This is a genomic window from Paenibacillus sp. CFBP 13594, assembly GCF_014842675.1.
Taxonomy (GTDB): domain Bacteria; phylum Bacillota; class Bacilli; order Paenibacillales; family Paenibacillaceae; genus Paenibacillus; species Paenibacillus amylolyticus_B.
Window position 1 is genome coordinate 56516 of record NZ_JACYVQ010000011.1, and the last position, 57671, is coordinate 114186.

Genomic DNA, 57671 nt, shown 5'->3' on the forward strand with positions numbered 1-57671 from the left:
ACGATCATAGGCTCCGTCCGTGGAATGATTGTCATTGCCGTGTTGTTCATGATCGTCAGTCTTTACCCCGGGAGTATGTTCAGTCGATATGTGGAGGCATCTCCCATCTATATGCAAGGGGCCAAATCGGTAATTGAACCGTTGTCTGGTACGTTTATCAAGGACAAGCTTCCCGTATTTACGCAGGCTGTGCAGAAGGAACTGGGCGGCATCCTGCAACGCAAATATGAAGTCATTGACCATAATATTCCGACGGATATTGAATCGGCTGCGAGAGAGGTTGTCAAAGGGCAATCGACAGATGAGGCAAAGGCAAGAGCGCTATACGACTGGGTAGGTTCACGTATTCAGTATGACTATGGTAAAGTGGATGACTATGAGCAAAAGGGCATATGGCATGAACAGAATCCGCAGAATACATTTGATACACGCAAAGGTGTATGTATTGATTATGCCCGTCTCTATGCCGTAATGGCCCGTTCACAAGGACTTGAAGTCAAAGTGGTTACAGGACTTGGGTATAACGGCCAAGGAGGGTACGGTCCGCATGCGTGGAATGAAGTGTATCTGAGTGATTCCGAGAGCTGGGTTCCGCTTGACCCGACATGGGCGATCAGTGGGGACTGGTTCAATCCTCCGAATTTTGCCGACACCCATCTGAAGGATCAATCAGCTTAACCAAACAACGGACATGGGTCCGGAATATGACGACGTTGCCAGGTTATCATGCCGGAAAGAATCAGTTTGAGCGGTATGCATCAAGTCATGAAAGAGGTAGGATGGATGAAAAAGCATTCCAATGAGAAGGATGAACTTACAGACAAACGGCGATTTAGCTACCGGATGAATGTATTTTTCTTCGCTTCCTTTGTTATTTTTAGCGTTATTATCGTACGTTTGGCGTTTTTACAATTTGTCGAAGGGCCTGAGCTTAGTCAGGAAGAAGCAAGTAACATTACCAAGGATGTACCACTTCCTCCAGTGAGAGGCACGATCTATGATTCTACAGGCGAGGTGAAGTTGGCTTACTCCAAGCCCATTCAGTCGCTATACCTGACGCTGTATAAAAACTATGGGGATGTTGATGGGAAACCGAGTCCCAACATAGGGGAAGTGCAGGATATTGCAACCCGCTTGCATGATGTGTTCGAACAGTACAAGCTGAAGGATTCAGAGTCACTTACGGTCGAACAGATCATTGAAGAGATGGACTTGAATTCACGCAAGGCGAACGGCTTCATGCCACGGCTCATTAAGAGCGATCTGTCCGAGGAGGAAGTTGCTTATTTCCTCCAGCATAAGGATGAGTTCAAAGGCATCCAGGTTGTTGAGGAAAGTGTGCGGTTCTATGATCCGGATACGGTAGCGGTTCAGACCATCGGATATCTCAAGAAGTTCAGAAGCTCGAAATCCTTGAATAAATACAAAGAAGTGGACGAGGCCAACAAAACGCAAACGGATCCGGGTCTGGTGTATACAGAGAATGAATTCGTTGGTTTTGATGGACTGGAACTGCAATATCAGGATGTATTGCGTGGCAAAAGCGGATATACGTCCGTCGATGTCGATTTGCGTAACTTGCCTGAAGGTGTAGCTGGTTCTACCCCGCCGGAGAAAGGTTATGACCTGATATCCAGCATCAACAAGAACGTTCAGGTGAAAACAGAACAAGCCATTCTGGATCAGTTGAGCTGGCTTCATCGGAACCCGGTTTCTGGTCGATTGCATCCGAATGCAAAGACCGGATTTGCAGTTGCGATGGAAGTGGATACGGGAAAAATCGTATCTGCTGCAAGTATGCCGGATTATGATACCAACATCTGGAGAACAGGCAGTATCACAAATGATCAGTATGATGATATCAAATATGTGTATCAAAATGGTACGATTCGTTCATTCCCTCCCGATGACTCTAAAAAGCGAGCTGAATCGATCGTGCTACTCGGTTCCACCATCAAACCGCTTAGTGTCTTGATCGGTTTAAAAGAAGGTTTCTTCACTACCAATACAGTTTATTCGGATAGAGGTTCAACGACCTTTGGTGGGGACAATCGTAGAGTTCAGAACTCATCCGGGCATGTGTATGGTGCAATGTATCCTCGTGATGCGATTCGTCATTCCTCGAACGTATTCATGATTGATGAGATTGGGAAGAAGATGTACTCAAAATATGGTGCGACCGGAATTGACAAATGGGATGAATACATGAAGCAGTTCGGCCTTGGAGTATCTACAGGGGTTGATCTGCCGAATGAATTCCTGGGTATACGGGATTACATGAACGACACGGAAAGTTCGTTGACTCGTCTCGTGTATGGTTCCTTTGGACAGCAGGGAAAATACACAACCATGCAGTTAGCACAGTACACGACAATGCTGGCGAACAAAGGAAAGCGGATGGAGCCACAACTGGTTAGAGAGTTCCGGGATTCGGAAGGCAACGTAGTCGAGAAAGTAAAACCGAAGGTACTCAGCACGGTAGAGTTTAACGACGCCTACTGGAATGAAGTGCAACGAGGCATGGCCACCGAAGTTTCGGCATTTAGTGGATTCCCTTATGACTTTGCCAGAAAAACAGGAACATCGACACAGGTAGTAGGTGGAAAACCCGTTGATAACGGGGTATTTATCGCCTATGCTCCACGTAATAATCCGAAGCTTGCTGTCGCTGTGGTTATTCCCGAAGGGGGCTTTGGTTCGAGCAGTGCGGCTCCGGTTGCACGTGCGATCTTCGATGCCTATGACGAGGAATTTGGTCTCGACGGTGTACCGAAGAAAGACAAAAATAAAGATTCAGATTCGGAATCAGGCACACAGTGATGTGAGGCATTGGTTACAGAGGGGACCCTTCGTGGGTCCTCTTTTTTGTTTTACGTGGAGAATGATCGTAAGAGTGAACTAATTAGTTGCATTAATATGTAACCATATGAGCTGTATCACGTTTATATAAGGGAAGGGTAAACACGATCTGGAGAACGGGACAACGTTGATATGTCAGTGTTTACATTGAAATCGGTAGATGGGGTAGTGCAACGTTTCTGTTTACGAAAATGTAACCAAAAATTGAAAGACGTGACAGCTAACCTTTGGTAGACTTGTATGAGAAAGGATTAAATTTTGGATTGAACACGTTCACAATACGGATTAAATATTTTATTTTTATAGAGGAACGGGAGAGGCTTAAAACATGTTTAACCGATTGAGGAAGAAACCCATGACTGAGGAAGATACACCCGTCAACAAGCCTTCCACCGCAAGGCTGAATCTGTTTTTTTTCGCGGCATTTGTCATATTCAGTATCCTTATTTTCAGATTAGCCTTTGTGCAATTTGTGGAGGGTCCTGAACTGACGTATATGGAAACGAGTCGTAATACCAAAGACATTCCACTCGCACCTGTTCGTGGTCCCATCTATGATGCTACGGGAGAAATTGCGCTTGCTTACTCGGAACCTGTACAGTCCCTGTATGTGCTGTTATATGAGGATTATCGGAACGATGAACGTAGACAGGAAGCAGAGGAACTGGCTCATGATCTGGCGGCTGTGTTTAAGCAGTTTAATCCAGGGGACAAAGAGCAACCGGATGCGGAAGAGATCATCAAACGACTGGATCTGGATTACCAGAAAACGTTTGGCTATGTACCGAGGCTGGTGAAGTCGGATCTCTCGACCAAAGAAATTGCCTTTTTCATGGAGAAAAAAGCGGATTACCCGGGCGTTATGGTGCTGGAAGAAAACATAAGAAAATATGACCCGGATGGCGTAGCGGTTCAGGTTGTGGGTTACACCAGAGAGTTCAAACGTGCACCAGATTCCATTGCCAAATATAAGGCCATCCGTGAAGGGGCAAGTACCCAGCGTGATCCAGGGCTTGTCTATCATGAAGAAGAGAAGGTTGGGTTCGATGGGCTTGAGCTGCAATACCAGGAAGAACTCCGTGGACGAAGCGGATATCAGTCCATTGATATTGACGCACGTAATCTGCCAGATGGAACGATGTTACAAACACCACCGGAGAAAGGCTACAGTCTGGTTTCCACCATTAACAAGGAAATTCAGATGGCCACACAAGAAGCAATAACGGACGAATTGCGAAGACTCCCTAAGGCAATTACCGGATACGCAGTAGCCATGGAAGTGGATACGGGGAATGTGGTGGCTATGGCGAGTATGCCGGATTATGATCCGAATGATTGGGATTATGACAAAATCAAATATGTGTTCCGGAATGGAACCACCGAGTCGTTCCCACCGAATGATGACAAGCCTAGTCGGGCGGAATCTGTTGTACTTCTTGGATCAGTAATCAAGCCGCTAAGTGTGCTTATTGGATTAAAAGAGGGATTATTTACACCAGGAGAGACCTATCACGATCAGGGATATGCGGTTTTGGGGAAAGACGGACGACAAGTGAAGAACTCGCATTCTGCTTATAATGGTTCTATTACGGCGAGAAGAGCGATTGAGAAATCCTCCAATGCCTTCATGATTGATATGGTGGGTAAACGTTTGTTACGTAATTATGGCTCAGAGAAAGGCATCGATGTCTGGCACAAACACATGCAGGAATTTGGCTTGGGTGTGTCCACTGGTGTAGATCTGCCTAATGAATTTCTGGGTAGGCTAGAATATAAAAATAAAGACGAATCAGCTCTAACACGTTTGGCGTTTGCCTCATTTGGACAACAAGCCAAGTACACCACCATGCAACTCGCCCAATACACGACCATGCTTGCCAATAAGGGCAAGCGGATGGAACCACATCTGGTGAAGGAAATCCGTGATGCGGACGGCAATGTGGTGAAAGAGATCAAACCTAAAGTGCTCAATGAAGTTGATTTTGCCGATGCGCACTGGAATGAAGTGCACAAAGGAATGGTTACCAAAGTAAGTTCATTTGACGGTTTCCCTTACGATTATGCTCGGAAAACAGGAACATCAGAGCAGGGGACCGGACCGAACAAAAAAGAGAATGGTGTGTTTATTGCCTTTGCACCACGAGATAATCCGAAGCTTGCTGTCGCTGTTGTTGTACCAGAAGGTGGATTCGGGTCAGTCAGTGCTTCACCAATAGCACGGAAAATTTTCGATGCATATGATGAAGTGTATGGTCTCGATGGAACGCCGAAAGGTAAGAAAGACGAAGGGAAAGACAAAGAGTAATGCAAAAGAACGTCTCGGAAGTTAGCTCTTTTACCATCGTGACGAGAAAGTTAATGAAGTGAATTAAATACATTTGGACAGGCAGGGGAAATAATCCCTTGCCTTTTTTTTTGGCTTCGGATAAAATTTGCACAAGGGAAACATTATTAGCCTTGATTAAAACTTAATACCTTGTACAACAAAATTAGATGTAGACAAGTATTTTAGGAGAGGGAAAGGGGACGGTTGAATTGTTAATGGTGAAAATGAGGAGTATCCAGAGGGGGTTCATTACGCTAGCGGCTCTGGTTCTGGTTATTGTACTTACGGCATGTTCCAGTGGTGCAGAGACGAGCAGTGGTGGCAAGCTACAAGTAACCGCTACAACGGGAATGATCGCTGACGTAGCACGTGAGGTAGGCGGGGCATATGTTGATGTTACCGGGCTAATGGGCCCGGGAGTTGACCCCCATTTGTACAAGGCATCCCAAGGTGATATTCGCAAACTGGAACAAGCAAAAGTCATTTTCTATAATGGACTGCATCTCGAAGGCAAAATGACAGACATTTTGGAGAAAATGTCCTCAAGCAAGCTGGTTACTGCTGTTACAGAGACTATTCCAGTCGAGGAGTTACACTCAGGCAAAGATACAGGCGGCACCGAATATGATCCACACGTCTGGTTTAACGTCAGCCACTGGATGCATGCGGCAGAAGCCGTACGCGATACGCTCGTGGAGGCGGACCCGGACCATGCGGAAGAATACAAGGCTCAGGCAGAGGCGTATCTGGCGAAGCTCGAAGCACTGGATGCCGAGGTCCGTGAGAAGATTCTGGAGATTCCGGAAGCAAGCCGGGTATTGGTTACGGCGCATGATGCATTTGGATATTTCGGTCAGGCTTATGGCATGAAAGTGATGGGGCTTCAGGGCATCAGTACAGCAGCCGAATACGGCGCAAAAGATGTTAGCGAACTGCGGGATTATCTCGTAGATAACCATATCAAAGCAGTATTTGTTGAATCGAGTGTGCCTGCAAAAGCGATGGAAGCCATCATTGCCGGAGCAGCTCAAAAAGGACATACGGTCAACATTGGTGGAGAACTGTTCTCGGATGCCATGGGGGCTGAAGGAACGGAAGAAGGCACATACATCGGTATGATTCGCCACAATGTTGAGACGATTGTAGAAGCCCTGAAATAATGAATCACATGAAGAGAGGAGTTACAGGATTATGGAAGATACAACTTTATTGGAACAAACTCCTACGAAACTGAACAATAGTCACTTGCAGGGAACGCTGCCAACATCGGCTCCTCTTAGTGTGAGGGATCTGGCTGTTGCGTATCACAAAAAGCCGGTGCTTAGCAGCGTATCCTTCGATATTCCGGAAGGACAGCTCATCGGTATTCTTGGCCCAAATGGCGCAGGGAAATCAACACTGATCAAAGCTGTTCTGGGACTGGTACCGAAGATGCATGGAGAGGTACGGATCTTCGGACAATCGTACCGGGAACAACGTCGCCGCATCGGTTATGTGCCACAACGGGAATCGGTGGACTGGGATTTCCCTACGCATGCGCTTGATGTGGTGATGATGGGACGGTATGGTCATCTGGGCTGGTTCCGTCGTCCGGGGAAAAAGGAGCGGGACCTGGCGGCACACTGCCTGGAGCAAGTTGGCATGGGCGATTACATGTACCGCCAGATCAGTCAGCTGTCCGGTGGACAGCAGCAACGTGTCTTTCTGGCGCGGGCACTCGTGCAAGACGCAGATCTGTATTTCATGGATGAGCCATTTGCAGGTGTCGATGCCACCACAGAGAAAGCGATCATTTCGCTTTTGGAACAGTTGAAGAAACAAGGCAAGACGGTACTGGTTGTTCACCATGATCTGGCGACAGTCGAGGAATACTTCGACCATGTGCTGCTGCTCAATGGACGACTGGTGGCAGGTGGACCAACAAGTGAAGTATTTGTACCGGATACACTGCAAGAGACGTACGGAGGCCGGATTGCGATGATCGGAAGCCGGACGGAGAAAGGCCAGGTGTAGTACATGTGGAACTGGATCGTTGCCATCTTATCTGACCCCAATACACGTTGGATATTGCTTGGCTGTCTGTTATTAGGATTCAGTAGTGGAATTATTGGCTCCTTCACCTTTCTTCGTAAACAGAGCCTGATGGGGGACACCCTTGCTCATGCTGCTCTGCCTGGGATCTGTATTGCATTTATGTTGACGGAAACGAAGTCGGTCGGATTATTCCTGTTCGGTGCTCTGGTGGCTGGCATTGTCGCTACCTTCGGAATCTCGTGGATTACACGCTACTCCCGAATCAAGCAGGATGCGGCGATGGGAATTGTGCTGACCGTATTTTTCGGGGTTGGTGTAGTGATGCTGACGCGCATCCAGCATGGGGCGAGCGGAAGCCAAAGCGGACTCGATAAATATTTGTTTGGGCAGGCGGCATCCATGGTCATGACGGATGTGTATGTTATGGGTGGCGTATGTCTTGTATTACTGATTGCCTGTCTTGCCTGGTTCAAGGAATTTAAACTGGTGAGTTTTGACCCGGGATTTGCACGTGGTATGGGTCTGCCAGTTGCCATGTTAGAGCAGCTCATCCTGCTCTTGACGGTAATCGCGGTGGTGGCCGGAATACAAGCCGTTGGTGTCGTGCTTGTTGCGGCCTTGCTGGTAACCCCAGCAGCAGCGGCACGTTGCTGGACCGACTCACTTGCACTGATGGTGGTATTGGCAGGCATATTTGGTGCATTGAGTGGTGCAACAGGGACCATCTTCAGTACGCTTGTACCTAATCTGCCGACAGGACCTGTAACCGTTCTTGCGGCTACGGCATTGTTTGCTGGATCAGCCTTGCTGGCTCCGCGTCGTGGATTATTAGCTCGACGGTTGCGCAGTATTCAGGCAAAGTCGGCGTATATGCGTGAAGAGCGGGCTACACTTCAGACTCTCGCCATACAGCGAAATCAGCAGGAACGGGGGGAGATGTAATGGCAACGTTTTGGATTATCTTGACGGCCGTATTGGTATCTTCCGCCTGCGCCATCCTCGGTTGTTTTTTGATTCTGCGGCGAATGGCTCTGGTCGGTGATGCGATTAGCCATGCGGTTCTCCCCGGCATTGCGATTGCTTTCCTGTGGAGTGGTTCCAGGGATTCCTTGTGGATGCTACTTGGTGCAACGGTGTTTGGACTACTGACGGTGTTCTTCATACAGAGTTTGCAGGCGGGAGGACTCTCGTCTGATGCCTCAATCGGAATTGTGTTTACTGCACTCTTCGCAGTAGGTGTCATTCTGATTAGTCTGAATGCCCAGCATATTGATCTGGATCTGGACTGTGTTTTGTTCGGTGAGATCGCTTATGTACAGTGGGATACACTAACCCTTGGAGGTACGGATGTCGGGCCGAGGGCGGTCTGGATGCTGGGTATTACTTTGCTGGTCATCCTTGTCGTCATTGGGCTGTTCTACAAACAGTTTAAGCTATGTGCCTTCGATCCGGCGCTGGCTGCAGCCTGCGGCATTCCAGTAGTGCTGTTCCACTATCTGCTCATGGGACTCGTTTCGATGACGTCCGTAGCTTCATTTGAAAGTGTTGGTTCGATTCTCGTGGTGGGTATGCTGATTGTACCTGCGGCAACGGCTTACCTGCTCACAGATCGTCTGGGCAAAATGATTCTGTATGCCGTCCTGATCGGAGCAGCATCCTCGGTTGGAGGTTACATCATGGCATACGCCCTGGATGCTTCCATCGCGGGCTGCATGGTAGCTGTTGCTGGAATTTTGTTTGTTCTTGCACTGCTGTTGTCACCGAAACATGGCATCGTATTCCGTTACGCTCGTCGCAAATTCGCGGCACGTTAATTCATAGAGATTGTTAGCCGCCTGCTTTGCAGGCGGTTTTTTTGATTGGATTGTAAACGAAGAAAAATTCAATAGAAGCCCCTCCTGCTGGAGTGAGCTGCTATTGAGATGCCTAAAGGTGGAATGAGGTAGAGGAATATAACAATCCTTACGGTTTCAAAGGCACCCGATGAACCCCTTGGCTTCCTCCCGGTGCGGTTCCGAGATATAAATATTTCCCTTGGCTTACGGCCGTGGTGATGCCATACAATGTTCCTTCCGGATCATGCCAACTACTAATAAGCTCTCCTTCTGGTCCATATTCTGCAACAAGTCCGTGTTTCACCGGGGCACTGGCTCCATTTAACAAGGACTGTGGAACTTTGGACATCGTCGCTGCTAACCAAGGATGACTATGCATGTAATCGGCAAAAGACAGACGGGTTGTGAATACCCCTACCCAGAAGTGTCCCTGTGCGTCACGGGTGATATTGTCCGGAAATCCAGCCAGATTCTCCGCGAAAATATCAGAGGTGCCTTGTTTGGGGCCTTTTAACCAGTACCGGGTCAACTGATAATGATACGATTCTGCGACTAGCACGAAGTCTTCTTCGGCAGACAGTACGACCCCATTGGCAAAATACAAATCCTTAAGCAGTACAGTTGTTTGCTTGGTCAGAGGATCATATTTCAACAATCGTCCATGCGGTTTATTCTCGGCGATTTCTTTGAACATGACCTTGCCATAGTTAGAGGTATCGGAGAAATATATCGTTCCGTCTTGAGCAATGTCCAGTTCGTTCGCAAGGTAGATCGGCCCTCCATCTACTTCATTGGTTAATACTTCGATATTTCCGATCGGGTCAATGGACAGCAGCCCTTTCTGAATATCTGCCACAATCAAATTACCGGCAGCATCAAATTTTAGTCCATTAGGTGTTCCGTGGGTATCGGCGAATACCTCTGCTGGCTGTGCCTTGTCCTCGGCGTCAAAGGTTACTCTGTAAATTTTGCCGTCGGAGTCACCCGCATACAGTCGCCCTTTTTTATCAAAAGTGATAAATTCCGGGAATTTCGCGAGGTCTGTAACCAGTTCAGCGGAGCTAAGTTTGTTGTTTTCTTTCCAGGGACCCTCCTTCTCAAAAGAAGGAGCAGCAGGTGCAGACCAAACCGCGGGTTCTACCGGGGCGGGTATTAGCAGGAATACAATGACTCCCAGCACAATTACCCCTAGCAGGGTCAGGCTCCATCTACGAATTTGTTGACCAGTGGATCGTTTGCGTTGTTTTTGTTCTGTTGACATTAGTAATCCTCCTAATATTGTTTGCGGGGCAATCTACACTTTGAATACGATGTTTTCTCAAAGAAACGATGTTACCGATTGTCCGAAAAAAATACCAATTAAAAATTGGCATAAAACATTTTTGGTAACACTGTTTCTAACAGGAATCATCCTAACCAAAAAGTTGTGCTGGTGTCAAACCTTTTTTTTCAACGTGATAGCTTCATTGACAATCTTTCTACGAATGGTTAGAATGCCTGTTAGAAGTCGGAAACTTCGTTTCCGGTCAGAAACGTGATAACTAAATGAAGGTGATCCTTATCAGTGACGAAGACAAACCTTCGCCATCCACGGGGCGGGCATTAAAAACATATCAGGAAGCTCGTCGGCAAAATACGGATAATCTCCGAAAGCTTGTGGTTGATGCGGCAGCAGCCATTTTGCAGGAAGAAGGGCCGGAGGCTGTTACTGTACGCAGAGTATCGCAAAAGATGGGCTGCTCTACCAAAATCATTTACAGTTTGTTTGTTAATAAAGAAGGTCTTGCCCAGCAGTTGTATCTGGAGGGTTGCAAATTGCTGGCGAAGCGTTTTGAAGAAGTGCCGCCGTCCTCTGATCTCATGCAGCATTTGCTGGATTTGGGCGAAGCCTTCTGGCAGTTCGCACAGGATTATACCAGTTACTACAAGCTGATGTTTGGAGGAGCTTTTGCCGAGTTTAAGCCGGATGCAGAGAGTATGCAGGGAACGATGACTGCCATACGCCGTTTGCTAATTCTAATCAGCACCGCCCAGCAGCAAGGACAGATTTCGGACCAGGAAGATACCGGGACTCTTGTAAGTACGATATGGGCATCACTGCATGGTGTAATCCATCTGTATATGGGTGGCTTCCTCGGCGATGTAAAAGCAGCCCATACCATATACAAACAAACAATGGATCTGATGTCCCAATCCTTGTTTGCAGCAAACAAGCCAGACAGAGCATGATTAGATTTCATCATGGCTGTGCGGAGTAATAAGGTTAAACTAGAAGCGGTTAAAAGAGGTTCATCCTGAATGGGGTGGACCTTTTTGGTTTAAGAATGTATACGATACAAAAAAAGTATGGATAACTCCGAATAAAAGGGGAGGGATGGTGTGCATAGCTTGGAACAGACACCACTTGTATATAGTAAGAAGGTTCATTCGTGAGTGGGTTCTTTGTTGCATATAGATGATCTGTGGTAAAATGTCGTTAGCTGTGACGTCCGGAGCGTCCGTTTTTACGGATGCCGGGCGATCTTGTTGTGAAAGAATGTTTAAAATTAGATAAAGAAAACCTTTAAGTTGAACTGGAGAACCACTGTGGAACGGAGAGGGCAGAAAGGACCTAGAGAAGGGAAATTTGTTTATGAAAGGTAATTCTAAAACAAAGATACTACGACTCGAAAGGTTTTCTGCCCGCGTAGTGCCTGAATGGATATCCATGAGTTTAACTTGGAGAGAGAGACAACCTAGGAGGAACTACTGTATGAGTGAACTGAAATACAAATTGCTTGCATTGGATATGGATGGAACATTGCTTAATGATAATCATGAAATTACGCAGGAGACCGCCAAATGGATTCAGATTGCCATTCGTCGGGGTGTACATGTGTGCCTTTCAACGGGAAGAGCCGTATTCCACGCGATGCCTTATGCGGTTCAACTTGGACTGGAGACACCAATGGTTACCGTTAACGGTAGTGAGGTCTGGAAAGCTCCGCATGATCTGCATATGCGTCATCTGATGGACCCGGTATTGATTCGCAGAATGCAGGAGATCGGTGAGAAATATAACAGCTGGTACTGGGCATACTCCGTGGAAGAGCTGTTCAACCGTGATCGCTGGACGGACAATATTGAAGGTCTGGAATGGCTGAAATTCGGCTTTAATACCGAAGTGGATGAAGTTCGTCACCAGATTATGATGGAACTGCAACAAATGGGTGGTCTGCAAATGACGAATTCCTCACCCGTTAATATTGAGATCAACCCTGCTGGCGTATCCAAAGCAAGTGGTGTAGCCGAAGTCTGCAAGCTGCTGGGCATCGAGATGTCCGAAGTTGTTGCTGTCGGAGATAGTCTGAATGATCTGGCTGTCATTGAGGCCGTGGGTCTTGGTGTAGCCATGGGCAATGCGCAGGAACAGGTGAAGGAAGCGGCTGATCTCATCGTAGCGAGTAACAATGAAGACGGCATCGTCGAAGTGATTCGTGAACATATTTTGAAGGGGGAGTAACCTTTGCTCGCAACCATTGCCTGGATTTTAATTGTGCTGCTGTTTGCAGTGGGGATGGCTGGAACGGTATATCCCATACTGCCTGGTGCTGTAGCGATTTTCTTCGCGTTTCTGGTCTACGGCTGGTTCTTCAGTTTTGATCCGTTCGGTGTGTGGTTCTGGATCATTCAGATTCTGATTGTGGTTGTGTTGTTCGTGGCTGATTATGTCGTCAGCGCATGGGGTGTGAAAAAGTTCGGTGGCTCCAAGTTATCGACCACGCTGAGTACCATTGGTGTTATCATTGGCCCATTTGTCATTCCGGCATTCGGACTGGTATTGGGACCATTTATCGGTGCTTTTATCGGGGAACTGATCGGAGGGTCTTCACCTTCCAAAGCGTCAAAAGTTGGATTTGGTTCGGTCGTGGGGTTATTTACGAGTACCGTGATGAAAATTATTTTGCAAATCGTCATGATTGTTCTCTTTATTATCTGGGTGGTAAGATTCGCCTAAACGTTCAGGATTAGCTTCAACGGGATGCATGTCCGGTGTGGAGGAAAGAAGGGGAATTCGTTTGTCTAAGAAAGAAACATTCATTAGGGGTACGCTTATTCTGGCGGCAGCTGCGCTAATCGCGAGAGTACTCGGATTGGTTCAACGGGTGCCGCTGGAGCATATCCTTGGAGATGTCGGTAACGCATCGTTTACGATCTCCAATACGGTATATTTAATGCTGTTAACTGTAGCAACGGCGGGCATACCGAGTACACTTAGCAAAATGGTATCGGAACGCTATGCGCTCGGACGCGCGGGTGAAGCCCAACAGATCTACCGTGCAGCCCTGATCTTTGCGGCTGTCGCCGGGGTAGTCATGTCTGCTTTATTGTGGTTCGCTGCACCTTATTATGCCACGTATGTCTCCAAAGTACCGGCATCGGTTAGCGCCATTCGCGCTTTGGCTCCAGCCTTGCTGCTGTTCCCGGCCATTGCGATGATGCGTGGATATTTCCAGGGACGCGGCAACATGACAGCGGGTGGTATTTCACAGATTGTTGAACAGTTCGCCCGTGTAGGTACAGCCATTATCGTGGCTTATGTCATGCTGCAATGGAATTATGATGACCAGACGATTGCTGCAGGTGCTTCATTTGGCGGGGTATTAGGAAGTGTGGGTGCCTTCGGTGTCATGCTGTACTTCACCTTGAAGCTGCGTCGTAGCGACCGTGCGGCCCAATTGAATTACGAACGTGCAGAGCAGTTACCGATGCGAGGTATCTACAGTGATATCTTCAAGCTGTCTATTCCAATTGTGCTGTCCTCACTTGCGGTTCCAGTCATTAACTTCATCGATTCATCCCTTGTGGTACCACTGCTTAGTGGCCAGATTGGACTCGAAGAAGCGACTGGTGTACTTGCGATTCTGGGTGCGAAAGCCCAAAGTATTGCGGGTATTCCTCCGATTCTGGCTATCGCTTTAAGTCAATCGTTGGTGCCTGTCATTTCAGCAGCATTTGCCCGCAAGGATGAAGCGCATCTGAAGAGCCAGGTTACACTTGCGTTGCGCATTTCGATTCTGACAGGTATGCCGATTGTCATTGCGCTTTGTGCGGCAGCATATTCGGTCAACGGATTGCTGTTTACCAATCTGGATGGAACGCCGATCATTGCCTTGTTAACATTCGGTACCATTTTCCAGATTACGATGATGACCACCAACTCCATTTTACTCGGGGTAGGGAAACCACGGATTACAATGATCAGTGTCGCAGCAGGTGTTGTGATCAAACTGATCGCAAGTCTGATTCTGGCGCCGATCTTTGGCATTTACGGCATTATTATTGCAACGGCCCTTTGTTTCCTGGTCATCACGTACCTGAATCTGCGGGTCCTTCGCAAAATCGTTGATTTCTCCATCATGGGAGATCGTTGGAAAGGGTTTATCATTACAGTGTTGCTTGCAGCAGGTGTAGGATTTGCAACGAACTGGATTGGGAATACGATCTTTGGACTGTTCCTGCCAGTGCGTGTATCCTTCTTGTTTACCTGCCTTGTGGTTGGTGTGCTTGTGGTGGTGGTGTATCTGGTTCTCATGGTTGTGCTGCGTGTACTGCGCAAGGACGAGCTGGGCAGTTACCCCCGTATTCTGCAAAAAATTCTCCGTCCACTTATGCGTCTTCAACGTGGAGCCGGGCAAAGAGGTTAAAAATACAAAGTGCATTATTCAAGCATAAATATTTTGTGAAATAGGATACAAGCTCTGTCTGCTATTGAAGCGGACAGGGCTTTTTGTATAGTTAAGGCGAGCTGAGCAACTGAACTCCACATTAGCCCAGCAAGCAAGGATAGCAGTGTATATCGGGTATCCACATCATCCGTCTTTTACTGCTCCATATGATCTTTAGCATTAGTGTGTGATCGCTTTAGCATCATGAGCCAGTGCTGTTTTCAGCATGCCATACCGGTGTTCGTGACTCATCTCAAACAGCCATGGGCGGCGAGGTGCCGTCAGGTAACCGAGACTATCCCGAGTCTGAAGCCAGTCCTGTCTGGAGATCGGTTCATAAGGCGTGTCTCCCCATACGGCGAGCAGTTCCGGACTATATAGTCGTTGCCCTTCTGGAAGCCATTCCTCATCCAGTAACGCCTGAGCGTATAATGTATGTTCACCCGCCTCGTCTTCACGATTGGTAAACAGGCCAGGCCAATATTCAGCACGCGAGCCACGATGGGGAACCAAACGTGCGAACTCCAACACTTGTGAGTGTACTTGCTCCACGCCAAACAACAAGGCATATAGGCCTTTACCAAACATGATCCGCTCATCCAACTTTCCAAAATGTTCAATGACGCGTCCTGTGAGTCCTGCTCCCCGTCCGAGAGGAAAGACGATATGATTCAGACCCGCCAAATTATGCAGATGGAATGCGGGTTTCGAAAGTACTTCTTTTTGAAAATAAGGATGCTGCACCACCCGGCTCTCGATATAGTTCTGCTCATTAATAATTAATGCCACACTAAGCAGTGAACTGCACCGTTCCAGCCAAAAGCGTTCCCAAAACGGCGTCATAAACGCCGATATGTGAAAGTGCGATAAGAGATGGAAACAGCTTCGTCCGATCCGGCGACTGTTCATATACAGCAGTAGCTGGGGATAGGCATCCTGGAAAATGAGTGCATTGCACCGCTCCAGCAGCCGATACATATACTCGCGATCGCTCTGATTCTGTAGATTATGCATTAAGTCACTCTGAAGATCTGTCATGTGATATCCGCCGTTGCGAGAGACCATATGGGCCAGCAGTGCCCAATGGAGTTCAGGGTATTGCTCATAACATTCCAGATAAGCTGCCGTGCGGGTGATATTACTCCGATTGTGCTCTTGAGTCAGTGTCTTAATCTCTTCCAGAATGATGCAATCTTCTTCGCAGACGAGTGCGCTTTGAACCTGGTCCGTGCGTGCAAAAGATTTGTTGCTGGCAGGTAACAAACGCTCCACCTCAGACTGTAAGGCAGCTGCCGTATCTGTATCCCACTCGATGTCACGCAAAGGGTGACGAAGCTGTGCAGAAGCTTGCCATGCAGCCTGTTTGCCACGCCAGATTTCCCGGGCAGCACCCGGAATGGAACGGACCATCTGCAGGAGGGACCCGTGATGTTGTTCGCTGGAAGAATCGGTTCTGGTGGAAGTCATGATGTGACATCCTTTCATGATGTTCTGGGTTTATTTTCACAGACCATGTGGTTATTCTAAGTATGCGCTGATTATTTGACTTCCACTCGCCAATTTGCTTCACTTAGGGTAAGACAAGGTACAGAAAGGGAGATGAACCGAATGGAACAGATTACTTCCAAACCGGCTTTTGATGTAGCCATCCAATCCCCACGTTTGACGATTGCCGTATTCAAGGCAGACTGGTGTGGTGACTGCAAATACATCGATCCGTTTATGCCTGAGGTTGAAGAGAAATATACACGTGAACTGACTTTGATTGAGGTCGACGTGGATCAGGTTGGAACCGTTAGTGAAGAGCAGAATATTCTTGGCATTCCGAGCTTTGTGGCGTATACAGATGGCCGCGAACTCGTACGGTATGTGAACAAGCTGCGCAAGTCGAGAGAAGAGATTGAGCAGTTCTTAGATCGAGCAGTTGAAGTGTACAACACGATCCATAAATGATAATAAAAGTATGACAGGTTCATTTTGTAAAAGGGTATACTAGATGAAACGCCATTTCTCTTGAAATAGGGAAATGGCGTTTGTGTTTAGGATTCAGTTTAAGACACAATTCAACTGGCATATCCCTCAATTACATAACCCCAATGACCTGCGGGTCATTATTTCACCAGACGTTAACATTTTGTCACAAAGCGCGACGTCAATGAACATTTTATCCGGTATAATGAATTTAGTTGTGAAATAAGTGTCAAAGTACCGAAACAAGCGGAGAATATTCTTCGCCATCTTAAACCAACAGCGGGTGAGAAAAAATTGAAACACTTAACTTTGTTTAAATGGTTAACCGTATTAACCTGTCTTGTCATGTTTCTGGCCACTTTTGGTGGAGGCATCGTAACCAAAACGGAATCAGGCCTTGGCTGCGGAACAGAATGGCCTTTATGTAACGGAAAACTCGTTCCGGCACATACTGTGGCTTCACTCATTGAATATTCCCACCGCGCTGTAAGTGCACTGGCTGGACTGTTGTCCATTGCCTCATTTGTTGCTTTTCTGCAGTTTGGCAAGTCACGCCGTGACCTGCAATTGTTTTCTTTCTTAACTCTGGTATTTGTTATCGTCCAGGGAATCATGGGTGCTTTTGCCGTCGTCTTCTCCCAATCTTCAGCAGTCATGGCACTGCATTTTGGCTTTGCACTGATTGCTTTTGCCAGTTCTCTAATGATGGCACTGGGCATAAGGCAGGAGGCTAAAGATGGCGGATTGGAACGCCTGAATAAATACCCTCGGGTTAGCAAAAAATTCAGGAATCTGGTCTGGTTCTCCACTATTTACACATATCTCGTGGTATACACGGGTGCATTTGTGAGTCACACGGATTCTGCTGGCGGATGTTCCGGATTTCCGCTCTGTAACGGGCAGATTATTCCTGAGCTTTCGGGTGGGGTAGCGGTTGCTTTTGCTCACCGTGCAGCAGCAGCGTCGCTCGTGATTGTTATCGCAATTCTGGGTCACTTCGCTTACCGTAATCATCCGGACAACAAGGAAATGCGTACCCTTGGCGTGGTATCCGTTGTTCTCATCCTGATGCAAGTAGTCATTGGTATTTTCATGATGGTGACAATGAACCGTCCGGAAGTATACATGTTTGTAGCTCTCGCTCATATGTTGGATATCGCCATATTATTCGGAGTTTTAACGTATATGAGTTTCCTGGTGTACAAGCTGCATCGCCCGGCTAATCGTTTCTAAGATATAGATCCATTCTTTTTTCCAAAGGTACTTGGGCTAAATATGAAAGTCCACCATCCAGTGATGTACATCATTGGACAGGTGGACTTTGTTTGATGTCAGGGGGATCAGGGCAACCTATGGCAAGCAGCAATTACACGGAATGGATGATGTGTTACGTTTACGGTGATGAATTCTTGTTGATTTGGAAAAGAGGAGGTTAGATATGCTGCGAACGTTGTTGGGGGAAAAGCCACGTATAAACGAAGGTAAATTGAAGGCAGCGATGGACGCAATGGCGCATACGCTTGAGTTATTTCAACGACAAATGCATGTGGACCATGATCCCACGCATGACTATCGGAAACTGTATGTGTGGACTCAGGGACTTATCTCCTCACTGGATGAACTAGAGCAAAGCTGTTTCGCTGCTGCTCATTTTCGCAATAAGGTCGTTGCAGGCTCAACGGATGATATGACGGCGACTGAAAAAGCAGAGTATGCACGGTATGTGTATTTCTACAAAGATGGCTTTATCCGCTGCTTTGCCATCCTGGATAAAGTGGGTACGGTACTAAATGAAATATTCCAGTTGAATACTTCAAATACCAAAGCGCATTTTTCTTATTTTACAGTGTTAAGGCAGTTCGATTATGCGAGGGAGCACCATGATCTTGCGTTGCAATTAATACAGATCAAGGACTCTTATCGTGAGCCGATGAGCAAGCTGCGCAAACGACGTAATATGGAAATTCACTACATGAACTCAGAAATGCATGATGACCTGTGGCAGTTACACCAGACCTTGCAAGGTAAAGTGAAATTGGAGGATTTGAATCAGCATGTGCAGGAAATGCGTCAGGGCGTCGATATGGTCTGTGAAACGTTAACAGCCTCTTATCGTTATATTAACAAAATATGGAAAAGAAATAATTCCCTTTGACAAATCGGAATACTTGGAATATACTGAGTTTCAATTAGAGTGTTACAATGACGAAGAATGAAATGATATTTCTCAAAAGTTACATTCACATTATAAAGCATAAACTACATGAACTTATAAAATCCTACAATAACATATTTCTTATCGAGAGCGGCGGAGGGACAGGCCCGATGAAGCCCGGCAACCGATTTGTAATGACATGATACATGTATCATTCGTTATAGATGTTAGGTGCTAATTCCTACAAAATGGTGCAAGGCACGATTTTGGCAGATGAGAAGGTATATTCTTTCACGTGAAGAGCCCTCTTTGTTTCTGCAAAGGGCTCTTTTTTTGTACTTTAAGGGGAGTTTTCCTTTAGATCGGGTAAAGATACATGTAGGTGGTTGGAAAGGGGCAAGTGCGATTGATTGAATTAAAAGGTTTAACGAAAACGTACGGCAAAGGGGCAAAATCTACAACAGCGTTATCCGAGCTGAATTTGAACATCCAAAAGGGCGAAATCTACGGCGTGATTGGGCATTCTGGAGCGGGCAAAAGTACATTGATTCGCTGCATTAATTTGCTAGAACGGCCTACGGAGGGTGAAGTATGGGTTGATGGGATCAACCTGACTGAACTGAGCAAAACCGAACTGCAGCAACAGAGACGCAAGATCGGGATGATTTTTCAACACTTTAATCTGTTATCTTCGGCAACGGTATATGATAATGTGGCTTTTCCGCTAAAGCTTGTGAATACACCAAAGGATGCCATTGATCGCAAAGTGAAGGAAATGCTCAATCTCGTTGGCCTGGAGAACCATAGCAACAAATATCCAGCTCAATTATCGGGTGGACAGAAACAACGTGTAGGGATTGCGAGAGCACTTGCAAGTGATCCGAATGTACTTCTCTGTGATGAGGCTACTTCGGCACTTGATCCGCAGACGACAAATTCAATCCTGAAGTTATTGCTCGACATTAATGAAAAGTACAACCTTACGATTGTGCTGATCACACATGAGATGCATGTCATTCAGAACATCTGTGACAAGGTAGCTGTCATTCATCAAGGTGGCATTGTGGAACAGGGACCTGTAACCGAAGTGTTCCTGAAGCCGCAGCATGCGATTACGCGGGACTTCATGATGCGTGACCATGAAGCTGGACTTGCTCTGGAAGAGACCGCTCTGGCGAATGCAGGCATTGAATTGCAGGCAGGTGCTGCTTCCAAACTTGTGAAGATATCCTTTCTGGGTAACAAAACGTATGAAGCGATTTTGTCGAGAACGGTACGTAAGACAGGCGTGGATTTTGCCATCCTGCAGGGTACAATCTCTACGATTAAACAGGTGCCTTATGGACAGCTGACCGTTCGGTTCGAGGGTGATTCCATTGCGATTGATCGGACGATATCAGAATTAACCGCAGAGGGACTTGATGTGGAGGTGCTTCGTTAGATGGATTTTTCAACCGTACGTTGGGAAGAGGTTGGTAAAGCCTCTATTGAGACGCTGCAAATTTTGGGTGTATCAGGCTTGTTCACCGTAATCTTTGGTTTACCGCTCGGAGTTCTGCTGTTCATGACAGCCCGATCTGCTTCGATCAAATCACGGACGGTGTACATTATATTGTCCTTGATTGTGAATATTTTGCGCTCAGTTCCATTTATCATATTGATTGTTGCTCTTATTCCATTCACTCGTTCACTCGTCGGTACAGCTACAGGAGTGTTAGGTGTTATACCACCTTTAGTTATTTCAGCAGCTCCTTACTTTGCTCGATTGGTGGAGACGACGTTGCGAGAAGTTGATCGGGGTGTCATTGAAGCGGCACAGTCGATGGGTGCATCGACCGGACAGATTGTAAGACGGGTATTACTGCCTGAAGCGTTACCTGGTTTGGTTGCTGGGATAACCATTACCATCGTTACGCTTGTCTCTTACACGGCGATGGCGGGCATGGTTGGTGGTGGAGGTCTGGGAACGCTGGCAATCAACTATGGGTATTATCGTTATCAAAATGAAATCATGATTATATCCGTAGTGTCGATGATCATTCTTGTGCAAATTCTCCAGATGGCTGGAGATCGCTTGGTTACATTTTTCACCAGGAAATAACACATAGATAACATGATGGATATGCATTCATGCGGACGCCACATGAAAAAAATGATTAGAGAAGGGGTTTTACACATGAAAAAATGGTCATTCGCTCTACTTAGTCTTATGCTGATTGCGGTTCTCGCAGCTTGCGGAAACAATAAGGACGCTGATAGCGGCGCAGATAATTCAGCAGGTGCACCACGTACAGTTGAATTGAAAGTTGGAGCTTCACCTACACCACACGCAGAGATTCTGGAAAGCATCAAGCCTGAGCTGGAAGCACAAGGTATTCGTTTACAAGTCGTTACGTTTAATGACTATGTACAACCAAACCAGCAACTTGCTGATAAAAAATTGGATGCAAACTTCTTCCAGCACCAGCCTTATCTGGACACAGAGAATAAAGAACGTGGATTCAACCTCGTTACTGTAACACCTGTTCATGTTGAACCTTTTGGTGGATACTCCAAGAAGATTAAGTCTTTGGATGAATTGGCTGACGGCGCAAAAGTAGCCATTCCAAATGACCCATCCAATGGCGGACGTGCACTGTTGTTGCTTGCGAAGGAAGGCATTATTACGCTGAAAGACAACACAAATATTACATCTACGATTCAAGATATCACAGCCAATCCGAAAAATCTGAATATTATCGAGCTGGATGCAGCCATGATGCCTCGTCAATTGGATGAAGCGGATCTGGTATTCATCAACGCTAACTATGCGCTTGAAGCAAACCTGAATCCAGCGAATGATGCTTTGCTGATCGAAGATCTGCAAGGTAACCCATACGCAAACATCCTCGTTTCCCGTGAGGACAACAAGGATGCAGATGCAATCCAAAAACTGGCTGCTGCTCTGCACTCCGAAGAAGTGAAAACATTCATCAAAGAACGTTATAAAGGTGCAGTTGAACCTGCAACTGAATAAATCACGATATGTATGATATGTTGTGAAGCTATTAAGAATAAGCCGTATATCTCTTCTGAAGAGATATACGGCTTATTTTATGTTTCCTAATCTGTGCTGACGTGGGGATCAACATAAGTCAGAGTTTTTCCGGTTTATCAGCGCTGGAGTGATGTCCAGATTGGCGGTAGTAGGATAATTCATTCTGATCAGCATACTGCTGCTCATCTGCTTCCTGCAGGTACGTTCTCTCGGAGGGAGAGAGTGTTTCTTCTTCTCCGTGTGAGCTTTTGATCTTGTATCTGATCCAACCGATTAACCCAAGGACGACAACGAGGATCAAAGCCCATCCTTTTTTGAGCAAAAGAAGAGCACTGAATTTCTGGGAAGCCGTGTACCCGATCCCGCCCATCAGAAGACTGTTGAGCCCTATGGTGGATGTTTTGTCAGTCGAAGCATTGTACTCCTCGTAGGTATATCCTGCATTGATGTGAAGTTGATTAAGGACAGTTTCCTCGAATGTCTGGCGGCTCTGTTGAAAGTTGGCCGTATCTGTAACCAGAATGGCTGTGATGTACCCTTCGCGTGTCAGGAGTTTTACATTGTAATTGACCATGGCTTGCTGATCAGCATTCTTAAAACCAAGGGAGTAAACCAACTGATGTTTGGTACTGTCATATGCCGGTTCGATTTCCCACCCCGTTATGTACGTTCTATATTCAGGATCAAGTTCTCTGTTATCTTCTTCTGTGCCTCGGATATAACTGCTTAACAGTTCTTCGGCACTCAAATTTTGATCGTCATCATGAATATGACCTGTTTTCACGTATTCAAACACAACATACCACGAGCCGAATTCACTATTGCTGGTTAGGCTTCCGATTTCATTCCCGTTAGGCTTCCCATCACTGTTAAGTATCGAGCGTTGGGTATTGGCCTTATCCAGATAGGAATGGCTTTCAGGGACTTCCAGGGTGGCCTTACCGTCCAAAGAGACAGATGCTGGTCCAATAATCCAATCGTACTCATCAGGCGCTTGCTCACTCTCACTTGCCGCTGATACCTGTAAGGCACTAAAGACTGTGAATAAACTCAACATTAAAAATGTAAGAAATGATATCCATCTTTTGTTAATCATATTCATGTAAAGGTCCTTTCGGGTTATATCCTCGACAGTACCATAGGTGCTCGATTTCAATCAAAATATATCTGGAATTAAAGGTGGATAATCCCTTGTGGATAAGCGAGTTGTAGGAGGACGATAAATCTTTTATACTGGATAGTGACTGCTCTTTGAAGAGGGGGATGAACGTGAAGGGAAAAGTTGCCCTCATAACGGGAAGTGCCAAAGGTCTTGGTAAAATGACGGCCCTCAGTCTGGCAGATCAAGGGTGTCATATTGCCCTCAACTATGTACACAGCAGAATAGAAGCTGAGGCTTTAAAGGCTCAGATTATAGCCAAGGGTGTGCGGTGCATTGCCATCCAGGCTGATATATCCAAGGTGGAAGATATCTCTTCATTGGTTGAGCAGGTGGAAGGCAACCTGGGCAGTATTGATATTTTGGTGAATAACGCGGGTCCATTTGTCCGTGAACGACGATTATTTGCGGATTATTCTGAGGCTGAGGTCCAGATGCTTGTGCAGGGTAATCTGTTGGGACCGATGTTACTGGATCAGCGTGTATTGCCAGAGATGAGACGCAAGCAATGGGGACGTATTATTCATTTTGGCTTCAGTCACGCTGGAGAAGCGAGATCCTGGCCTCATCGCGCCGTATATGCGGCTGCCAAGGTGGGTCTGGTATCTTTTACAAAGACGCTAGCGGTTGAAGAAGCTCCGTATGGAATTACGGTTAACATGGTATGTCCAGGTGACATTCGTGGTGCGAACAAAGAGAAAACGATTGATGAAATGGCAGGCATCACCGACGAGGAAACGCCAAGAGGGCGACCAGGCAGCGGTGAAGATATTGCACGAGTGATTACGTATCTGTGCCTTGATCATTCCGATTTTATAACAGGTAACATTATGGATGTATCTGGAGGACTTGATCCGATTCGTCCAACCATACAGCGCGAGGATACTTAAAAGGTGAATTGAAGGATTGTACGTGGAAACGGGTCAAGGTGACTGTGAACATGGACTCTCTGCATATGCACACAAAAAAAGAGCCCTCCGCTTCATGCGAAGCGAAAGGCTCTTGAGGTTTATTTCGTGAAGGATTGATTAGAATACTTGTACGACTTCTTGTACACCCTCAACTTCTTCGAGAAGGGCACGTTCAATCCCGGCTTTTAAGGTAATGGTGGAGCTTGGGCAACTGCCGCAGGCACCGACCAGTTTCAGCTTAATGATGCCGTCCTCCACGTCGACCAGTTCCACGTCACCGCCATCGCGCTGCAGGAACGGACGAAGTTTATCAAGCACATCAGATACCTCATCATACATGGTGCTTTGTGCGTTTTCGCTCATATTGTTCAACTCCTTTCCTTCCTATATTATATTACAAATGGCCACAAATTAAAATGGTCAAACAAAGCAGGTGAACTTAAATGAGACCGATTATTGAATTTTGTGCCAATAATATGCATTTTGGCACAGATGAAGTCATGGATCAACTGGAAGAAAATCCAGACTATGACGTGATTGAATATGGCTGCCTCACCAACTGCGGCCAATGTTCTATGACTCCATTTGCACTGGTAAATGGCGAAGTTGTCATCACGGACAAAGTGGAAGATCTATATAACGCCATTCTGGCCAAAGTTGCCGAAGCCGATGCATGGGACGATCTCGATCTCGACTAACCGAGATGACGCTTGGACATCCAGAGCACACCACTTTTCAAAATACGAGGTACACGTCCCATCATGGACGTTTTGCCCATCAGCCCAAACCCAGACTTCTTGCCGAGTGCACCGAGTGTGCCACGAAGCTTGAGTGGATGTGGATTGGGCTTTTCGCCTTTCCAGAGGGCATGCTGAATATGGGCGATCTGCTCACCCTGTACTTCCGCAGCCTGACCGCTAGGTGCATAAGGTACACTGGCACAGTCACCAACCACATAGACATCGGTATATTCCGGGATTTGGTAGTATTCATTCAGGACGACACGTCCTTGAGGGTCTTTGGTCACGTCCAGATCCTGTACCACTTTTACGGGCTGAATGCCTGCAGTCCACACGACAGCATCCGTTAGAATCTGTTCATCCCTGTTATAGATGGCATTGGGTTCAACGCGAGAAATGGCGATATGCCCGCGTGTCTCTACCTGATGTTCGTTGAACCATTCATGCACATACACAGACAGACGTTGCGGGAAGGCTGATAATACACGTTCACCACGATCCAGAATACTGATGTTTAGATCGGGTCTGCTCTCACGAAGTTCGGCTGCCATCTCGACACCACTTAATCCACCGCCTACGATATGCACATTGCCATAGGCTTTGACTTCATTAAGTCGCAGGTAAGTCTTGCGTGTTTTGCTAAAGCTCTGAATGGTACAGCTGTAGTCTTCTGCGCCTGGTGTGTTGTGGAAACGGTCTGTACAACCAAGTCCGATGACAAGCTTGTCGTATTCAAGCGGGTCTTGGCCTTCAAATTCAATCTGACGCTGTTCCAGGTCAATCGAGGTAACTTCTCCATAACGGTAAGTGACTTTATCGCTCACTGGAAATTGGATACGCAGGTCATAATCAGATACGGTTCCTGCTGCGAGTGCGTAATATTCTGTCTTTAATCCCTGAAAGGGGCTGCGGTCCACCAAAATAATTTGTGTATCGGATGGAATTTTACCTTCCAGAAGTTCCTTGATGATGGTGAGGCCGCCATAGCCGCCTCCAAGAATGACGAAATTTTTCATGACTCGGCTTCCTTTCTGCATCAGTCCCACTGAAATGGGGCTGTAAACTGTGGAGCAGCTATGCAATAACATAGCTGCTCCTTTTGTTATGATTTGAATAATTGAAAAGTAGACATTGAAAATTGAAGATATTATTCAGCAGTTTGCACCACTCGAATTCAAACGTCTCCCTATCATGAAAGCTGCGTTCTGGAGTGGTGCTGGTGCAATATTGGTTGTGGATGGAGTTATATCCTATTCGTACACTTGAATTTCATTGTAGAACGTATCACGTTCTACCGGAATACGTCCTGCACCCTTAATGAGCCATATAAGCTCTTTACGTGTAAGGCCTTCAGGTGTGAGTGCACCTGCCGCATGACTAATCCGTTCCCGAACGATCGTACCGTGTGCGTCCGAAGCACCGAAACCAAGAGCGACTTGAGTCAGCTGTGGACCGATGTTAATGAAGTATGCTTTGATATGATCGATGTTATCCAGCATCAGACGGCTGATCGCAATTGTTTTGAGATCCTCATAAGCCGAGTTACGACGCATAATGCTTGCGTTTTTACTTTTTGGCTGCATGGAAAGAGGGATAAAGACCATAAATCCGTTGGTCTCGTCTTGCAATTCACGAATCTGCACCATATGGTTAACGCGATCCTCATAGGATTCGATCGATCCATACAACATCGTAGTATGTGTACGCATGCCCAGCTCATGAGCTGTTCGGTGCACCTCAAGATAACGGTCCACGTTGGCTTTGTCTACACGCATTTTTTTGCGATATTCATCCGACAGAATCTCAGCGCCGCCACCAGTCAATGTTTTCAGACCTGCTTTTTGTAGCTCTTGCAGAACTTCTCTGATGCTGAGTCCGCTAATCCGGGTGAAGAAATCAATCTCGGCTGCCGTGTAAGCTTTCAGTGTAACATCCGGATATTTCTCGTTTAAAGCACGCAGGGAATCGACATAATATTGAAAAGGAACATGGTTGTTATGTCCGCCTACGATATGGAACTCACGTACGCCCGGATGAATATGCTGTTCCACATAATCGATCATTTCCTGACCGGATAATGTATAGGAGCCTTCTTCACCCTGGTCTTTGCGGAAATTACAAAAAGCGCAGTGGGCTTCGCATACGTTCGTAAAGTAAAGACTCATGTTCTCGATGAAATATACTTTCTTACCATTCTTCCGCAGGTTGGCCTCATTGGCCAGCTGGCCCAAAGTCAGCAGATCATCTGTTTCATACAGATATACGCCGTCTTCCACGCTCAGCCTTACGCCGTTCTGCACTTTCTCGACGATTTCAGCCATTCTTTTGTCTGTGAACGGTGTTACCAATGTAGACATATTATTTCCTCCTGTTCTTAACCGGATTTGAGTTGTGTGTAGGATCTGCATACAGAACTACATAGAAAAGATGCGGTCAACTGCCGCCTTCTTAGTTGGGCTAACTCTTATTTACCCGGTGCAGCGCGTGCTGCATATGAAAGCTAAATTTTTTCAAAAAATGGAGTCTGTTGACTCATATATGCATTGGGGACTGCGTTGCAGTCTCGAAATGTGAAAAAAATTACAACTCCAATTATGACCATCGTCTGAATAAGTCATGACAAAATAAAGACATTTCAGTGCGACCACCTATTCATTATAAACCTCGTGTCCCGGGGGTTCAATACACTGGGAAGAAAAAGGAGTACAGGGGGAACGCGGAAAGAGGCAAACATGACTTGAGACCCTTGACGGGGTGGAGTATAATTTAAAGAAGAGTTAATGAAAAAGGAGAGTGACCTGGCATGATTAACATCAGCGAAACGGCTGCTGACAGATTGAAAGAGATGCTTGCACAGCAAGAGACACCTGGTATGTTCCTGCGTCTTGGCGTAGCACCGGGCGGTTGCACCGGATTTTCGTACGCCATGGGCTTTGACGATAAAGAGTCCGATGAGGACCTGTATATGGATATTCAGAGCATGAAGGTTGTAGTCGAGAAGGAAAACCTGAAATACCTGGATGGACTTGAAATTGATTTTGAAGAGTCCGGTATGACGGGTGGGTTCACCATCCATAATCCGAACGCGGTAGCCACTTGTGGTTGTGGATCTTCTTTCCGTACGAAGGAAGATGCGGGTGTGCCGGATAAAGATTGTTAATATAAAATTGATTGCAATGATAAGGCACAGTTCCAGCGAAGGACATTCGCTTGGGATTGTGTTTTTTTTTGACATTATGGCAGGGTGAGCTGCGTTCTCTAATTTACCGATTCCAAGATATAGATGGTATAAAATCACGTTTCTTCAGTATTGACATTTTGTTCCAATAGAAAGTATATTATTTGTGCAAACGTTTGCAGATTTAAGAGCACAGTATTCCTGCTAAAAAAGCGGATTTATAAGCCGTGTGTTCTAAGAAAATCTCTAGGACATCCCCTTTTGTACAAACGTTTGCACAAAAAGACATCTAAATTTGAACAGCACAGAAGAACACGAAACAACAGGGGAGAGGGAAGGAGGAGGAGTTGTATAGATACAAATTAGAAAGGGTCTTGAGTCAGACTATGCTAAAACGTTAAAAGGGTTAGAGAGCTTAGGTAATTAACGAGAATTCTTGTTTCCCATAGGGGAGAAAATAAGGGAGGAAGAACATGGAACTTAAGCGCAAGCTCGGCGCATTTCTGTTGGTATTATCGATTATTATTTCTACCCAAAATACAGCGGCTTATGCCGAAATTTCGGCTTCTCATGTGTATCATAACCATATGCCCAATTTTTGGGCCTACTACGACACATCCAAGTATGCTTCTGCACCTGTGGGGTCCCCAATCCGCTACACATATGATGGGCAAGTCATCGATCTGAAAAATAACCCTCCGGCAGGATACCCATACTTTTTACCCGGGGGAATGCCTATGCCCCATGATGATCTCGTGGCGTATTATAGTCACCATGCGAAGACAGGTGCTTATCTGAACTGGCCATGGCAAGTTGCTGGTGACCTGAGGAACAATCACCCTGCTGCAGGGATGCAGGTAACCATGTCAGGTTCGGTATTGAACAATGTGAACAGTTTTATGTATACCAATAATGTAAACGGTTACAAAAATAAAGATTGGGGTGCGCCATGGAAGAATGCTTACAATAATCTCAAAACAACGAATGGAGAACGGACGATGGATCTCATTCACTTCTCCGGACACCATACCATGGGGCCATTGGCTGGCAACGAATATTTGCTAAAGGATTTGATCTACCAGAATGCTGTGCTGGCACAACCCTTTTTTCTGGGAGACAGCTTTAAATCGTCCAAAGGTTTTTTTCCCACCGAGCTGGGTTTCTCGGAACGGATTATCCCGGTCTTGGACCAACTTGGCATTGAGTGGTCCGTAATTGGAAACAATCATTTTTCGCGAACTCTCCAGGACTATCCGCTACTGAACGATCCGGGCAAAGATACTATGGTGTCACCGCCAAACCGAGCGGATTTGCAGAATACGAGCAATGTGGGTTCGTGGGTATCTTCTCCCATGTTCAATGAGAAACAGGTGGTTCATAACAAATATCCATTTGCTTCTACGCCTCATTGGGTGCGTCATGTGAATCCTGAAACTGGTGCTGAGAAAAAGATTGTTGGTATCCCTGTGGCCCAGGCAGAGTCGTGGGAAGAGGGGTATCAGGGTTCAGTCAAGGCAGATGCGCTGAAGCCTTTTGAAGGAATGGTTGATCAGAAGCAGTTCTTCGTGATTGCCCATGATGGGGATAATTCTTCAGGACGTGCAGGATCAGAGGATACTTGGCGCAATGCAGGAAATGTGACTTATGCTCAGCCGGGTGTGAAGGGAGAGAGTATCAATGAATACTTGCGGACTAACACACCAAAAGCCGACGATGTAGTTCATGTTCAAGACGGTTCATGGATCGATACGCGGGACTCCTCATCAGATCCGACATGGTATCACTGGCGTCTTCCATTTGGAATCTGGAAGGGGCAGTTTGAAGCGTTTAACAAGGCTACAGGCCTTAATCTGGAGCCGAAGAAAAATCTGGATGGTGTACAGGAAGGGATGACCGTATCGTTTGAATATGGATACCATTATCTGGAGCGTAATTTTGCGCTTGAGCAAGCTGCACTGAATTATGCCAAGACAGCTGAACAGATTTGGCTGGACAGCAATCCGAACCATTGGAAGCCAACGACGGCACTAGACCGTGAGATCACTTATGAGGGCAATCAGCTTAATCCTTGGATGATGGCTTACCCGGTAAAAGGAGATCCTGCTAATAATTATAAGGGAGGTGCGAACCCGGCAGAGCTAAGTTGGTATTTCCTCCTGCCTGCACTGGATTCCGGGTTTGGTTATTATGATGAGAATGTGGATGATGGGGTAAAGCCGACGTTATCTTTCAATCAGTCGCTTTTCTTTTCCAAGCCTTATGTAAGTAGTCAACTCGCGAAGGACCGTACCGGACCATCGATATGGTGGCCGCAGCGTTATCCATATAATCCTGGAAGCGCTAATGTCAGCAAGGCGGAAGGATGGACACTTCATTATTTTGACAATACGTTCGGCATTTATACCTATGCTTATGATGTTAACGGTGTGAATGATATTAAGGTGAAGGTACGGACACATCGGGATAAGCTGGCAGATGCCAAGGACAACACCTTCCGTGTGTACGATCCTGCTGAGCTCAAGGCCAAAGGGGTATCCAACATCGATCCGACGAAGGTTAGTAGCTGGCAAGAATATCCGATGACGAAACGTGACCTTAAATCGGATATGAACGGTGTGGCCTGGCAGCCAACCAGCACAGATATGTTTAAGCGTGTGCCTGCTCAGGAGATCGGGGATATGTATTACACGTATTTCAACGATTTCCAAGATCAACTGGTCGATTATTATATTGAAGCTGTCGATGCGAATGGCAATGTTACGCGCAGTGAGATACAGACGGTATATGTGGGTATGGGGAAATATAAAAAAGACACATCGGGCAAAATTGTTGAGGATGCGAATGGAACAATCCAGGGTACACATCCGTTCCTGGTGGTCGATCGGACACCGCCTTCAGTGCCAACAGAAGTCAATGCAAAACGTGTGACAGATCGCAGCATTACACTGCAATGGGCAGCATCCACTGATAATGTGGGTGTAGAGGGCTATGATATTTATCGGGATGGGGTCAAAGTCGGAAGTACGCTGACAACGGAATATACGGATAGCGGTCTTGAGCCTAAGAAATCATATGCATATAGTATAAAGGCGAGAGACAAGGCGAATAATGTCTCTTCCGCCAGTTCAACTGTACAGATCCAAACGTTGCCAGCAGATACAGAGCCACCAACAGCGCCTGCAAATGTAGCTGTACAGCATGCTACCTCATCCGCTGTGACAATTGACTGGTCAGCCAGCCAGGATAATTACGGAGTAGCAAAATATGAAATCTATCGAGACGGTTCAAAAGTAGGGGAATCAACCAAACTAAACTATACGGATGAGTCCCTTGCACCGGCAACAGAATACGTATATACGGTTAAAGCGATAGATGCAGCAGGCAACGTTTCACCTGCTAGTGTGGCTCTGTCGGTACGTACCAAAGAAGGTAATGCGGTAACGATATATTATAAACTGGGCTATCCGAACCCGTATATTCACTATCGTCCAACAGGGGGGACATGGACGACTGCTCCAGGTGTGAAAATGATGGCAGCCGAGATGCCCGGATACACCAAGATGACAGTCAATGTGGGTACAGCGACGGGGCTGGAGGCTGTGTTTAACAATGGTAGTGGCACATGGGATAATAATGGAGGAAAAAATTATCAGTTTCCATTAGGGGTTAGTACCTATAATTCCGGAGTCATTACACAAGGAGCACCTCACGTGGATATAACACCCCCAAGCGTACCAACCGGTCTGACCGTGACTGCAAAAGCGGCTGATCGTGTAACATTGGCTTGGAATCCGTCGACCGACCATGTAGGCGTAACCGGGTATGAAGTGTTCCGTGACGGTGTCAAAATCGGCACGAGTACGACACCTGCATATACGGATAATAGCCTGAAGGCATCAACGAGTTATGTTTATACAGTCAGGGCCTTTGATGCAGCACAGAACAAATCGGATGCAAGTGCTGAGCTAAGCGTAACGACCGATGATGCTCCGAAAAGTAACAGTGTAACCATCTACTACAAGCAGGGGTTTGCCCAGCCCAATATTCATTACCGCCCTGCAGGAGGTAATTGGACGACACCACCAGGTGTTGCCATTCCGGCATCCGAGCTCACCGGATATAACAAAATTACCATTGATGTAGGAACTGCTACGAGACTGGAAGCGGTATTTAACAACGGTAGCGGTACATGGGATAACAATGCGGGAAGGAACTATCTCTTTCCTCTCGGGGTAAGCACATACAATTCAGGTGTTATAACTCCAGGAATACCTGGAAATGCAACGAGTACGAATCTTATTGAGAACCCATCAGCTTACCTATCTGCTGGAGCGAATGGACTGTCTTTAAGAAGAGAACAACTAATCGCATGACGTAAAAATATTCATGGATGCATAATATCTAAGCAATATGACGGTTAACGAACCGTCTGGTCAGGCTACATTGTTAGCCCATTGCTGATACATTTTATAGTTAGAAGGCCTTGTACATCTATGGATGGACAGGGCCTTTCTAATTCGGAATGAAGAACGATAAAAGGTAGAAATCCTACTACAAATCTTTTCATTTTACGAGGTTTTAAAGAGAGAAGATAATACGGTTGACAAGTTTAGTTGTAACAATTATAGTTACAATATAAAGATCAAACATAAACCATATCGATAATTTAAAGGAGAGATCATGATGAACATTGCAATCATTGGTGCAACAGGCAAAGCAGGAAGTGTAATTTTGAAAGAAGCGGCAGACAGAGGGCATAAAGTAACGGCAATCGTTCGTAATGCATCCAAAATGGAAGATAAAAGCCTGAATACGCTGGAGAAAGATGTATTTGATCTTACAGCTGAAGATGTTAAAACTTTTGATGTGGTTGTAAATGCATTTGGTGCACCGGCGGGTAAAGAAAACCTGCATGTGGAAGTAGGACAAGCGTTGATCAACATCCTGAAAGATGCACCAAACACTCGTCTGATCGTTGTGGGTGGAGCAGGAAGCCTGTTCACAGACGAGTCCAAGACATTGCGTCTCTTTGAATCCCCAGGATTCCCTGATGCATATAAAGCAACTGCAACGAACCAAGGCCAAAACTTGCAGGATCTGCAAGCATCTTCAGGTATTCAATGGACATTCCTGAGTCCGGCTGGATTCTTTAATCCAGAAGGTGTACGCACCGGCAAATATCAAGCAGGCAACGACGTTATTCTCGTGAACAGTGAAGGCAACAGCTACATCAGCTATGCAGACTATGCGATTGCTTTGGTTGATGAGATCGAGAATCCACAACACAAAAACGAGCGCTTTACCGTTGTTGGCGAAGTGAAGTAACACTTTTAAATTATTATATGGAACATACAAACGGACGCTGATCTCCACAGATCGGTGTCCGTTTTTTTATGTTATCGAAGAGGGATGTTCTGCAATAAAGTTAGACAGGTTAGATGATTATCGTTCACTTCCAATTACTCCTTTGAATTTATGTTATATTATTCTAAATATGGGATGTAAATGCGATTATATGGAAGGCCTACTTCTTTTAATCAGATTTTCTGCGAGCCTAAAAGTATAAGGGAGTGAACAGTTGTGAAGATGTATTCTAATGGAGTTATACTATTGATCTTTGTGGCTTTAATGATTAGTGTATCGAGTGGTTCGGGGTTATCCCAATATCCAAACGTTAAAAATGCGATGAATCAAATTCACATCACTTCTCTTTATCCGAAAAATAAGAATGGACAGACATATGGTTCTGCCGCATATGCGACTTCTCCAGAAACGGAACCTGATTTAATCCTGGCTACTGGTGTGGATGGTACAGAAGGATATCTGCTGAAAAAAGACATGGATGGCGAGCAACCAAAAACACCTGAAGAAGCTATTGCGATACAGAACAGCAGATCACCAGACGGGTGGGATATTCCACTGTATGACAAGGATGGTGAAACTGTAATTGGTGTGTTTCATGTTGGAGGAACGTCAATAAAATGAACACCATTCGGCAGTTGATCAAAAGGGTCGGCAGCTTTTTTGTTAATGTAACGGCAGAATAGTAAAACCATTTTAATAAACTAATCGTCAAAAAAATGAATAAACTACTTCACGTTGCGGGGGGAGAACTTGATGTATTTTAAACCTATCCGTATTGTATTAGGGCTAGTTTTTTTTATCATTGCTGGGTGCAATAACGAGGTCACGATGTTGGGTACAGATGAACTCACGATCACAGGTGATCAAAAGACTGCGACAGAATATGTTAAGGCAAAAGGTTATAAAATTTCTTCGTACGATGGTCAAGTTCAGAAATACACTCTAAGCAAAGACAAACTACTCTACGGGATAACGGAAACGATACCATATAGACAGACATGGGCGGTTCAAAAAGTAGAACCCGAACAGTATTTCGGAATGGAAATATCGGTGTATAGCTTTACAGTAACAAACCATCCTCTGGGAACGTTAGACGATAGTAAATCCAAAGTTTCAATAATACTTTGTGAAGGCAAAGTTATAGGGGGGACATCCTTCCCAAATGCAGCAATGGATGGAGCACCATATTCGTTGGATGGAAAAACATTGGAAGAAGTAACGGGAAAAAGTTTTCAAAAATGGAGTGAAGAATGGAAAAAGAAATACGAAACTTAAAAAGCCAAGTGGAGTAACCAACTGTGTCCGGTTGGTTGCTTCTTTGTTGATCCACCTAAAGCCAGGAAAAATGCAACATTTTTCCTGTTAGACAGGTCAATAAAGATGTACGAATTAAGATGATGAGAAGAAGGTGGGAAAACTGAAGTTTCGTATACTCGCGTTAATATTTTGTTTCTCTACCGTGTTTTTTATCTCAAATGCACAAAATGCTAACGCTTTGTCATGTGTTGAATCGGGAGGTCCCCAAGAACAGTTAGAAATATATGATGGAGCTGTTTATGGAGAAGTAAAGCAAGTAAAGGTGGACTTAAAGCAAAAGGGGTTTACGGGCACAAAAGAGAAAATTAGATATATTTTAGTGGAAGCTGAGAGGAGTTGGAATACTGAAGTTGACTCTCAACTAATGATCGCAACGAACTATACTTGGGGATTTGATTTCAAGGAAGGTAACAAATACTTAATCTACTTTAGTGAAGCAAATGGCGAGTTAAGCAGTAGTCCGTGCAGTTCGACCATCGAAATGAACAATATTAATCAAGCAACTGAACTATTCGGGGAAGGATATCCACCCAAACAACAAGTAAACTTAGAACACAAAATGTGGTTTATGTTTGAGCAAGACATCGATTTGTATATCGTAGGTATAGTCGTATTTGCGGCGATTTTTATCCTCTTTATGATAGTAAGAAAGAAAAACCGCAAAGTATAATTTGGTAGCGCTAAACGGGGAATTTTGCTCAAAGAAAAGTCATTTGAACTAGGAATGGATTCCTGTATGACCTATTACCCCCTTTACTTAAACGAGGATCGAGGCGTATAATCCGTTGAGATATCAGAGCAATAAGAGGGGATACAGTTATGAATAGTGGATTAATCAACGCAATCATTGCGTATATCATGTGGGGGGTTCTCCCGCTGTATTGGAAGTTGTTTGAAAATGTACCGGCAGGCGAGATTTTATCGCACAGGGTCGTCTGGTCATTTGTCTTTATGGGAATTTTCGTTGCCGTCCAACGTCGTTGGGGTGACATGAAGCGAATTCTGACCAGTCGTTCGACCCTGCTGTCCCTTACCGCAAGTGGACTGCTAATTGCTATTAATTGGCTGATCTTCATCTGGGCAGTTAACAACGGTCATGTGGTTGAGACAAGTCTGGGCTATTATTTGAACCCGTTACTGAATGTGCTGCTGGCGGTTGTCTTCCTTCATGAAAAGCCAAACCGTGGACAATGGCTCGCGATTGCCATCGCTGGTGTCGCGGTGCTTATCATCGCTATCGACTACGGACGTTTCCCATGGGTTGCCATCTCGCTGGCCGTGTCATTTGGCTTGTACGGTCTGGCGAAGAAGAAGATCAAGCAAGATGCTTCAGTGGGCTTATTTTCGGAGACAGCTGTAGTTCTGCCCATCGCACTCGGCTACTGGATCTACTTGGCCATTGTGGGAAAAGCAACGGCATGGACGTTGCCTGCACCGATGTTCTTCGAACTGCTGCTTTCCGGCGTGGTGACGGCGCTGCCACTGCTGTTCTTTGCACGGGCGGCTGCTCGAATGTCATTGTCCACACTCGGATTCGTACAGTATATTGGGCCGACAATCATGCTGATCCTAAGTGTGTTTGTGTTCAAGGAAACGGTCTCGCCAGTTCTGCTCGTTGGTTTCGCGCTCATTTGGACAGCACTCATCGTGTACGCTGCTGCATCCATGCGTGCTACGAGACTTGCTAAGGTCAGTTGAGTAGAGAGGTATCTGGTATCGCCATAATTGCCCTTTCCACCAATGAGGTGGAGAGGGTAATTTTTTTGTTTGTGGGGAGCGATAGGTCGATAAAACTAAAAAGGAAGGCTGATCAATGTTATGGTAAAATACAGGAATAGTAATCAAAAATAGTAATGGAAAAACGAGGAGGCGACAGATATATGATGGTTAATAACGGTTACCGCAAACGTAATCCATTCTTTGTAAAGAAGGCTGTAGTTAAGATACTATTTCAGTTTGCAGTTTCAGCGATAATCGGTAGTATATATGGGTTCATGATGGTCAACGAGACGATAGGTGGATATATTAATAAACTATTACCGAGCACGGATGGTCCGGATCTTCATTTATATCTGCCCGTTGTGATAACGGTGTTCATCTACTCATGTTTTATTCAGAAGAGACAACGGATTTTACTTGAAAAAATCTCATTTAGTTGTCTCCATATTTTTATTGCCCTGCTAGGCTGTATTTCTTCAGTTGTTGTGTTATTAGTGATCTAATTCGGATTCCTACGTATCCATACCTTCAGGCCCATCAACTGCATCAATGACACCTACAGCGAGTGTTGTTACCGCAGCGGCTGCTAAAAGATTCTTGGCACCCAGCTTGACTCTGTCCTTATCTTCCTCTTTTATGCCCACAACAACATCTTTACCGCTGTTATATACATACTTGGCTGATATCGCTACACCTTTTGCAGTAGTGGTTACGGCACCTCCAATATCAGCAAGCCCCGCGTCTATGGTAGTATCATCTTTTCGAATTGCACCACTGGCAAGATCATATGTACCACTAGCCAGTTGTCCAACGGTTTTGCCTGTATTGATCGTAGCTTTCTCTACACCGTTCCCGATTTCTTTGATAAAGGGGCTACCTGCGATCTCACCAACAACCCTGACGCTGCCACCCAACACTTTTCCGGTAACTTCCCCAGCCAATTGACCTATCCCTTTTAAGAAACTCATCCATTTTCCCCCGCTCCAATAAGAAGTTGATCCTATGTGTTATCTCAATAAACTTATTATATTCATATGTAAGCCAAAAGAACATCAGTCTCCAGCCCGAGTGGTGCACCCCTCCCCGATTGATCGACACGCTTGAGAAGTGCCCGATCCGATCCAGGAACGCCCACCAAGCCGCAACCTCAACGCACTTCATCACAAAAAGGCGCTACTCCCACAGGAATAGCGCCTTCGTGCACTTGTTTTACCTTACTACTTAATCCATTTGACTACCCACGGTTTAGAAGTGCCTCACAGAGCAGTAACGTAGTGGAGGGGGCGGAATCGATTCTGAAGAAGCGGAGCGTTCGCCTTTATCCCCGGATTTTCCCCTTACAAGGGGAATTCATAAAATCTGGGGATAACAGCGATCATAAGAACGATCCGCCCCCGGAACGCCACCACGCTGCCCCCCAAAGCCCGCACTTCTACCCACCGTACCTAGTCAATAAATCCTTCCATGACCGCCGTCGGCATCATATTAGACTGCCATGCGCCTTTGCCATAGCCGCCATTGTATCCTGGTGTAGCCTGAGGCTCCCAGTAGAATACACCTTTTCCTTTGCCGTTTGGCAAATTGCGGATTTGGTTTTTCATCGCGGCAACAAAACTTTTTCCAGCTGCAGCCTGGTTATTGTCCATGCCAATTTCGGAGATGATGATCTCTTTGCCATAACGGTTGATCATATCCTTGGCATTGTTTACCGTATTCGTCACAGCGGTGTTCCAGCCGGAAGCTGAAGGATAGAGGGACATGGCGATCATGTCAAAGTTAGCTCCGTTATTGATCAAACCACCAATATTCCATACATAGAGGGCATTATCATCTCCACCTGCGAGATGCACAATGGTTTTGGTACCGCTGCTCAGGGATTTTACTGCATTATGGCCTGTATTCACCAGCCACGCATAGTTTTTCATGTTGGTGGATGCTTTGCCATCTTCCCATAACATGCCGTTGCTTGTTTCATTCCCGATCTGTACCCAGTCCGGGGTAACGCCTTTGCTCTGCATCGCCGTCATGACATCACGAGTGTGGTTCCATACCGCATCCATGAGCTGTTGGAACGTATAGTTTTTCCAGGCAGCAGGTTTAGTTTGTTGACCAGGGTCTGCCCAGGAATCGCTGTAGTGCAGGGTAAGCATTACACTCATGCCGGCATTTTTGGCACGCTGTGCGAGTGTAGCCGCACGATCCTTATTCATGTAACCGTTCCCATAATCATTCGAAGGATTAACGAATACCCGAATGCGGACGGAGTTGATTTGATAGTCTTTTTTCAAAATATCAATGATGTCACGCTGAACTCCGTTTTTATCTTTCCATTTGTAGCCTTGGGCTTCCATTCCGGGAACCCAGCTGATGTCGGCTCCTTTGGCGAAACTTGGTGCTGCGCTGGCATGCTGACCTGCGGGCAACAGGATGGAGGTGAATAACAAAACAAAAGCCAACATGATGGATGTCTTGAAACCCCTTACATTTTTGAACATTACAAGATGCCTCCTCGGATTTTGGTTGAGTTGCATCTTCATTATAGCCATCTTGGTTGGCGCTACTAAAGGGTCTATTTCCAATATTTCGGGTGTTTTCTCAACCTCTCTACAGAAAAAAGACAAAACAAAAAGCCGTCCGAAGACGGCTTTTCTACCCGTGGCGCTTTTTAAAACATTGATCCGTATCCCGCGCCTCCACCAGACTCTTTTAATTTGAGCTAGTGGATCGGGTAAGGGACACGTTCAACATGACATTAGAAATGTTGACGCACCTCCTTTCCTTGTGGCAAGAGTATACAACACCTTGTTTCGGAAAGCTAGTCTTTTTTACGTATTTATGCAAAATTATTTTTCAGTCTGGAACATCGTGATATCTCGTGCATAATGGCTCTTTGTTCCGTCATTGTTTCGGATGCGCACACTGTCTTCACTGATTCGTTCCACAATGCCACAACCTACCTCGCAATAGACGCCAGCCGGGTCTTCCTGCCATGCGCTTACCATACATTGCGATAGTGCAGCCGTGAAAAACTCTATATTTTTTTGTAACGTTCTAGGTTTGTTGGATTTCATTATATACTCCTTTAATCAAATATATTTGGAATGAGAACAAGCAACCGGACCAAATCACACTGTACTTCACTTTACTCTGTCTATTGACCTTTGTAAAGGGATGGAAAAAGTTGCGGCCATGAGGTATCATTTACATAAATTTTACGTAGCGTTTACACTGCGCTGACGCTTGATGTTGATTACGAATAGTACAATTATATGAGAACTTCTAACCAAGAATAGATATGCAACACATTCGGAGGCCATACATGCATAGAGACGTCAAAACAGGTAACTACGTTAATCGTGATTTGAGTTGGGTTGAATTTAATCGGCGCGTACTTCAGGAGGCCCAGGATCCAACAACGCCTCTGCTGGAACGCATGAGATTTCTCGGCATTGTCGCTAGTAATCTGGACGAGTTCGTCAGTGTAAGGGTGGCAGAGACAAAAGAGAAGATCAAGGCCGGATTCACGCAAAAAGATTTTACAGGATACACGCCTTCGGGATTGTACCGCAGATTGATCAAGCGAACCGGGACCATGGTCGCCGAACAGTATAAAACGTATCGTGAACTCATTCGTCTACTCGCCAAGAAAGGCGTGAACATTCAGGAATATACAGATCTTAATGTGACACAGCAGCGCGCAATGGACCAATACTTTCATGAAATTATTTTTCCGGTACTCACACCGATGGCGATTGACCAGAGTCGTCCGTTCCCACTGGTACACAACAAGTCTGTCTATCTGTCCGTGATGTTACAGAAGGAAGGGGAGCAAGAGGGCGAGCCGTTTATGGCTATTGTTCAGGTACCTTCCAATCTGCCGCGGGTAGTTCAGGCTCCCATTCGGGCGAATAGCAAAAAGAAAACATTCATATTGATTGAAGATCTTATCAAACATCATATCCATACGCTCTTCAGCGGATATATCTCGCTTGCTGCACAGGAGTTCCGAGTGACCCGCAATGCGGATCTGTTCATTAATGAAGAAGAAGCGGAAGATCTGCTTGAGGCTATTGAAAAAGAATTGCGACGCAGACGCCGCGGGGCTCCTGTACGACTGGAAGTCTGTAAGGATTTTCGTCCGGATGCTTTATTGGAATTGCAGGATGAATTTGATATTCAGGACCCGGTATATGAAATTGATGGACCACTCGATCTGAGTTTTTTGGCGGGATTCGTGGACAGTCTGGAAAGTTTCTCACATCTGAAATACAGTCCGGTGAAGCCAGTCTACCCACTTGAGTTTCTCCCAAGAGAAAGTCATTTTGAGTTGCTGCGCAAACGCGATGTACTGGTGCATCATCCATACGAATCGTTTGAACCAGTCACTGATTTTATATTGGAGGCTTCGGAAGATCCAAGAGTTCTGGCTATCAAGATGACATTATATCGGGTCAATGGCGATTCACGCCTTATTCCGGCACTTGCACTTGCCGCTGAGAGTGGTAAGCAGGTCACGGTGGTGGTGGAATTGAAAGCCCGGTTTGATGAAGAGCGCAACATTGCTTGGGCCCGTAAGCTGGAGAAGGCCGGATGTCACGTGGTTTATGGACTGGTTGGACTCAAGACCCATGCCAAAATCATTCTTGTCGTACGCAGGGAACAGCAGGGGCTGAGACGTTATGTTCATGTAGGAACCGGTAACTATAATGAGAGTACAGCCAAAGTGTATACGGACGTGGGACTGTTCACCTCTAATCCGATTATTGGGGAAGATGCATCCGAATTGTTCAATGAGATTACCGGATACTCCGGTCCGAAGGCATTGCAGGCGTTCCGCGTAGCTCCGGATGGTATGAAGGATGAGTTGTTTGCACTGATTCGTAGAGAAACGGAGCACGCGCTGAAAGGGAAACCTTCCAGAATCATTGCCAAGATCAACTCCTTATCCCATCAGGAAATGATTGATGAATTATACGAGGCTTCTCAAGCCGGCGTGCAGATCGATCTGATTGTGCGTGGTGTATGTTGTCTGCGTCCGGGGGTAGAGGGGCTCAGTGAGAATATTCGGGTCATTAGCATTGTGGATCGTTTTCTGGAGCATTCACGGTTGTTTTATTTTGAAAATAGCGGCAACCCGGATGTATTCATCTCCAGTGCAGACTGGATGACACGTAACCTGAATCGAAGAATTGAACTGATGTGTCCCGTGTTCGATCCAGAGCTGAAGAAAATGCTGGTCGATATTCTTAATCTGTCCCTTATGGATAATGTCAAAGCCAGAGAGCTTATGCCTGGTGGCAATTATGTATTTGTAAAAAATGAAAAGCCCCCGCTGAGAAGTCAGACGGAGGCCATGGGTATTATCCCTTGGAAGCCTGCTGAATGGAGTGCGTTAACGTAACTCCCCAGGCTTCCTTCAGATCCTTGACGGCCTCTTCCAGGCCATCAAGTTCCAGTAACGGCTCAGCTGTACAGGTGAATTGCACCTGCAGCGAGTCGTTTTCTTTTGTTGCTTCAATCGCAGCGATGCTTTCGGATCGATTGATGGCTTCAGCTACGCGCAGCAGAGAGCCAATACGATGAGCATGCCGCTCATCCGAGTTTTTCAGAATGTCCCGGTGCTTATTCAGCAGCTGGGGCGTTCTTTTTTTTGGATGATAATCAGCTGCACTGGCACTTAGAATGGTCTCCCGATGAGAAAGTCCATAGATGCTTGAATTCATGATCCAATAGGCCGAGTGCTGTGTATAACGGAAATAGTTAATCTGCTTACCTGCCATGTGCAGCATGGAGGATGCATACAGGATTCGGGCATCTGCTTGATCAGGAGGGGTACCTTGTAATGCCGTATACAGGGTAACCATATCCTGATGAATCCGTTGCAGACGTTTCTCTGGAATAGGCGGACCAAAATGGATAAAGTTGCGGATACTGTCTTTCAGCGCGTCTGGAACGACCGGCTGACCTCCAGCCATGTAATCACGCAACAACCCGTCTCGTAGACCCGCACCACTAACCACATAACGATCTCCCTGTATTAACTGGAAGATGGTTCGCAGGATCAGTACGCCGGGCACAATGATGTCTGCGCGATCTTTGGCGAGCCCAGGTACCTTTTTACGCTGTGCTGAGGTGAGATGTGGCAAGGTGCGAGCAATATTCTCCATCGCTTCCTCACTGATCTCATAATGATGGCTCACAGGCAAAGAATACTGGGTACGCTTCTGTTCCACTTTGGCAAGTGTACGCATTGTGCCGCCAAGTCCGATGAGTGGCAGACCAGGGTGCTCACGAATCCAATCCTGTCCACGGAGAGCCTCAATGACTTCGTTGCATAATGCATTTGCATTTTCCTCGGTCCACTGATCTTCGCCCCCATAACGAGCATGTGAATTCACTGCACCAATAGGGAGGGAGATGCTATGTAACCTCTTCCGATCCTGAAAGACCGTGATCTCTGTGCTGCCGCCTCCAATATCCACGACGTAACCGTCTGCCAGATCAATGGATTGAGTGACACCAAGGAACCCATAATAGGCCTCCCGATCTCCCGATACACATTCAATGGTAAGCCCCGTCTCGGTCTCCAGCCATTCAATAATCTCCAGGACATTGCTTGCATTACGAATAGCTGCGGTAGCTGCTGCGCGAATCAGTTTGGTCTGATACGCTTCACAGGTCGCTTTGAATTGACGCAAGATGGTGATGGCTTTATCCAAAGAGTGGCGAAGGATGGTACCATCCGGCTCAACAACGCTGCTCAGACGAGCAGCGTATTTGTCTTCATGAATGATGCGATAGGCTGCATCCTGATCCAGTTCATATATAACTAGACGAATGGAGTTCGAGCCGATATCAATAATTCCTAAGGTTTCATTAGTACGTGTCATAAGCATCTCCTTCTACAGAGGTTCAACTACCCGAAGTGAAGAAGGGCAGCCATGGCTTCCGGTGAACCCGGCGGTGTGGCAGAGAAGGGCGTAGTTAACATAACAACAATGATAAAGACGATGAAACAGGCAAATATAAGACAACTCACGGCAAAGCCGCGATTACGCTTTTGCATAAACAGTCGAATACCTGTGACAAAGAGAAGTACCGTAACAGCTACCAGAACGATCGACATTGCAAAATAGGCTACGCCATAAAGTGATTTGAAAAATGCTTCCATTTGTTCAGAACGCTCCTTAGATCCTCATATTTAAGCCCTTCCAGCCATTCCTTAGTAGCATACGACAGATTGACTTGTTTGAAAAGCAAACCGGGCGCTTGTTCCCGTTTCCGCCATCACCCCTGGGACAGGTTACATGGAAAAGGGGCCTTTGCCGTGGACAGACATCCAAGAAAGCAAGGCTTCTGTTGAGTATGTATAAGGAAGGACTATTGTTTCAAGGAAGGAGATCAACCCATGTCGAGACAACTTGCAAGCAAATGGCGGAAGACAGCGGCTCTGATGAAATACCCGGTAGCTGCTGTCCATATCCCACAGACCAAGGCATTCAACTCGGGTAATCTGCTGCAAATGCTCAGTCATTATGGAATGGTGTATGTCAAACCTATTGTAGGAGGCGGAGGTTACGGTGTCATCCGGGTATCGGCGAGCGGTGGGGCTTATCGATACACCCATATGAAAACGACCCGTTCTTTCACCAGTTTCAGCCAGATGTATCGCTCTCTAGTGCGTGTAAAGGCTAGACGCAAGTACTTGATCCAGCAAGGCATTCATCTGGCAACAATTCAAGGGAGACCTGTTGATTACAGAGTCAAAGTGGTCAAAACCGAACGAGGCTGGGTATTCCGTTCCTTAGTAGGACGACTCGCTCGTCCCGGACTCTGTGTGACGAATCTGAGCAAGGGTGGAACCATGTTATCAGGAAGGCGAGCTCTTGGTTTATCCCTGCCACATATATCCGGTCGGCACAAACGCCGGGAGATGCGTTCCCTTACACTGACATGTACGTACATTATGGAAAGACATTTCCCTGGTGTAGGTCAGCTTGGATTTGATTATGGACTGGATTATTCAGGCAAGATTTGGATTCTGGAAGTGAATACCAGACCCCAATAGAAAATGAATGGGAAAACTCAAGAAAATTCAAAGAAAATCCGATAATATATAGAAGAAAACGATATGAAAACCGTTTGAAATTTTACATTACAGGGTAATTTACTCGCAACAAGTCTTGAAACTATGAATTTATTCCAAAAAAAATACGCAGATAAACGTTCTGACAGTAGTACAAACTCCCTGTGCATAAATATTGTCCACACTATACACGTTGATTACTCTGTATTTTTTCCATTTATCAACAAACTATGCACAGGATTTCCACATATCGTTGTGGATAACAAGAACGCTTGTTCTCTATATGAATCTCTGATATGATAGTTTTGAGGAAAAAAAAGGAAAGGTTGTGGCGGGAAATGGCTATGTTATCCGATGAGATGTTGTTGGATTCCTACCATAAAGCGATTGAGTTGAATCTCGAACGAGATTTCATCGCACTGCTGTTGGCAGAAATCCATAAGCGCAAACTGGGTACCGACGTATCTGCCATTCTTCACTAGAGATCCTCATTGCAGGCAATGTTACAGGTTTCCGGACAAGTCCCATAGTGAGACTGGCCATGGCGTGCTTGTTTGACAATGGTGACAGTACATCACATGATTGCAAACGTTTTCGACTTCGTCTGCCGTGTCAGAGGAAGGTTGGAATACGTAGGGGCTGTATGGTCCGGTGTAATCATCCAATTTGCCGCATTCTAACAGTCCCTGAAGGCAGTGGGGGCAAGCCTGCTCCGGTACAACCAGACCGTTACACAGCGGGCATATATAAGACAAGGGTATCCCTCCTGATATGGATTCACTCAGGAGTAAGATACCCTTTTTTGTATCAATATATGTTATTTCAGCAAAACTAGCGTTTCATGTTACTGCTGTGTCCTGGGGACAATTTGGCATCCGGATCGAAGTATACCTTTGCATTGTTGACGGCTGTTGGAGCTTCGCCGAATCCGACAGCGATCAGCTTCAGTTTACCTGGGTATGTTGTGATATCTCCGGCAGCGAAGATTCCTGGAATAGATGTTTCCATGCGGGAATCAACAACGATGGAGTTACTGTCAATTTCGATACCCCACTCGGCAATTGGTCCGAGAGAAGAGACAAATCCGAAGTTAACGATCACGTCATCTACTTCGATTTCCTGAGTTTCTTTGGTTTTCACATGGGAAAGGGTTACTTTGGTAATCGTGTCATCCCCATGAAGTTCCGTGATTTCGGTCGGTGTAACGACATTCACCTTGGAATTCATCAGGTTTTCGACACTGTGCTCATGTGCACGGAACTTGTCCCGGCGATGAATCAGCGTCACTTGCTCAGCGATAGGCTCCAGCATGAGTGCCCAGTCTACCGCGGAGTCACCGCCGCCACTGATCAATACTTTTTTGCCGGCGAAGGCATTCAGATCACTGATGAAGTAGTGCAGGTTGCTCTTCTCGAACTTGGCAGCACCTTCAAGCTCCAGACGACGTGGTTCGAATGCACCTACACCAGCTGTAATAATGACGGCTTTGGCATGATATTCATTCTCATCCGTTTTCACGACGAAATGTTGCTCATCCTTTTTCTCCACCGATATAACCTTTTCTTCAAGGCGGATGTTCGGGTTAAAATGACTCATTTGCTCAACCAGGTTATTCACCAGTTCCTGAGCCGTTACTTTCGGGAATCCGGCTACATCATAGATGTATTTCTCCGGATAAAGAGCGGCAAGTTGTCCGCCAAGCTGTGGCATACTTTCAACCAGTGTAACGGATGCCTGACGCATCCCACCATAAAACGCGGCGAACAGACCCGCAGGGCCTCCACCGATAATAAGTAAATCAGTCATATCATGACTGGAATTTTGTGCAGTCAAGAATCAACAACACCTTTCATATTTTAATAGGTAGTTAACAGAAAGAATGTGCAGGCTACGTATCGTAACCGGCATGGGTGCTGAACTGTCTTTCCTATTATAAACGGTGTATTCAGGGTTGCAAAGTTAGCGGCGTCACGAAACTGGGAACAATTGATGAAGATCAGATGAGAATAGGATGAAATTGGAAATGAAAGGTTATGAAAAATAACAAAAAAAACCTTGATCTTTACTAGAAATACAGATATCCTTGACCTGTACTATGTGTTTTTTTGTCTAATTTAGAGTCAATATGTAATATGAAGACAGATCCCGTGTTTTGTAGAATCTTGTGGTTAATTTCACAACTTGAAACGATAACTTGCGTGCAAACGTATCAATTTCATAAACCTTTAGTTGCTTCAATCAAGTCTAGATATAGATCAAAACGGTTCGATACGTCGATATCTAGTTTCATAAAATCCATTTTTAGTGAGTTATGAAATTGATGCAAACGTTTAAATAAATTCGCGAAGTTAACATTTGTTGTCATAATGGGCAAGACATCATCAATATTTGTAAGTATGTGCATTTTGCATCTCACCCAAGATCGGGCTGATGCAAGTGAAACCGGAAGGGGTATAGACATGAGCAGTATTCCCAAAATCGTCATCCTCGGCGCGGGCTATGGCGGGATTCTGACAGCCCAGCGGCTGCAGAAGGAATTGAACTATAACGAGGCCGACGTCACATTGGTGAACCGGCATGATTATCATTATATTACTACACATCTACATATGCCGGCAGCCGGCACGGATACCATTGAGCATGCAAGAGTACCCATTTCCAAGCTGATTGATGAGTTCAAGATTGATCTGGTCAAGTCTTCCGTGAAGGAGATTCGTCTTCAGGATCGGAAGATTATTCTGGAGGATGGCACGTTATCCTATGATTATCTGATTATTGGACTAGGCGGTGAGCCTGAGACCTTCGGTATTCCGGGGATGCTCGATCACGCCATGACAATCCGCAGCATTAACTCGGTCAGACTGATTCGAGAACACATCGAATATCAATTTGCGATGTACAAAAACGATAACAAACGAAATCGTATTCGGTTTGTCGTAGGTGGAGCGGGTTTCAGTGGTGTTGAATTCGTAGCTGAACTTGCAGATCGTATTCCACAGCTGTGCAAGGAGTTCGACGTGAATCCGAAACACGTGCACATCTACAATGTAGAGGCAGCGCCTTCAGCTTTGCCTGGATTTGATCCGGAACTGGTAGAGCATGCGATGAATGTGCTCAAGAAGAAGGGCGTTACTTTCAAAATTGGTGTTCCAATCAAGCAATGTCTCCCGGACGGGGTTATTGTGGGTGAGGGTGAAAAGCTCGATGCGGCTACAGTCGTATGGACCGGCGGTATTCGCGGTAACTCATTGCTTGAACAGGCAGGTCTTGAAGTGATGCGAGGACGTGTGAAAGTAGATGATTATCTGCGTGCCCCGGGACATGAGCATGTCTATGTGATTGGTGATAATTCACTGGTCTTCAACACGGAAGGACGGCCTTATCCGCCAACAGCCCAGATTGCGATGCAGCAGGGTGTAAACTGCGCCAAGAACGTCGTGGCATCCATTCGCAAGAAACAGCCACAACCTTTTGTATTTACGAGCAAAGGCACGGTTGCTTCATTGGGTAAAGGTGAAGCCATTGCTGTTGTAGGCGGCAAGAAATACAAGGGCTGGAAAGCGGCTCAGTTGAAGAAGCTGGTTGATCTGCGTTATCTGTTCATCATTGGTGGTATTCCGCTAGTCCTGAAGAAAGGGCGGTTTTTTGGATGAGACATTGCAGTGTTCAGGTCCGGGGACTATTAACACGTGAAGAGCTGGATCGATACAACGCCCTGATGCAGGTCGGTGGTTATCTCGAGGAACAGGATCAGTATGATCTGGCCTACATCGTGCAGAAAGAAGTGGATATTCTCATTATGCCTGCAATTGAGCGGCTTAAAGAGAAGGGGCGTGACCGTGATCGGGCCACAGCCGAGTTCCTCGAATCGCTAAAAGCGGTAGATGAAGAGGACGATGATTAAGAATTAACATAGGCTTATAAAATAGAGTGAACAACTGCAAATGGATCATCGCCCGACTTGGTTGTCCACACGTACATGAATGAGAAAAAGCACCGCTGACAATATCCTTTACGGAGATGTCGCGGTGCTTTATTGTGCTTTGCATTATGTTTACAGCTTAAGCATGTCTTCCAACGTTTCTTCGTTCAAGAGGCTTCCCACATAGAACGAACCGAATTCGCCATAACGGGCACTCACTTCATCAAAACGCATCTCATAGACAAGTTTTTTGAACTGAAGTGCATCATCCGCAAATAGCGTAACGCCCCATTCCCAATCGTCGAAACCGACAGAGCCGGTAATGATCTGTTTCACTTTACCCGCATAGCTGCGACCAATCATGCCGTGACTGCGCATCATGGTGCGACGCTCGTCCATGGACAACATGTACCAGTTGTCATTCAGCTCACGTTTTTTGTTCATCGGATAGAAGCAGATGTATTGTCGTTGTGGCAGAACGGGTTTCAGACGGGCGATAATCTCCGGATTCTGCATCGGGTCTTCGCCTTCTTTGCCAAGATAGTTGCTCAGTTCCACTACACTGACGTAGGAATACGACTTCGTTGTGTATTGGGCAAACATCGTTTTGTTAAATGCGTTTTCAACAGCCTTCAGATCTTCCAGCGTTTCACGCAGGTGCATCATGCAAAGGTCAGCCTTTTGTCCCACTACGGTATAAACGACCGTGCTTCCCTGGGATGAACTCTCGACTTCTTTCCATTCCTTCCAGAATTCCTCCAGCTCGTCCAGGGCTACAGCACGTTCCTCATCATCTGCTGCTTTCCAGGCGGCCCAGTTAATCGAGCGAAAATCATGCAGGGCATACCAGCCCTCCAGTGTTGATGCGGCTTCGTTCATTGGTTGTGTTCCTCCTGCAAGGTATATTTCCAAATCCCTATAAGAGGTTGTTCAAAAAGTCCGCACTGAAAACCGGTCTTTTTGAATACGCACTATAAGGGACGGGTGAGTGCTTTATCGTTTACATTGTATCCCAACATGAAGCAGAAGGGCAAATGAACAGAGTATAATTATAGGGAAATTTGTCCAGAAAGTTCGTTGCTTCGCCACATTTTTTGCGGTACACTAACTACTATCCAGAAGTGAAACCTGAATGTGTGAAAGAAGAGGTGAATGGGCCCGATGCAATTTATACCTGTGTTGGTATTGATGGTATTATTTTTCGTTATGATGTTTGGTATCGGTTTCATTCTGAACATGCTGATGAAGACAACCTGGTTTCCTTCCTATCTGTTCATTATTGTAATTCTGCCTGTTGTTGTATACTCTCTATGGGATCAGTCGTCATCTCTGATGTCACATCTGGGTTCTTTCCAGCTTGTAGACTATATGACGGGCATCGCTGGACTGGCTGGTGCGATAATCAGTGGCTGGACGATCCAGAAGTTGCGTTTGGGTGGGTACAGAATGTTTTAGATTGTTGGAAAGAGGTAACACATGCCACTGTGATCGCGTGAAAGTCTTGTCTTTGTCGTAAACGCTTACGAGTACAAAGGGAAGGCTTTTTTTGCTATTCATTTATATTTAGAAGGATTATTGTACACTTGTATTCATATATATCTGGAGAACATTCTCTTCAGATCTTCACTTGTATTCTGCTGCTATAGCTTTTATAGTATTCTAGCGACTCTCGACATTTTATTTTAGAAATTTGCTGAATTCGGCGAAAACGTGAATGATGTCGACCTAGGACGAAACGGAGCGAGAACAGGCCATCTTTTTACCTGTTTTTGAACATTTGAGGATCGGACATTTATGATAGAATAGATAAACATACTTTTGGGGAGAAGGAGATCAGGCTATGCGCATGAAGAATCTGCACCATTATACTGAACATCATCGCTACTGCGTATACAGGGAGTTTGGACTTAGTGCCCTGGATGACCGTATGCTTTCAGGAGCATATCAGCCCATGGTAGGTGCTTTTGCGGTTGGCTTGTATCGGCTGTTGTTTCAGCATCTTCCCGGTGAACAGGTCGGTTATTCGCCGCTTGAACAGCAACGGAGGCTGTTCATGACGCTTGGCTTGGAGCCAAGTGAGAAAGGGCGCAAATATTTGTTAGAGCAGACATCCAAGCTTGAGGCAGTGGGGCTACTTCAGACTTCACGCCTATATATACCGGAAAATGATGATTACATCTACGAATATGAGCTGCAACCGCCGCTCTCTCCGGCAGAGTTTTTCCGGACACAGCATTTGACACTGTTGCTTCGTGACAAGATTGGTAAATTCGCAGTCCTTTCCCTGCGTTCCGGGTTCTCGGCAGTGGAAAATGGGGACGCGCCTTATCCGGCAGCCAATAAAGAGAATATTTCCGTTCCCTTTTACGATATATTTGAATTGAATACCCACGTAATTGATTACGAGTTGGAGCAGGCTTTGTCGGAAGTATCAACTACGGCCCAGCGGACAGGCACGAATGATGCAGTGGAAGAAAACAGTTTGAACTATGCCGACATTATTTTGCGTTTCCCGCGGGAGTCCGTCAATCGTCGTCATGTAGAACAGTTGCGTTTCGATCATGAACAACTGGGCATTGTAAATTATGTAGTAAACAAGTTTAACCTCAGTGTGCAGGATGTATGCCGTCTGCTGGATGAAGATGATATCTTTAGTCCACAGGGCCAACTGATTCTGGATGATCTTCAGCATAAGGCGAGCATGCAGTTCAGACAGACGAAGAAGCGTCATGAGCAACAGACCGTACAGGCGGCCAAGGTTGTGGCGCTGAGACAGCATATGGAGGAGCCAGAGCGGAAAGAAGACTCCGGTGAACCACCTGTTGAGCATGGGGTACAGATGGAATATTATGTCGAAGTACCTCCACAATTTATGACCAAGTGTGATATTCATCAATATAATATGATGTTGCGCAATGAGCCATATACTCGTCTGTTGCAGACGTTCTTCCCAGGTGCAGTACCGGACAATCTGATCGATATATTTGAGAAAATTGATCTGAGTTACAAGTTGCCGGGTGAAGTTATCAATGTATTGATTCATTATTTGATGGCATTGCTTGTATCCGGCGGCGAGCAGCGGATTAACCGTAACTTCGTTGAGGCGATCGCCTCCAACATGTTGCTCAAGCAGGTGAACTCCTACGAGAAAGCCGTCCAATATATTCGTGATCAGGCCAAGGTCAAAGGCAAACAGGCTGCTGGTGCAGCTGGAACCCGTACCCGTACATACGGCAAAGGAACCAAAGCCAAGCCCGAAATTCCGATTGTACAAGACATAAGCACCGATGGGGATGCCGTATCTGAGGAAGAGTTTGAAGAGATGATGAGATTTGCCCAGCAGATGCAAGCGAGTAAGCAAAAAGGAACATCTTAAATATTTTAATAAAGCCCAAAAGACGAGTCCTCCGATTAATGGAGACTCGCCTTTTTTCTATATAAGTTGAACTGAAGAAAAACGTATTTTCCGTCCAATCATTTTTTTTATTATTTTGCAGGATATTTATCTAATTTAAACCACTGCTGAAATTCTTTTTTTGTGATTTTTTTTACAGGCTTAACTTTTTTGCTTCCTGTATCGTATCTGAAAAGAATCCATTGATCTGAAGGATACTCACTAATATAATCAATACTTTTTCCGTTCTTATGCCATAATATTAGACCTGTGCTAATATAGTTGGTTGCCCGAGGGAGATAAACAACACTGTCTTTCTTAGTGTCGTATATTGCTAACGTGCTTTTCTCCGTATTTCCATAAGAAAACGCAATGATGTCTTCTTTTGGTGACCAATTATATGATGAAATGGTTTCGACATCTTGTTTACCTGCTTTTTCAAGACGTTCGTTTAGAATGGTGTACTTTCCTGTTTTAAGGTTCATGAGAATGAGGTTGCTGCCAGCACTTTTTTCGACTTGGATAGCAATCCATTCATTTGATGGAGATTGAGCAATACTAGTGATATCCAATAATTTAACTTCAAAATCTCCCGTTTGTAGGGTGTGCTTTTCTTTACCATGAGTAACTACAATGGTGTCAATGATGTTTTGTTCAAAATCGGCAGCAGCATCTAGCTTTAAGGTGTTCGCGGTTATCGTGATGTTGTCACCTCTCCAGACAATTTTGTTTGAGCTTATTGTTTTTTCAAACTTAGATATACTCTGGTATGTCGAAGCGTTCACAGAAGTTGATTTAGCAGCAACGTGTGCTATTTTATCAGAAGTATGAAACGAAGCCGATGCAGATGATAACGTGCCCATGCTTCCTAAGACAATTACGCTTGATAATAAAACATTGGTGTATTTCATTAGTATCTCTCCTTCATTTTGAGAAGTCGGTTACATGAAGTGATTCCCTCCAGAACTACTCCAATCTTTGCGTATCATTATTCATTTGTAAAGATATCAAATCATAGAGAATTATCATCCATCGCGGAAAGTAACGATTGAAGTATATCCTTATATGCCATCGTTTCACCAAGCGGTCGGAGAAGCAGATGCTCCGAATTGGTTCATGGGTACCTACGAAGGGAGTATTCTTAAAAATGTTCCGAGAAGGAATTGCATCAGAAGATGGTAGAATTTATAAGTAATTAACCCATACAAAAGTGTATGTTGCCCGGGGGAAGGACCGGGCTTTTTTTAACGTGGTTATAGTTATGGTACATGTACTATCAATAAATTGGATTATTTTGTATAATGCATGTAAAAAGAGGTTGTCTATGATTCCTATGGATGAATGTAAATAATACATATGGAGGTAATTAAGTTTGAGTACTCACTACTATTTCAGTTGGTTTAATCATTTTTTCCCAGAGAAGCTGGTCCATTGTTTGCAGGAGGATATACAAGATAGAAAATCACTTGTCATGATTAGTGCTGATCCGTCTGGTTATAAAGATGAGCCAATTAACATGGATGATATTTCTGAATGGACCTGGTTGAATCAGGCTAACATTATTTTTGATGAATATCATTTCATTGATTACCGCATGCAGAAGGAAGATGCCCAGCGATCCATTCAGAACGCTTCTGTCATTTTTTTATGCGGTGGATATCCTGTTCTGCAGAACGAATTTTTGGCGGAATATGAATTATCAGATGTTATTAAGAATAGCAATGCCGTTATCATGGGTGCCAGCGCCGGTGCCTTAAACATGGCTGTAAAATGGTTAAGCTTGAATAAGACGGATGAAGTTGAAGCAAGTACAATTTATGATGGTATTGGCTTTGATCATTTTGCCTACGAATCTCATTCTCAACGCGACTACGCCACGTTTGTTCAAGGCTACCTGTTCCCCTTGTCTGAAGAGATTGATGTTTATGCGGCAGAACAGGAGAGCGCTATACGTGTAAAGAACGGCAAAATAGAAACAACGGGACCTGTATATTTAATTTCCCACTCAAAGATTCAGAAGTTGGTTGAGACACTCTAATTAGGGTGAGTGGCTGTGAGTTACATAAGTGATTCCTTTTGATGTATAAAATCTAGGCTAACAGGTCAGCTGTGATTCTACAGCTTACGCCGAAGTGGACGCTATAAGAAAAGCCGGAAATGTGATACTTCATCTTGAGAGCAAGAAATTTATTCCTAAGAACGAACTTACCTTATATACTACCTGTGAGCCTTGTCCCATGTGCACAGGTACAATCGTATTGTCTTTGATTAAAAAAGTGGTTTGGGCTGCAAATGATAAGGATATAGGTGCATTTAAAAAATTCAAGGAATTAAATAGCGAATTACCTATTTATAATGATTTGTTCCACGACATCGAGTTTGTTGCAGCCCCTTACAGAGATTTAGAATTGAGACAAAGAAAAATGTTAGCAGAATGGAACAACAGCCGTGGGTATACCGATAATCATTGGAATGATGAATTAGTAAATGAAATTGTTCAATAATAAATGAAACTTTGCGCCTGATGTATTAAGCTAACGGGAAACGTTAGCTCAATAACAACAAGAAAGCAGCTGATCATTGTGATTGGCTGCTTTTACTCAACTAACGGGCAGTTTTGCTGAATAGATCTGCTGAGTATGTGGAGCATCTGGCCTCTAACGGTTGATTGCGGACAAGAAAGATAAAAATCGTAAGGTAAAGGAGAAGTCTGGCAGATATGATTGCGAATAAAAACTACCCATGACGCACATGCGTCATGGGTAGTTTTTAATCATTTCCATACGTTCAGGAGGGGCCTTGTGAAATAGCGATGTCCTAATCACTTCGTTGGACAGACAGAGTTTTGTGTAAAAATGGCCACCGCCCCGGAACGACTATTCTTCGTATACATTTCCGAACCGCCTTACTTGACCGGCCCCATCCAGGTCGAAATCGTCTTCTGCTGGTGCGGCAACGGCGGTTTCAACTTCCCGTTATCGATCAAATGTTTCAAAATATAAGCGACCAGCCGACCTCCTCCGGTGTTACCTCTCACCATGTAAGCAAGCTGCGGCTCCAAATGCTTCGGCTGATTTTGCAGGAACAGGTTGAGCATTTTGTCGTAGAGCTTGCCGACAGCAGGCGCATAAAGAGCGGACAAATCCGGCATTGCCTTGTTCAACCGTTCCAACGTTTGCGGAGAGTCCATCCAGACCGCATTGAACTTGTACCCCTCCTCCGTCTTGCGGATGTATCCCTTCTCCAGCAGGAACGAATATTGCTCAGCGTTCTCTTCGTTGTCGGGCAGTTCTCCTTGTTGGAAAGCATGACAAATCTCGACATTCCGGTATTCCAGGAAACGCCAATCCACCTGGCGGTCGCTCCAGTGCGTATTGAATTGCCACAAGTATAAGGGAGTGTCTTCGACGTAGCGGAGCGACGGACCGAAGGTGATGTAACTACTCATATCAAAACCCGGATCGGCATAGTGGCTCCGATTTAACGCCGCATAGGCAATATATTGACCTCCGTCCTTTCGCATTGGTGCGACCGCATCGAAGTTGTCGCCCGCCGGCATGCTCCGCCAAGATTGCTCCTCGATGTTCTTGGGCAGCAAGGTCCAGAGCAGGAAGTTATAGTCACCGTCTGGAATGTACACTCCGCTGTCCTCTACTTGCCGGCGAACTTCCATTAACGCGTCGAAATGAACATCGGCCACTTCGGCGGCGCAATCTTGCCAGAGTTGATGACCAGCTACGGCTAAGTCGAAGAGGTCCCAGACGATGGTATTGCTTTGATATTTGCCGGGAGAGGTTTGGATGAGAAAATTGTAATCGGCCAGGTGCCGGACTTCGCCTTCCAGCAAAGACGGCGGCATTCCAAGCTCCTCCGCGATTTGATGTACGGTACGCGCCTTATGATAAGCCGCGTAAACGATATTTTGCGCCAAGGCGCGTCCAAGAAAATCGTTGGTTTCGCCCAGGCTGCCGGCCGAACCGGAATGGCCCATTTCCCCCATGCTGACCGGATTGACACTTAAAGTTCCTGTTGCACGCATACGTTTCATCCCTTTCCGTAACTTCTTTTTGGCCTCGCTCAAATGCCATTTCACCGTGCCTACAGGAATGTTCAGAGCAATCGCGATATCGCTGATTTTCAGCTCGTCGTAGTAATGCATGACCACGATCCGGCGATGGATGTCGGACAGAAACGCGACTTCTCGGCGCAGCTCGCGGTAAGCTTCGGTTACCAGCAACCGGTCAAGCGGCTCCCGGGAAGGGGCGGCCGACAGTTCGGACATGCCGTTGATTTCGAACGCTTGGGGAGCGTGCGCACGCTTTTTCAACCAATTCACCCAAGTGTATCGGGCAACCGTCCAGACGTAAGCGTCAAGGCTTCTAATGTCCCGCACCCCGGAGAAGGATTTCAACAACTGCAGCATAATCTCCTGAGCCAGATCCTCCGCCTCGGCCCGCTGCTTGACCCGGTTTAAGGCAAAACCGAAAATCGGTTTGACATAGCTCCGAATCGCTTCCGCCGCTTCTTTTCCGTTATTTCTATTTGAATCCATTTTACGCCTCCATAGTTGCATCTGTAATTCCTGACAATTATATAGTGTGCCAGGCGAAATAAAGGTTGGGATTATTTTTTTAAAATTTGGACGTCCTACCGGATCACTCATACACGTATAATTACAAACATCAGGATTAGGCCATTTAAATGGTTAAAGAGACGTTATGAACTTTTTGTTAAGTATATTGGAAAAGAGTTAAACAAGTTGAAGATTACTTTAGATGTAAAGTTCTCACTTTTAGTATATAAAGATACTTTTTTTCTTCAACTATGGGAGGATACAAACTAGGAGCACGAGCCGAAGTTCTTCTTCGGGTACTTGGGGTACTCCTTCGTTCCGTAGTTAACCAGGAGTGGTATATAATCCAGAAAATACGGACAAAAAAAGCCCTAAAGGGCTATTCCGTAATTCTCATAATAAACTTTTCCTAGCACTCTCATTGGTAAAAGGAATTTTTTACTTTAACTCTCCCTTGTAGGAGCTTGAGTAGCAACTTTCCATTTACCTTCCTCATAGGTTAATGTTATTTTTGCAGAGAGCGCCCCCTCATTGGCACGATACTTACTGACCTCTATGGCAATGTTATGATCTGATTGCTTCTCCTGCTTTTCAATTTTCAGTAAAATCCCTTTTAGCGTGTTTTCAGACTGTTCAGACAGTCCTTCTTCAATCAATTCTTCATAGGTTAAGTTATAAACTTTTACGTTATATTTGCTGTGAAGGTAATCCTCAATGCTTTTCTTATCAGAATTCTTTAATGGAATTCCTTTATCAAAATCTAATGAGATATACTCCATATTTTCATTAAGAGCCGTATCTGTTGAAATTAACTCCTCCAACGCCATACGATAAGGTTCACCTAGTTCATTCTGCTGACTAGAGCCAGTAACACCACCTGCGCAAGCTGATAGTAAAAATAACGCTACAACACTGAGAATAAAATACACTGTCTTTACTTTTATGACAATCCCCTCCTTGGTACTCGTTACCTAAATAAACGTAATGATAACGAGAAATGTTGGATTTCAGTTTAAAAAGCAGCCCAATTTGACCTGCCTAAATAAGTTAGCAATTAGGTAAATGGCAAGAATCGTCTGTTGGCAGAACTGTAATATCAGAAGAATTTATGATTTTAATAGGGGATAATGATTACTTATTATTCCAGATATATGCTACTCTCTTTTTATTCCATAGTTTTCTTAACGGAAAAATGGAAATTTAAATGTTGGGGGTAATTGCTTGCTTCTATCCGAACGATTGCTAATTGCAGCAAGTCTGTACCCTGAGGAACCTGCGTTAATGCGATATGGGCAAACGATGAGTTATGGGGAGCTTAACGGTCTAGTTGAAAGACTGAGTCATGCTCTGTATGTTAAAGGACTCCGGGCCGGTGATCGCTTT

52 protein-coding genes, 1 pseudogene and 1 riboswitch (2 of these 54 running past the window's edge) are annotated in these 57671 nt (G+C 45.5%); of the genes and pseudogenes, 36 read left to right on the forward strand and 17 right to left on the reverse strand.

Going from position 1 to position 57671, the window contains the following annotated elements:
- The 7 genes from IFU39_RS27110 to IFU39_RS27140 all read left to right on the forward strand — a co-directional run.
- Positions 1-678: the 3' portion of a transglutaminase domain-containing protein gene (locus IFU39_RS27110; protein ID WP_197997940.1), read on the forward strand. Its footprint begins 417 nt before the window's first position; the window shows 678 of its 1095 coding nt (coding positions 418-1095); its start codon lies beyond the left edge, outside the window; its stop codon occupies positions 676-678.
- Between the two features lie 105 nt (positions 679-783).
- Positions 784-2820, forward strand: a complete 2037-nt coding sequence (locus tag IFU39_RS27115; RefSeq protein WP_192135867.1) for a peptidoglycan D,D-transpeptidase FtsI family protein — start codon at positions 784-786, stop codon at positions 2818-2820.
- A gap of 394 nt (positions 2821-3214) precedes the next feature.
- Positions 3215-5164 carry a peptidoglycan D,D-transpeptidase FtsI family protein gene (locus IFU39_RS27120; RefSeq protein WP_192135869.1) on the forward strand — a complete coding sequence of 650 codons (1950 nt, stop codon included), beginning with the start codon at positions 3215-3217 and terminating at the stop codon, positions 5162-5164.
- Positions 5165-5400: 236 nt separating this feature from the next.
- Positions 5401-6345 carry a metal ABC transporter solute-binding protein, Zn/Mn family gene (locus IFU39_RS27125; RefSeq protein ID WP_192135871.1) on the forward strand — a complete coding sequence of 315 codons (945 nt, stop codon included), beginning with the start codon at positions 5401-5403 and terminating at the stop codon, positions 6343-6345.
- A 31-nt stretch (positions 6346-6376) separates the two neighbouring features.
- Positions 6377-7198, forward strand: coding sequence for a metal ABC transporter ATP-binding protein (locus IFU39_RS27130; protein WP_244661134.1), 822 nt, complete (start codon positions 6377-6379; stop codon positions 7196-7198).
- A 3-nt stretch (positions 7199-7201) separates the two neighbouring features.
- Positions 7202-8161, forward strand: coding sequence for a metal ABC transporter permease (locus tag IFU39_RS27135; protein ID WP_091020798.1), 960 nt, complete (start codon positions 7202-7204; stop codon positions 8159-8161).
- Complete coding sequence (locus IFU39_RS27140) at positions 8161-9033, forward strand: metal ABC transporter permease (protein ID WP_047841304.1); 873 nt, start codon at positions 8161-8163, stop codon at positions 9031-9033. Before IFU39_RS27135 ends, IFU39_RS27140 begins: the two co-directional genes overlap by 1 nt.
- A gap of 148 nt (positions 9034-9181) precedes the next feature.
- Here IFU39_RS27140 and IFU39_RS27145 read toward each other — a convergent pair whose 3' ends face one another.
- Positions 9182-10315: an SMP-30/gluconolactonase/LRE family protein gene (locus IFU39_RS27145; protein ID WP_192135873.1), complete on the reverse strand. Its 1134-nt coding sequence runs from the start codon at positions 10313-10315 to the stop codon at positions 9182-9184.
- A 284-nt stretch (positions 10316-10599) separates the two neighbouring features.
- Here IFU39_RS27145 and IFU39_RS27150 point away from each other — a divergent pair, with 284 nt between their 5' ends.
- The 4 genes from IFU39_RS27150 (at position 10600) to IFU39_RS27165 (ending at position 14741) form a co-directional block, all read left to right on the forward strand.
- A complete protein-coding gene (locus tag IFU39_RS27150) occupies positions 10600-11283 on the forward strand; it encodes a TetR/AcrR family transcriptional regulator (protein ID WP_181155553.1) in 684 nt (227 codons plus the stop codon).
- Positions 11284-11806: 523 nt separating this feature from the next.
- Entirely contained in the window at positions 11807-12556 is a 750-nt protein-coding gene (locus tag IFU39_RS27155) for a Cof-type HAD-IIB family hydrolase (RefSeq protein ID WP_091020802.1), read from the forward strand.
- Positions 12557-12610: 54 nt separating this feature from the next.
- Positions 12611-13051, forward strand: a complete 441-nt coding sequence (locus IFU39_RS27160) for a DUF456 domain-containing protein (protein WP_047841365.1) — start codon at positions 12611-12613, stop codon at positions 13049-13051.
- Between the two features lie 61 nt (positions 13052-13112).
- Complete coding sequence (locus tag IFU39_RS27165) at positions 13113-14741, forward strand: putative polysaccharide biosynthesis protein (protein ID WP_192135875.1); 1629 nt, start codon at positions 13113-13115, stop codon at positions 14739-14741.
- Positions 14742-14942: 201 nt separating this feature from the next.
- Here IFU39_RS27165 and IFU39_RS27170 read toward each other — a convergent pair whose 3' ends face one another.
- Positions 14943-16229, reverse strand: coding sequence for a DUF2515 family protein (locus IFU39_RS27170; protein WP_192135877.1), 1287 nt, complete (start codon positions 16227-16229; stop codon positions 14943-14945).
- 141 nt (positions 16230-16370) lie between these two features.
- Between IFU39_RS27170 and IFU39_RS27175 the strand changes: the two genes are divergently transcribed.
- The 6 genes from IFU39_RS27175 (at position 16371) to IFU39_RS27200 (ending at position 21904) form a co-directional block, all read left to right on the forward strand.
- On the forward strand, positions 16371-16715 hold the full coding sequence (locus IFU39_RS27175) for a thioredoxin family protein (RefSeq protein WP_192135879.1): 345 nt from the start codon (positions 16371-16373) through the stop codon (positions 16713-16715).
- 312 nt (positions 16716-17027) lie between these two features.
- Positions 17028-17966 (forward strand): COX15/CtaA family protein, encoded by a 939-nt coding sequence (locus tag IFU39_RS27180; RefSeq protein ID WP_091020806.1) that lies wholly within the window; start codon positions 17028-17030, stop codon positions 17964-17966.
- Between the two features lie 205 nt (positions 17967-18171).
- Positions 18172-18888 (forward strand): Cthe_2314 family HEPN domain-containing protein, encoded by a 717-nt coding sequence (locus tag IFU39_RS27185; RefSeq protein ID WP_091020807.1) that lies wholly within the window; start codon positions 18172-18174, stop codon positions 18886-18888.
- Between the two features lie 138 nt (positions 18889-19026).
- Positions 19027-19168, forward strand: a riboswitch (SAM riboswitch).
- Positions 19169-19294: 126 nt separating this feature from the next.
- Positions 19295-20329, forward strand: coding sequence for a methionine ABC transporter ATP-binding protein (locus tag IFU39_RS27190; RefSeq protein WP_091020808.1), 1035 nt, complete (start codon positions 19295-19297; stop codon positions 20327-20329).
- Complete coding sequence (locus IFU39_RS27195) at positions 20330-20989, forward strand: methionine ABC transporter permease (protein ID WP_047841298.1); 660 nt, start codon at positions 20330-20332, stop codon at positions 20987-20989.
- A gap of 75 nt (positions 20990-21064) precedes the next feature.
- Positions 21065-21904, forward strand: coding sequence for a MetQ/NlpA family ABC transporter substrate-binding protein (locus tag IFU39_RS27200; protein WP_091020809.1), 840 nt, complete (start codon positions 21065-21067; stop codon positions 21902-21904).
- A gap of 118 nt (positions 21905-22022) precedes the next feature.
- On the opposite strand, the gene IFU39_RS27205 is transcribed toward IFU39_RS27200, so the two are convergent.
- On the reverse strand, positions 22023-22982 hold the full coding sequence (locus IFU39_RS27205) for a DUF2167 domain-containing protein (RefSeq protein WP_192135881.1): 960 nt from the start codon (positions 22980-22982) through the stop codon (positions 22023-22025).
- Between the two features lie 212 nt (positions 22983-23194).
- Between IFU39_RS27205 and IFU39_RS27210 the strand changes: the two genes are divergently transcribed.
- Positions 23195-23974, forward strand: coding sequence for an SDR family oxidoreductase (locus IFU39_RS27210; protein ID WP_091020811.1), 780 nt, complete (start codon positions 23195-23197; stop codon positions 23972-23974).
- Positions 23975-24112: 138 nt separating this feature from the next.
- Here IFU39_RS27210 and IFU39_RS27215 read toward each other — a convergent pair whose 3' ends face one another.
- Positions 24113-24358, reverse strand: a complete 246-nt coding sequence (locus IFU39_RS27215) for a NifU family protein (protein ID WP_053783253.1) — start codon at positions 24356-24358, stop codon at positions 24113-24115.
- Between the two features lie 80 nt (positions 24359-24438).
- Between IFU39_RS27215 and IFU39_RS27220 the strand changes: the two genes are divergently transcribed.
- Complete coding sequence (locus IFU39_RS27220; RefSeq protein ID WP_105601302.1) at positions 24439-24693, forward strand: YuzB family protein; 255 nt, start codon at positions 24439-24441, stop codon at positions 24691-24693.
- On the opposite strand, the gene IFU39_RS27225 is transcribed toward IFU39_RS27220, so the two are convergent.
- Positions 24690-25751: an NAD(P)/FAD-dependent oxidoreductase gene (locus tag IFU39_RS27225; RefSeq protein ID WP_192135883.1), complete on the reverse strand. Its 1062-nt coding sequence runs from the start codon at positions 25749-25751 to the stop codon at positions 24690-24692. The genes IFU39_RS27220 and IFU39_RS27225 overlap by 4 nt on opposite strands.
- Before the next feature lie 234 nt (positions 25752-25985).
- The gene (mqnE, locus tag IFU39_RS27230) at positions 25986-27092 is read right to left on the reverse strand and encodes an aminofutalosine synthase MqnE (protein ID WP_091020813.1); all 1107 of its coding nucleotides are present in this window, start codon (positions 27090-27092) and stop codon (positions 25986-25988) included.
- Positions 27093-27538: 446 nt separating this feature from the next.
- Here mqnE and IFU39_RS27235 point away from each other — a divergent pair, with 446 nt between their 5' ends.
- The 7 genes from IFU39_RS27235 to rarD all read left to right on the forward strand — a co-directional run bounded on the left by IFU39_RS27235 (position 27539) and on the right by rarD (position 36292).
- Complete coding sequence (locus IFU39_RS27235) at positions 27539-27895, forward strand: HesB/IscA family protein (protein WP_036605753.1); 357 nt, start codon at positions 27539-27541, stop codon at positions 27893-27895.
- Positions 27896-28386: 491 nt separating this feature from the next.
- Positions 28387-32286, forward strand: a complete 3900-nt coding sequence (locus IFU39_RS27240; RefSeq protein ID WP_192135885.1) for a carbohydrate binding domain-containing protein — start codon at positions 28387-28389, stop codon at positions 32284-32286.
- Positions 32287-32596: 310 nt separating this feature from the next.
- Positions 32597-33238: an NAD(P)-dependent oxidoreductase gene (locus IFU39_RS27245; protein WP_192135887.1), complete on the forward strand. Its 642-nt coding sequence runs from the start codon at positions 32597-32599 to the stop codon at positions 33236-33238.
- A 255-nt stretch (positions 33239-33493) separates the two neighbouring features.
- Positions 33494-33898 carry a hypothetical protein gene (locus IFU39_RS27250; protein ID WP_146117108.1) on the forward strand — a complete coding sequence of 135 codons (405 nt, stop codon included), beginning with the start codon at positions 33494-33496 and terminating at the stop codon, positions 33896-33898.
- Between the two features lie 132 nt (positions 33899-34030).
- Positions 34031-34552 carry a hypothetical protein gene (locus IFU39_RS27255; RefSeq protein ID WP_192135889.1) on the forward strand — a complete coding sequence of 174 codons (522 nt, stop codon included), beginning with the start codon at positions 34031-34033 and terminating at the stop codon, positions 34550-34552.
- Positions 34553-34685: 133 nt separating this feature from the next.
- Positions 34686-35264 (forward strand): hypothetical protein, encoded by a 579-nt coding sequence (locus IFU39_RS27260; protein ID WP_206759598.1) that lies wholly within the window; start codon positions 34686-34688, stop codon positions 35262-35264.
- 149 nt (positions 35265-35413) lie between these two features.
- Positions 35414-36292, forward strand: coding sequence for an EamA family transporter RarD (gene rarD / locus IFU39_RS27265; RefSeq protein WP_192135893.1), 879 nt, complete (start codon positions 35414-35416; stop codon positions 36290-36292).
- A gap of 533 nt (positions 36293-36825) precedes the next feature.
- Here the strand turns inward: rarD and IFU39_RS27270 are convergent.
- From IFU39_RS27270 to IFU39_RS27280, 3 genes are all read right to left on the reverse strand, one after another.
- Entirely contained in the window at positions 36826-37281 is a 456-nt protein-coding gene (locus tag IFU39_RS27270; RefSeq protein ID WP_192135895.1) for a hypothetical protein, read from the reverse strand.
- A 477-nt stretch (positions 37282-37758) separates the two neighbouring features.
- Positions 37759-38808 (reverse strand): glycoside hydrolase family 53 protein, encoded by a 1050-nt coding sequence (locus IFU39_RS27275; RefSeq protein ID WP_091020822.1) that lies wholly within the window; start codon positions 38806-38808, stop codon positions 37759-37761.
- Between the two features lie 348 nt (positions 38809-39156).
- A complete protein-coding gene (locus IFU39_RS27280; RefSeq protein ID WP_017692425.1) occupies positions 39157-39384 on the reverse strand; it encodes a hypothetical protein in 228 nt (75 codons plus the stop codon).
- 248 nt (positions 39385-39632) lie between these two features.
- Between IFU39_RS27280 and ppk1 the strand changes: the two genes are divergently transcribed.
- Entirely contained in the window at positions 39633-41714 is a 2082-nt protein-coding gene (gene ppk1 / locus IFU39_RS27285) for a polyphosphate kinase 1 (RefSeq protein WP_091020823.1), read from the forward strand.
- On the opposite strand, the gene IFU39_RS27290 is transcribed toward ppk1, so the two are convergent.
- A complete protein-coding gene (locus IFU39_RS27290) occupies positions 41674-43203 on the reverse strand; it encodes a Ppx/GppA phosphatase family protein (RefSeq protein ID WP_105601289.1) in 1530 nt (509 codons plus the stop codon). The two genes, ppk1 and IFU39_RS27290, sit on opposite strands and share 41 nt — an antisense overlap.
- Before the next feature lie 26 nt (positions 43204-43229).
- Positions 43230-43484, reverse strand: a complete 255-nt coding sequence (locus IFU39_RS27295; protein ID WP_017692428.1) for a hypothetical protein — start codon at positions 43482-43484, stop codon at positions 43230-43232.
- Between the two features lie 237 nt (positions 43485-43721).
- Here IFU39_RS27295 and IFU39_RS27300 point away from each other — a divergent pair, with 237 nt between their 5' ends.
- Both IFU39_RS27300 and sda read left to right on the forward strand, forming a co-directional pair.
- Entirely contained in the window at positions 43722-44381 is a 660-nt protein-coding gene (locus IFU39_RS27300) for a YheC/YheD family protein (RefSeq protein WP_091020825.1), read from the forward strand.
- A 356-nt stretch (positions 44382-44737) separates the two neighbouring features.
- The gene (gene sda, locus IFU39_RS27305; RefSeq protein ID WP_017692430.1) at positions 44738-44881 is read left to right on the forward strand and encodes a sporulation histidine kinase inhibitor Sda; all 144 of its coding nucleotides are present in this window, start codon (positions 44738-44740) and stop codon (positions 44879-44881) included.
- A gap of 21 nt (positions 44882-44902) precedes the next feature.
- Here the strand turns inward: sda and IFU39_RS27310 are convergent, their stop codons facing one another.
- Together IFU39_RS27310 and IFU39_RS27315 are read right to left on the reverse strand one after the other, a co-directional pair.
- On the reverse strand, positions 44903-45154 hold the full coding sequence (locus IFU39_RS27310) for a hypothetical protein (protein WP_074096361.1): 252 nt from the start codon (positions 45152-45154) through the stop codon (positions 44903-44905).
- A gap of 76 nt (positions 45155-45230) precedes the next feature.
- Positions 45231-46205: an NAD(P)/FAD-dependent oxidoreductase gene (locus IFU39_RS27315; protein WP_210109929.1), complete on the reverse strand. Its 975-nt coding sequence runs from the start codon at positions 46203-46205 to the stop codon at positions 45231-45233.
- Between the two features lie 653 nt (positions 46206-46858).
- On the opposite strand from IFU39_RS27315, the gene IFU39_RS27320 reads away from it, so the two are divergent.
- A complete protein-coding gene (locus IFU39_RS27320; protein ID WP_192135897.1) occupies positions 46859-48052 on the forward strand; it encodes an NAD(P)/FAD-dependent oxidoreductase in 1194 nt (397 codons plus the stop codon).
- Entirely contained in the window at positions 48049-48303 is a 255-nt protein-coding gene (locus IFU39_RS27325; RefSeq protein ID WP_091020827.1) for a hypothetical protein, read from the forward strand. The genes IFU39_RS27320 and IFU39_RS27325 overlap by 4 nt, the downstream gene beginning before the upstream one ends.
- A gap of 150 nt (positions 48304-48453) precedes the next feature.
- Here IFU39_RS27325 and hemQ read toward each other — a convergent pair whose 3' ends face one another.
- Positions 48454-49200, reverse strand: a complete 747-nt coding sequence (gene hemQ / locus IFU39_RS27330; protein ID WP_091020828.1) for a hydrogen peroxide-dependent heme synthase — start codon at positions 49198-49200, stop codon at positions 48454-48456.
- 282 nt (positions 49201-49482) lie between these two features.
- Between hemQ and IFU39_RS27335 the strand changes: the two genes are divergently transcribed.
- Entirely contained in the window at positions 49483-49776 is a 294-nt protein-coding gene (locus IFU39_RS27335; RefSeq protein WP_091020829.1) for a YuiB family protein, read from the forward strand.
- 385 nt (positions 49777-50161) lie between these two features.
- The gene (locus IFU39_RS27340; protein ID WP_192135899.1) at positions 50162-51697 is read left to right on the forward strand and encodes a helicase DnaB; all 1536 of its coding nucleotides are present in this window, start codon (positions 50162-50164) and stop codon (positions 51695-51697) included.
- 110 nt (positions 51698-51807) lie between these two features.
- On the opposite strand, the gene IFU39_RS27345 is transcribed toward IFU39_RS27340, so the two are convergent.
- Positions 51808-52626 (reverse strand): hypothetical protein, encoded by an 819-nt coding sequence (locus IFU39_RS27345; RefSeq protein WP_192135901.1) that lies wholly within the window; start codon positions 52624-52626, stop codon positions 51808-51810.
- 461 nt (positions 52627-53087) lie between these two features.
- Here IFU39_RS27345 and IFU39_RS27350 point away from each other — a divergent pair, with 461 nt between their 5' ends.
- Positions 53088-53753: a Type 1 glutamine amidotransferase-like domain-containing protein gene (locus IFU39_RS27350; RefSeq protein WP_192135902.1), complete on the forward strand. Its 666-nt coding sequence runs from the start codon at positions 53088-53090 to the stop codon at positions 53751-53753.
- 82 nt (positions 53754-53835) lie between these two features.
- Positions 53836-54219 (forward strand): annotated as a pseudogene (locus tag IFU39_RS27355) (deaminase); the annotation flags it as partial.
- 401 nt (positions 54220-54620) lie between these two features.
- Here the strand turns inward: IFU39_RS27355 and IFU39_RS27360 are convergent.
- Together IFU39_RS27360 and IFU39_RS27365 are read right to left on the reverse strand one after the other, a co-directional pair.
- Entirely contained in the window at positions 54621-56267 is a 1647-nt protein-coding gene (locus tag IFU39_RS27360; protein ID WP_192135906.1) for an RNA polymerase sigma factor, read from the reverse strand.
- Positions 56268-56731: 464 nt separating this feature from the next.
- Positions 56732-57217 carry a hypothetical protein gene (locus IFU39_RS27365; protein WP_192135908.1) on the reverse strand — a complete coding sequence of 162 codons (486 nt, stop codon included), beginning with the start codon at positions 57215-57217 and terminating at the stop codon, positions 56732-56734.
- A gap of 292 nt (positions 57218-57509) precedes the next feature.
- Between IFU39_RS27365 and IFU39_RS27370 the strand changes: the two genes are divergently transcribed.
- A protein-coding gene (locus tag IFU39_RS27370; protein WP_192135911.1) for a class I adenylate-forming enzyme family protein crosses the window boundary here: on the forward strand, positions 57510-57671 show its beginning. 1416 nt of this gene lie beyond the right edge of the window; the window shows 162 of its 1578 coding nt (coding positions 1-162); the start codon lies at positions 57510-57512; its stop codon lies off the right edge, out of view.

Coding starts and splice junctions, on each gene's coding strand:
- IFU39_RS27225 (WP_192135883.1), bottom strand. CDS start 25,751: ATGAAAAATTTCGTCATTCTTGGAGGCGGCTATGGCGGCCTCACCATC.
- IFU39_RS27145 (WP_192135873.1), bottom strand. CDS start 10,315: ATGTCAACAGAACAAAAACAACGCAAACGATCCACTGGTCAACAAATT.
- ppk1 (WP_091020823.1), top strand. CDS start 39,633: ATGCATAGAGACGTCAAAACAGGTAACTACGTTAATCGTGATTTGAGT.
- IFU39_RS27270 (WP_192135895.1), bottom strand. CDS start 37,281: ATGAGTTTCTTAAAAGGGATAGGTCAATTGGCTGGGGAAGTTACCGGA.
- IFU39_RS27170 (WP_192135877.1), bottom strand. CDS start 16,229: ATGACTTCCACCAGAACCGATTCTTCCAGCGAACAACATCACGGGTCC.
- IFU39_RS27325 (WP_091020827.1), top strand. CDS start 48,049: ATGAGACATTGCAGTGTTCAGGTCCGGGGACTATTAACACGTGAAGAG.
- mqnE (WP_091020813.1), bottom strand. CDS start 27,092: ATGTCTACATTGGTAACACCGTTCACAGACAAAAGAATGGCTGAAATC.
- IFU39_RS27200 (WP_091020809.1), top strand. CDS start 21,065: ATGAAAAAATGGTCATTCGCTCTACTTAGTCTTATGCTGATTGCGGTT.
- IFU39_RS27135 (WP_091020798.1), top strand. CDS start 7,202: ATGTGGAACTGGATCGTTGCCATCTTATCTGACCCCAATACACGTTGG.
- IFU39_RS27280 (WP_017692425.1), bottom strand. CDS start 39,384: ATGAAATCCAACAAACCTAGAACGTTACAAAAAAATATAGAGTTTTTC.
- IFU39_RS27195 (WP_047841298.1), top strand. CDS start 20,330: ATGGATTTTTCAACCGTACGTTGGGAAGAGGTTGGTAAAGCCTCTATT.
- IFU39_RS27155 (WP_091020802.1), top strand. CDS start 11,807: ATGAGTGAACTGAAATACAAATTGCTTGCATTGGATATGGATGGAACA.
- IFU39_RS27235 (WP_036605753.1), top strand. CDS start 27,539: ATGATTAACATCAGCGAAACGGCTGCTGACAGATTGAAAGAGATGCTT.
- IFU39_RS27290 (WP_105601289.1), bottom strand. CDS start 43,203: ATGACACGTACTAATGAAACCTTAGGAATTATTGATATCGGCTCGAAC.
- IFU39_RS27295 (WP_017692428.1), bottom strand. CDS start 43,484: ATGGAAGCATTTTTCAAATCACTTTATGGCGTAGCCTATTTTGCAATG.
- IFU39_RS27245 (WP_192135887.1), top strand. CDS start 32,597: ATGAACATTGCAATCATTGGTGCAACAGGCAAAGCAGGAAGTGTAATT.
- IFU39_RS27300 (WP_091020825.1), top strand. CDS start 43,722: ATGTCGAGACAACTTGCAAGCAAATGGCGGAAGACAGCGGCTCTGATG.
- IFU39_RS27125 (WP_192135871.1), top strand. CDS start 5,401: ATGGTGAAAATGAGGAGTATCCAGAGGGGGTTCATTACGCTAGCGGCT.
- IFU39_RS27185 (WP_091020807.1), top strand. CDS start 18,172: ATGCTGCGAACGTTGTTGGGGGAAAAGCCACGTATAAACGAAGGTAAA.
- IFU39_RS27205 (WP_192135881.1), bottom strand. CDS start 22,982: ATGTTGAGTTTATTCACAGTCTTTAGTGCCTTACAGGTATCAGCGGCA.
- IFU39_RS27175 (WP_192135879.1), top strand. CDS start 16,371: ATGGAACAGATTACTTCCAAACCGGCTTTTGATGTAGCCATCCAATCC.
- IFU39_RS27160 (WP_047841365.1), top strand. CDS start 12,611: ATGGCTGGAACGGTATATCCCATACTGCCTGGTGCTGTAGCGATTTTC.
- IFU39_RS27220 (WP_105601302.1), top strand. CDS start 24,439: ATGAGACCGATTATTGAATTTTGTGCCAATAATATGCATTTTGGCACA.
- IFU39_RS27345 (WP_192135901.1), bottom strand. CDS start 52,626: ATGAAATACACCAATGTTTTATTATCAAGCGTAATTGTCTTAGGAAGC.
- IFU39_RS27275 (WP_091020822.1), bottom strand. CDS start 38,808: ATGTTCAAAAATGTAAGGGGTTTCAAGACATCCATCATGTTGGCTTTT.
- IFU39_RS27150 (WP_181155553.1), top strand. CDS start 10,600: ATGAAGGTGATCCTTATCAGTGACGAAGACAAACCTTCGCCATCCACG.
- IFU39_RS27320 (WP_192135897.1), top strand. CDS start 46,859: ATGAGCAGTATTCCCAAAATCGTCATCCTCGGCGCGGGCTATGGCGGG.
- IFU39_RS27255 (WP_192135889.1), top strand. CDS start 34,031: ATGTATTTTAAACCTATCCGTATTGTATTAGGGCTAGTTTTTTTTATC.
- IFU39_RS27315 (WP_210109929.1), bottom strand. CDS start 46,205: ATGACTGATTTACTTATTATCGGTGGAGGCCCTGCGGGTCTGTTCGCC.
- IFU39_RS27120 (WP_192135869.1), top strand. CDS start 3,215: ATGACTGAGGAAGATACACCCGTCAACAAGCCTTCCACCGCAAGGCTG.
- IFU39_RS27215 (WP_053783253.1), bottom strand. CDS start 24,358: ATGAGCGAAAACGCACAAAGCACCATGTATGATGAGGTATCTGATGTG.
- IFU39_RS27140 (WP_047841304.1), top strand. CDS start 8,161: ATGGCAACGTTTTGGATTATCTTGACGGCCGTATTGGTATCTTCCGCC.
- rarD (WP_192135893.1), top strand. CDS start 35,414: ATGAATAGTGGATTAATCAACGCAATCATTGCGTATATCATGTGGGGG.
- IFU39_RS27335 (WP_091020829.1), top strand. CDS start 49,483: ATGCAATTTATACCTGTGTTGGTATTGATGGTATTATTTTTCGTTATG.
- IFU39_RS27360 (WP_192135906.1), bottom strand. CDS start 56,267: ATGGATTCAAATAGAAATAACGGAAAAGAAGCGGCGGAAGCGATTCGG.
- IFU39_RS27240 (WP_192135885.1), top strand. CDS start 28,387: ATGGAACTTAAGCGCAAGCTCGGCGCATTTCTGTTGGTATTATCGATT.
- IFU39_RS27130 (WP_244661134.1), top strand. CDS start 6,377: ATGGAAGATACAACTTTATTGGAACAAACTCCTACGAAACTGAACAAT.
- sda (WP_017692430.1), top strand. CDS start 44,738: ATGGCTATGTTATCCGATGAGATGTTGTTGGATTCCTACCATAAAGCG.
- hemQ (WP_091020828.1), bottom strand. CDS start 49,200: ATGAACGAAGCCGCATCAACACTGGAGGGCTGGTATGCCCTGCATGAT.
- IFU39_RS27115 (WP_192135867.1), top strand. CDS start 784: ATGAAAAAGCATTCCAATGAGAAGGATGAACTTACAGACAAACGGCGA.
- IFU39_RS27340 (WP_192135899.1), top strand. CDS start 50,162: ATGCGCATGAAGAATCTGCACCATTATACTGAACATCATCGCTACTGC.